The organism is Streptomyces sp. NPDC040589 (genome assembly GCF_055594445.1).
The window spans coordinates 1-55082 of sequence record NZ_JBVIWP010000017.1 but is presented as its reverse complement, the minus strand read 5'-3'; the positions used below and the strand labels follow the sequence as shown (position 1 = coordinate 55082).

The following is a 55082-nucleotide window of genomic DNA, read 5'->3' as shown; positions in this document are numbered from 1 at the left end:
GGTGCAGCGCGCTGAGCGGCAGCCTGCCGCAGGCCAGGGCGCGCCCCAGTCTCGCCATGCCCCGCAGATCGGCCAGCGCCGTGGAGACGATGCGCACCCGGCTGTCGGGGTCGTCCACCCAGTCCACCGGCACCTCGTGGATCCGCAGCCCCGCGCGCTCGGCGATGACCAGCAACTCGGTGTCGAAGAACCATCCCTGGTCCTCCACCAGCGGCAGTAACCGCTCGGCGACATCCCGCCGCACCGCCTTGAAGCCGCACTGCGCGTCGGAGAACCCCACGGCGAGCGTCGAGCGCAACAGCCCGTTGTAGCAACGGGAGACGATCTCCCGCTTCGGACCGCGCACCACCCGTGAACCACGGGCCAGGCGGGTGCCGATGGCGATGTCCGAGTGCCCGGAGATCAGCGGCGCGACCAGCGGCAGCAGCGCCGCGAGGTCGGTGGACAGGTCCACGTCCAGATACGCCAGCACCGGTGCACGGGACCGCGACCAGGCGGCGTGCAGCGCGCGGCCCCGCCCCTTCTCGGCCAGCCGGATCCAGTCAGTGCCGGGCAGTTCGGCGGCCAGCCGCGCGGCGATCCGCGGGGTCCGGTCGGTGCTGGCGTTGTCGGCGATGGTGATCCGGAACGAGTAGGGGAACGTCTCGCCGAGGTGCGCGTGCAGGCGCCGGACGCACGGCTCCAGATCGTTCTCCTCGTTGTACACGGGCACGACCACGTCGAGGACGGGGTCCGGGTGGTCCGCGGGCAGGGGCGCCCGGCGCGGCAACGCGGCGAGCTCTGAGGTCGGGCGGTCTATCAGGGCCGACCGCCGTTCGGTTCTCATGGCTGCTTACCGGTCTCTTTCTGGCGCGTGGCATACGCGAGCGCCGGTTCAGGGCATGCCGAAGGCGCCCGTGTCGGTGGTGCGGTGACGGGAGTTCGGGGCGATGACGCCCCTGGCAGGAAGCGCCTCTCAGGCGGCTACTCGGAACTGACCGATGCGGAGGGCTCCTGTGTCGTCTCCAGGGCGGACGGCGGTGCCGTCGTCCGGGTCGGGGGAGGGGGTGATGGGGGGAGGGCCGTGGTGGTGCTGCTCTCGGAGGGCGTGGCGGTCGGCGGAGGGCCGGTCGGCGCGCTCGTGGTCCCGGTCGGCGTGCTGCCGCCGGTCGAGGTCGCGGGCACCGACGTCGCCGACCCGGTCGGAGTCGGGCTCGGATCCGAGGTGCCGGTCGTGGGCCCGTTGTCGTGCGTGGGCGTCGGGCTGGTCGCGGGCCGCGGCCGGGGATCGGCGGGCTGGGCCTTGGTGAGCATGCTGGGCAGCAGGGCGAGCCCGACGCTGAGTCCGGCCACCGCCACGGCGGAGCCGCCCGCCTTCCACAGCATCCGCGACCGGCGGCGGGCCCGGATGCTCTGGTGCAGCCGCTGCCGCTGCGCGGGCTCGTAGGGAGTGTGCTGCTGGGTGTCGCGCATCAGGCGCGACAGGTCCCGCTCGAAGTCGTCCATCGTTTCTCCCTTCACCCCACGGGCCTGACGGCTTCGGACAGGATCTGGCGGAGCCGTGCCACTCCGCGTGACGCGTGGGACCGTGCGGTGCCCACGGGGCAGCCCAGCGCCTGGGCGACCTGGGCCTCGGGCAGGTCCTCGTAGTAGCGCAGCACCACCGCCGCCCGCTGCTTCGGCGACAGCAGCGCCAACGCGGCCTCCAGGCGTGAGCGTTCCGCCACGGTGGACGACACATCGCCCGGGTCGGCGCGGTCCGGCAGCTGCTCCACCGGGCGCTCACCCCACCAGCGCCGCCGCGCCGAGCGCGCCGCCATCCGCACCAGCACCGTGCGGACGTACGCCTCCGGGGCCTGCTCCGCGACCTTCGGCCAGGCGAACCACAGCTTGACCAGGGCCTCCTGCACCAGGTCCTCGGCCCGTTGCCGGTCGCCCCCCGTGAGCAGCCGCGCGACATGGAGCAGCGCCGACCAACGGGCGGCCACGAACTCGTCGAAGCCGTCCGCCCGAACCTGCTCCATCCTCACCGTCCCGCGTCTCAGTGGCCTTCTACACCTCTGAAAAGACGCTGGACCCCGCCCCACGCTGCACCCGGATCCTGTGATCCACCTCACTCCGGCCGGGCTCGGGCGCAGAAACCGGACCCGGGCATGGAAAAGGGCCCGTGCACAGGCACGAGCCCTTCCGATGTACGCCGGGGGATGGCGCTGGTGCGCACGGGGACGGCGATGCCGCGCGGGATCACCCGCCGCCCGGGCCGCCGCTGCCGAACGAACCACTGCTGCCCTTGTTCCACCGGGGGCGCTCCTGCGACGCGCTCCTGCGGTCGCTCACATTGCCGTGGGCCTTCAGCCGGTGCGGCGTCAGCCGGTCCTGGCTTCTCGGCACCTCCTCGGGTTCCCGGCGCTCACTGACCTCGCCGACCGGGCCGCCGTCGGGCAGCCGCGGCTGCTCCTCGGGGCGCGGCGTGGGCAGCTCCCTGCGCTTGATGCGAACGCCGAGGACGAAGGCCCCCAGCAGCAGGGCCACGACCACCACACCCGCCACGACCAGTCCGATGCCGAGGACGCCACGGCCCGCGGCCATCTCCATCCATGCGGTATGCATGGCGCGCGAGTACCCCTGGTCCTCACCATGAACCTGGCACCTCGCACGCACCCCTTGGGAACACCGGGTTTGACGGGCACCGACCGGGGCTACCCGCGCGGTGTGACTCCGACGACATCCCAGCAGGAGCTGTTCCGGTTCTTGGAGGACCGCTTCGCCTGCGCGCAGGCGTGTACAGAGTGCGCGCGGGTGTGCGCGCTGCGCGCGAGCCTTGTGGATCCCGACGGCACCGAGAACCAGGAACTCGTACGACGCAAGGGCATCATGTGCGCGGAGGTCTGCGACGCGACCTGCCGTGTGCTGTCCGAGCAGAACCAGGTGGACGAGGGCAGCATCCGTGCCCAGGTGGAGTGGTGCCGGGCTGTGTGCCTGGAGGCCGCCCACGCCTTCGACCGGCAGCCGGGGGCGGAGGACTCGGCGGCGGTGTGCCGTGCGTGCGCGCGGGCGTGCACGGACTTCCTCGCCACCCTGAACTGACATTGCCATTCCCTATTTCTGAAACACGTTCTACGGTGTGCGCCGACAGGACCGGCCTTGGGGAGCCTGGAGGCGCCGTGCACCTCGAATACACGCCCGAGCAGCAGCGGCTGCGCACCGAACTGCGCGCCTACTTCGCCGCACTGGTCCCGGACCACGCCTACGCCCGGCACGGCGACCCCGCCGACCAGAAGCGGTTCTACCGCGAGACGATCCGGCGGCTCGGCGCGGACGGCTGGCTCGGCGTGGGCTGGCCCGAGGAGTACGGCGGGCGCGGTCTGACCGCCATGGAGCAGTTCATCTTCTTCGACGAGGCCGCCCAGGCCGGCGTCCCGCTGCCCCTGATGGCGCTGAACACCGTCGGCCCGACGATCATGCGGTACGGCACCGACGAGCAGAAGGCCTACTTCCTGCCGAAGATCCTCTCCGGCGAGATCGACTTCGCCATCGGCTACAGCGAGCCCGGCGCGGGGACCGACCTCGCGTCACTGCGGACCCGTGCGGTACGGACTGGCGACGAGTACATAGTCGACGGCCAGAAGATCTGGACGACCAACGGCGACACGGCCGACTGGGTGTGGCTGGCGGTCCGCACCGACCCGGACGCCCCGCCGCACAAGGGCATCACCATGCTGCTGGTGCCGACCACCGAACCCGGCTACTCCTGCACCCTGATCAACACCCTCGCCTCGCACGACACCACGGCCAGCTACTACGAGAACGTCCGCGTCCCCGTCTCCCGCCGGGTCGGCGCCGAGAACCAGGGCTGGCGGCTGATCACCAACCAGCTCAACCACGAGCGCGTGACCCTGGCCGCCCACGGCACCATGGCGATCCGCGCCCTGCACGACGTGCAGCGCTGGTCGACGGAGACCAAGCTCGCCGACGGCCGCCGGGTCGCGGACCTGCCCTGGGTACGCCGCCTCCTGGCCCGCACCCACGCCCGGCTGGACGCCCTCAAGCTGCTCAACTGGCAGATGGTCAACTCCGTCCAGGAGGGCACCCTCACCCCGCAGGACGCCTCCGCCGTCAAGGTCTACGGCTCCGAGGCCCGGCGCGACGCCTACGCCTGGCTCATGGAGATCGTCGCGGCCCCCGGAGCCCTGAAGGAGGGCTCGGCGGGCGCGGTCCTGCACGGCGAACTCGAACGCGGCTACCGCTCGGCGGTCATCTTCACCTTCGGCGGCGGCAACAACGAGATCCAGCGGGAGATCATCTCGTGGATCGGGCTGGGGATGCCGCGGGTGCGTCGCTGAACGAATGTGACGAGGATTTTTGGTTGGCGCAAAAGAGGGGTAGTTGGCACCAAGATCACGAGCCTTTCAGAGGTGTTGGCGCATCACCTCGATGCAGGTGGCTCGCGCCGCGTTCGATCGGTCCCGGGGATAGGGGATTCCGAGGTTCATGCCGCTGTCGGTGGCGATCGGTGGTTGCTGCCGGGCGAGGCTACGAGTTCCATGGCGCGGAGGAACCGCTCTGTGCAGGACACTCGCGGTGTGTGCGGCAGGCCATCGCCTTCGAGCCGCTGTCGGCGGTCTGTGGGATTCCTGACGAGCCACTTCGGCGGAGTGCAGCCTGCTCACCACGGCGATAGGGGCAGCTGAGTCGGTCCCATCGCCGTGGGCTCCTCAACCCGGTCCGCCCAGCATGATCTTCCACACCCGGGTCGCGACCTGCAGGTTGAGGCGGTCCTCCACGTTCGTGAGGTCATGGCCGCTGATCTCGCGGATGCGCTGGAGCCGGTAGCGGAGCGTGCTGCGGTGAATCGCGAGCGATTCGGCGGTATCGGCGTAGTTGCCGCCGCAGTCGAAGTACCGGGACAGGGTGTCCACGAGCGCCGTCCGGTGCCGGCCGTCGTAGTCGATGAGCTGTCCGAGCCATTCCCGTACGAACGCCTCCAGCTCCCGGTATTCGTTTCCAGGCCCCAGGATGCGGTAGAGGCCCAGATCGTCGAAGAACGTCGTGCCGTATCGCCGTCGGGACCGTTGGCGTACCTCCAGGGCACGCAGTGCTTCCTGGTAGCGGCCGGGGATACCGTCCGGGGTGTCGCAGCGGGCGCTCACCCCGATCGTCCCGTCAGGTGTTCCGGTCTCCAGGGCGAGCGTCTCGTACAGGGCGTGGTCGTGGGGCCTGCCCTCGGCGACCAGGACCACGTGGTCGGAACGCCGGGTCACCAGCGACGGCATGCCCACGGCCGAAGCCGCCCGGCCCACGATCCGCGCGAAAGCGTCGTCCGCGGCCCGGTTCCTCCACTGCACGACGACCACGTACTGGATGCGGTGCAGGTCGTGTCCGAACGCCTCGGACCGGGCGTAGGCGCTCGCGTCGTCCGTGCCCCCCAGGAGATCGTCGACCAGTTCGCGGCGCAGTCGCAGCTCGACCTCCGCCAGATGGCGTAGGTGCGCCAGTTCCAGGGCGAGTGACGTGGCGGCGTGCTCCAGCGCGAACACGGTGTACTCGTCGGCGTCGCCCTGGGGAACGACCAGGGCCAGTACTCCGAGGACCTCACCGCGGGGGCGTACCAGGGAGATCAGCCGGTCCTTGATGCGCACGGGTCCGCCTCTGCGGGCGACCCCCTGGAGCATCTCCTCATGGCGTGCGGGGTCCGGTTCCGGATAGGGGTCGGGCCGGCCGGGACCGGTCCAGGACCGCAGTCGGCCGAAGCGGTCCTCCACCAGCGCGGGAAATCCGGTGAGCTCGTGCAGCGCGCCGGTGATGGCGTCCTCGCCGCCGCCCGAGGCGGCGACCTCGGCGAGGGCCTCGTGCACGGACCGCCGATATCCCAGCTCGACCGCGAGGGAGATCAGCCGCCGCTGGAGGGTTGCCCGTTCCCGTCGCAGTCGGTGCAGCTCCAGGGCGTCTTCGCGCCGGCGGCGGTGCGCGACGGCGACGGACAGGGCCGCGGCGGTGAGGCGTACGAGCGTGGCGAGCAGGAAGTGCTGGGCCTCGGTGGGCCGGGAGCGGGACGTCACCACAAGGTAGCCGTGGAGTCCACCGGGTCCGTGCAGGGCCAAGGCCCGGCCCCTGGACCGGCCGGGAACGGTTACGGGGACGTCGCGCCCCGTCAGCTCTCGCACCGTCCGGTCGACGGCTGACGCATGACCCGGACCGACCTGCGGGCTCGGGACCATATGGCCGTCCACCCTGAGGTATCCGGCCTCGGCTCTGTACGGGCCGACGGCCGACACCTGGTCCATGGCCAGGCGCAGGATCTCGCTTTCGTCCCGAGTGTCGAACAGGGAGCGAGAGACTGCCGGCAGTTTGTGGGATGCCAGGGTGAAGAGGGGCGGGGGGGACCCTCTCCGCGAGATCGTGGGGTGCTGCCCCAGATGGCCCGGCGGAAGTTTGCCCCCCCGGTCGGAAGAGCGTCGGTGCCCACCCCGTCGCCGGGGGCCGGCCATGGGATCACTCCCTTCCCTGAGTTCTCAGAGAGGTGACAGCGTCCGCGTCCCTTCCGCCACGCCGTCCCCGAACAAGGTACCCCGAGATGTCCAGATGTCTCCCTCTCGTGCTCGCGGGGGGACGGGCTCCGTTGTTCTTTGACCTGCCGGGTGCAGGCGCAGAGCTGCTCGGTTCGCGAATCTGGGGGCGTGCCGGGGGCCGCCGTGCACACGGGCAGGAAGGACTGGGCGATGAGCGAGCAGCCTCGTAGGCCCGTTGCCACGTACGAGACGTACCAGGAAGCCGAAAGCGCCGTCGACCACCTCTCGGACCAGGGGTTTCCCGTGCAGCGGGTGGCCATCATCGGGCAGGACGTCCGCCTCGTCGAGCAGGTCGTCGGCCGTATGGACTACGGCAGGGCCGCCCTGCACGGAGCGGCGAGCGGGGCCCTCCCCGGGGCACTGATCGGCTGGCTCTTCGGCCTGGTCGACTGGGTGGACCCGCTCGTCTCCGCCCTGCTCGTCGCCCTCTACGGCCTGATTTTCGGAGCGATCGTGGGTGCGCTGTTCGGCCTGCTGCTGTACGCCCTGCAGGGCGGCCGCCGGGACTTCGCCTCCGTCCGCTCGATGCAGCCCAGCCGATACGACGTCGTCGTGGACGAAGAGGTCGCCGACGAGGCCGTACGGCTGCTCGGCGGGTTGCGGACCGCCGGCGCCGGCGGACGTCCCGCCCATACCTGAACGATCGGATCCGCAGGTGCGGCGCATGCCGCCGCAGCGGGAGGAGTTCCTCATGGCCAAGGCAGTGGGCATCGACCTGGGCACCACGAACTCGGTGATCGCCGTGTGGGAGGGCGGCGAGGCTTCCGTCGTGCCCAACAGCGAGGGCAACCGTACGACACCGTCCGTGGTGGCCTTCACCGACACCGGGGAACGGCTGGTGGGCCAGCTGGCCCGGCGCCAGGCGATCCTCAACCCCAAGGGCACCATCTACTCGGCCAAGCGGTTCGTCGGCCGGCACTTCGACGAGATCCCGGACGAGGCCAGAGCGGTGGCGTACGACGTCGTCGAGGGCCCGGGCGGCGTCGCCCGCTTCAAGGTGCGCGACAAGCTCCATGCGCCCGAGGAGATCAGCGCCCAGGTGCTGCGCAAACTCGCCGACGACGCCTCCAAGCAACTCGGGGAACGGGTCACGGAGGCGGTCATCACCGTGCCCGCCTACTTCAACGACGCCCAGCGCACCGCCACCAAGGACGCCGGGCGGATCGCGGGACTGGAGGTGCTGCGGATCATCAACGAGCCGACCGCGGCCGCCCTCGCGTACGGCATGGACAAGAAGCAGCACGAGACGGTGCTGGTCTTCGACCTCGGCGGCGGCACGTTCGATGTGAGCATCCTCGACGTGGGCGACGGCGTGGTGGAGGTGCGTTCCACGGCGGGCGACAGTCACCTGGGCGGTGACGACTTCGACCGGCGTCTGGTGGATCACCTCGCGGACGACTTCCAGAAGGAGAACGGCATCGATCTGCGCAAGGATCCGCAGGCCCTGCAACGCCTGTTCGAAGCGGCGGAGAAGGCCAAGACCGAGCTGAGTTCGGTGACGCAGACGCAGGTCAGCCTGCCGTTCATCACCGCCGATGCCGCGGGCCCCAAGCACCTCACCGACTCGGTCATGCGGTCCACGTTCGATCAGATCACCAGCGACCTGGTGGAGCGGTGCCTGGAACCGGTCCAGCAGGCCATGGCCGACGCCAAGGTCGGCGAGAGCGACATCGACGAGGTCATCCTCGTCGGCGGCTCCACCCGCATCCCCGCCGTCCAGGCCCTCGTGCGCCGGCTGACCGGCGGCAAGGAACCCAACATGAGCGTCAACCCCGACGAGGTCGTGGCCCTGGGCGCCGCGATCCAGGCCGGGGTGCTCAAAGGCGAGGTCAAGGACGTCCTGCTGCTCGATGTCACGCCCCTGTCACTGGGTGTCGAGACACGCGGCGGCGTGATGACGAAGATCATCGAGCGGAACACCACCATCCCCGTGCGCCGCACCGAGACCTTCTCCACCGCCGAGGACAACCAGCCCGCCGTCGACATCGTCGTCCTCCAGGGCGAGCGCGAACGGGCCGCCGACAACCGGGTGCTCGGCCGCTTCCAGCTCACCGACATCCGCCCGGCGCCGCGCGGTGAACCACAGGTCGAGGTCACCTTCGACATCGACGCCAACGGCATTCTCAACGTCAAGGCGCGAGACCAGGACACCGGCAAGGAACAGGGCATCACCATCACCGAGAGCTCCAACCTCGACCGTGGCGAGGTCGAACGCATGGTCCAGGAGGCCGAGCGGAACCAGGGCCAGGACCAGGCCCTGCGCGAGGCCGTCGACGCCCGCAACGAGCTCGACGCCGTCGCGTACCAGGTCGACAAGCGCCTCACCGAGCTGGGCAACGCCGCACCCGCGCACGAGAAGGCACGCGCCGAGATGCTGGTGTCGGATGCCCGGGCTGCGGTCAAGGAGGAGGCAGGCGTGGAGCGGGTGCGGCCCCTGACCTCCGAACTCCAGCAGGTGCTGACAGGGCTGGCGGCGCATCAGGGTGGCGCCACCACGAGCGGTCCCGACCAGGACACCACCGGGGACGGTGCGACCGGCGGCGGCCCGAGCGGCGGTGGTGGTGACGACGACGTCATCGATGCCGAGTTCGACAAGGACTGAGGTACCGCCATGCCGATCCACCCAAGGGAATCCGACCCGGCCGTGCCGGACCCGGCCGACCCGGCTCCAGAGGGCGCCGTACGCCCTCCCCGAGGGGATCTTCCGCGCTCGGGCCCGCCGGCCGGGACGGGGCCTGACACGGGCGAGGAACCCGGCCCCGACGCGGCCGGCGGCCCCGCACCGTCCGAGCACGAGCACACGGCCGAACTCCAGGAACTCGAGGACCGCTGGCGGCGCGCGCTCGCCGACCTCGACAACCTCCGCAAGCGCCACGCCAGGGAACTGGAGCGGGAGCGGACAGCCGAGCGGTCCCGCACAGCCGCCGCCTTCCTGCCCGTCCTGGACAACCTCGAACTCGCCCTGACCCATGCCGGATCCGACCCCGGAGCGATCGTCGAGGGCGTCCGGGCGGTCCGCGACCAGGCGGTGAACGTCCTCGAACTGCTCGGCTACCCGCGGCACGCGGAAACCGGCGTCGCCTTCGACCCGGCCCGGCACGAGGTGGTCGGCGTCGTCCAGGATCCCGATGCCCCACCGGGCACGGTCGTCGAGGTGCTGCGCCCGGGCTACGGGGACGGGGAACGGCAGCTCAGGCCAGCCGCCGTGACTGTCGCGAAGCGGGAGTGACCGGTCATGGCACGGGACTTCTACGAGGTGCTGGGCGTGTCACGGACCGCGAGCCAGGACGAGATCCAGCAGGCATATCGCCAACTCGCCCGCAAGCACCACCCCGACGTCAACAAGGACCCGGGGGCGGAGGAACGCTTCAAGGACCTCAACGAGGCATACAGCGTCCTTTCGGACCCCAAGACACGGGCCCGTTACGACCGCTTCGGTGAGGACTTCCGCAAGATCCCCGAGGACTTTGACGAACGGGTCGCGGCCGGAGCGGGCGGCGGCTTCCGCGCTCGGAGGACCGCTGGTGCGGGCGGCCCCCGCGTCCGGTACACCGGCTTCGGCGACGACTTCGCAGCGGAGGGCGTCGACATCGAGGACCTGCTCGGCTCGCTCTTCGGAGCAGGCGCCGCCCCCGGCGGTGTACCGGGGGCCGACCAGGAGGCCGAGCTGCCGCTCACCGTCGAGGAGGCCTACAGGGGCGGCCGCCGCACCGTCACGCTCGCCGGTCCCACCGGGCAACCGCGGCGGTACGAGGTCGACGTACCGCCCGGCGTCACCGATGGGCAGCGCATCCGCCTGGCGGGCGAGGGCGGCCGGGGCAGTGGTGACGCCCCCGCGGGCGACCTGTACCTGCGGGTGCGTATCCAGCCCCACCCCCGGTTCCGGCTGGACGGCCGCGACGTCCACGTACAGGTCCCCGTCACTCCTTGGGAGGCGGCCCTGGGTGCGACCGTGCCGGTCCCCACCCCCGGCGGCGGCACGGCCAAGGTCACGGTGCCCGCGGGCTCCTCCAGCGGCCGGCGGCTGCGACTGCGCGGCGAGGGCATGCCGAACCCGCGCGGCGCGAACGGCGACCTGTACGCCGAACTCCGCGTCATGGTGCCGCCCGCCCTCGGCGACCGGGAGCGCGAGCTGTTCGAGGAGCTCGCCGCCACCTCTTCGTACGACCCCAGGAGGACGTGATGAGCGACCGACCCTCATGGGCGGCGACCGGCGGTCAGGCCGCCCGGGCCGACGCGGGCGGGCGTCCCGTACGGACGAGCGCCGGCTCCACAGCCGTGCGGTACGCGCTCGTCCCCGTGCCCAGGCTTTCCCTGGACACCGTGGCCCGCCGCTCGGGCCTCCACCCCGACCTGGTCCGCCGGTTCGTCGCCCTCGGACTGGTCGACGCCGAACGCGACGCCGCGGGGCACCTCGTGTTCGACCCCGCGGCCCCGGCGGTCCTCGCCCGCGTCCAGCGGCTGCGCTCCGGACTCTGCCTCAACTACGCATCTATCGGTCTGGTGCTCGACCTGCTCGACCGCATCAGCCTGCTCGAAGCCGCACTGCGCGACCGCGGCAGGAGGAGTGACTCACCCCCATGGACATGAACCGTCTCACCCAGAAGTCACAGGAAGCCCTCCAGGAGGCGCAGACCGCCGCCGTCCGCATGGGCCAGACCGAGGTCGACGGTGAGCATCTGCTGCTCGCGCTCCTCGACCAGGAGGACGGCCTGATCCCGCGGCTGCTGCAACAGGCGGGCAGGGAGCCCGAAGAGCTCCGTGCGGCTGTGCGTGAGGAGCTTTCCCGCCGGCCCAAGGTGACCGGCCCGGGCGCGGCGCCGGGCCAGGTGTTCGTCACCCAGCGCCTGTCCCGGCTGCTGGACGCGGCAGAGCGGGAGGCCAAACGCCTCAAGGACGAGTACGTGTCCGTGGAGCACCTCCTGCTGGCCCTGGCCGAGGAGGGCTCGTCCACCGCCGCCGGACGGCTGCTCAAGGAGCACGGCATCACCCGGGACTCGTTCCTGAGCGCGCTGACCCAGATCCGCGGCAACCAGCGCGTGACCTCGGCAAACCCCGAAGTGGCCTACGAGGCGCTGGAGAAGTACGGCCGCGACCTGGTCGCCGAGGCCAGGGACGGCAAACTCGACCCGGTCATCGGCCGGGACGCCGAGATCCGCCGCGTCACTCAGATCCTCAGCCGCAAGTCCAAGAACAACCCGGTCCTCATCGGCGACCCCGGCGTCGGCAAGACCGCCATCGTCGAGGGCCTCGCCCAGCGCATCGTCCGCGGCGACGTGCCCGAAGGACTGCGCGACAAGACCGTGTTCGCACTCGACATGGGCTCCCTGGTGGCCGGGGCAAAGTACCGGGGCGAGTTCGAGGAACGCCTCAAGGCCGTGCTGTCCGAGGTGAAGGCAGCCCAGGGGCACATCCTGCTCTTCGTCGACGAACTCCACACCGTCGTAGGCGCGGGCGCCGCCGAAGGAGCCATGGACGCGGGCAACATGCTCAAGCCGATGCTCGCCCGCGGCGAACTCCACATGATCGGTGCCACCACCCTCGACGAGTACCGCAAGCACATCGAGAAGGACGCCGCCCTCGAACGCCGCTTCCAGCAGGTCCTGGTCGAGGAGCCGAGCGTGGAGGACACCATCTCCATCCTCCGCGGACTGCGCGAACGCCTGGAAATCTTCCACGGCGTGAAGATCCAGGACACCGCGCTGGTATCCGCGGCCACCCTCAGCCACCGCTACATCACCGATCGGTTCCTGCCCGACAAGGCCATCGACCTCGTCGACGAGGCGTGCGCCCGGCTGCGTACCGAGATCGACTCGATGCCCGCCGAACTCGACGAGATCACCCGCCGCGTCACCCGCCTGGAGATCGAGGAGGCCGCCCTCTCCAAGGAGACCGACCCCGCCAGCAAAACCCGCCTGGAGGAGCTGCGCAGGGAACTGGCCGACCTGCGTGGCGAGGCCGACGCCAAGCACGCCCAGTGGGAGGCCGAACGGCAGGCCATCCGCCGCGTGCAGGAACTGCGCCAGGAACTGGAGCAGGTCCGCCACGAGGCGGAGGAAGCCGAACGCGCCTACGACCTCAACCGCGCCGCCGAACTCCGCTACGGCCGCCTCCAGGACCTGGAGCGCCGGCTCGCCGCAGAGGAGGAGCAACTGGCCGCGAAGCAAGGGGAGAACCGGCTGCTGCGCGAGGTCGTCACGGAGGAGGAGATCGCCGAGATCGTCGCCGCCTGGACCGGTGTCCCCGTCGCCCGCCTCCAGGAGGGCGAACGCGAGAAGCTGCTGCGCCTCGACGAGATCCTGCGCGAGCGCGTCATCGGCCAGGACGAGGCCGTCAAGCTCGTCGCCGACGCCATCATCCGCGCCCGCTCCGGCATCCGCGACCCTCGCCGCCCCATCGGCTCGTTCATCTTCCTCGGCCCCACCGGCGTCGGGAAGACCGAGCTGGCCAAGACCCTCGCCCGGGCCCTGTTCGACTCCGAGGAGAACATCGTCCGCCTCGACATGAGTGAGTACCAGGAGCGTCACACCGTCAGCCGGCTCATGGGCGCACCGCCCGGATACGTCGGCTACGAGGAAGGCGGCCAGCTCACCGAGGCCGTACGCCGCAAGCCGTACTCGGTCGTGCTGTTCGACGAGATCGAGAAGGCGCACACCGATGTCTTCAACACCCTGCTGCAGATCCTCGACGACGGCCGCATCACCGACGCCCAGGGCCGCACCGTCGACTTCCGCAACACCGTGATCATCATGACGTCCAACATCGGCTCCGAGCACCTCCTCGACGGCGCCACCGCCGAGGGTGAGATCAAGCCGGACGCCCGCGCCCTGGTGATGGGCGAGCTGCGCGGGCACTTCCGCCCGGAGTTCCTCAACCGCGTCGACGACATCGTGCTCTTCAAGCCGCTCGGTGAGCAGCAGATCGAGCGGATCGTGGAGCTGCAGTTCGACGAGCTGCGGCAGCGGGTCGCCGAACGCCGCATCACCGTAGAACTCACCGACGCAGCAAGAGAGTTGATCGCCCACCAGGGCTACGACCCGGTGTACGGGGCCCGGCCGCTGCGGCGTTACATCTCCCACGAGGTCGAGACGCTGGTCGGGCGCGCCCTGCTGCGCGGCGACGTCCAGGACGGCGCGAAGGTCCGCGTCGACGCCCAGCACGGAGAGCTGGTGGTCACCTACGACCAGCCCGAGGACGTGAAGGGAGCGAGGGCGGCATGAGTACCGTGCAAGCCACCAACGTCACCTGCCCGCACTGCGGGCGCACCAACCGGATACCCGTGGCCGCCGAGGGCCGCCCCAGGTGCGCCAACTGCAAGCAGCCCCTGCCGTGGATGGCCGACGCGGGCGACGACGACTTCACCGAGGTCGTCGAGCAGGCCACCGTGCCCGTCGTCGTCGACCTGTGGGCCACCTGGTGCGGCCCCTGCCGCATGGTGAGCCCCGCGCTGGAGAAGGTCGCCGCCGATCTCGCGGGAAAGATCAAGCTGGTCAAGGTCGACATCGACAAGAACCCGCGCCTGGCGCAGCGGTTCGAGGTCCAGGCGGTACCGACGCTGTTGGTACTCGACAAAGGGCAGACCATCGCCCGGCAGGCGGGTGCCGCACCTGCCCCTGCCCTGCGGCGGTGGGTGGAGCAGTCGATCGCGGGCCGCGAACCGGCCGGGAAAGGGTGATCAGCCATGACCGTACGAACCGACCCCCACCTCGCGCTCGTCCGGCCGGTCCAGCCACTGACCCCCGAAGGGTGTCAAGAGTGTCTGCTGCTCGGCTCCCCGTGGGTCCACCTAAGGCTCTGCCTGACCTGCGGCCACGTCGGCTGCTGCGATTCCTCGCCGAACCGGCACGCGCGCCGTCACGCCGCCGCCGACGGCCATCCGATCGCGGCGTCGCTGGAGCCCGGCGAGGACTGGCGGTGGTGCTTCGTCCACGAGGCGTTCGTGTGATGTCCGGCGACGAGACGCGGCCAGGCGCAGCGCAGGTGCCGGACGAGGGGGAGGAGAGCGTCCCCTTCGAGACCGCCGACATCTACGGCGCCTATCCCCGCCTGCCGGAGGACCAGATGGACCGCCTGGCGCAGCGTGGCCGGCGGCGCGAAGTCGACGCCGGCGATGTGCTGATCCGAGAGGGGGAGCGGTGCGAGACGTTCTACGTCGTCCTCAGCGGCTCGGTCGCCATCGTCGAGGGCTACGGCACGCCCGACGAACGTCTGCTGCGTGTGCACGGCCCCGGCCGCTTCATCGGCGAGCTCGGCCTCCTGAACGGGCAGGTGGCCTTCTACACCGCTACGGTCAGGGACCCCGGTGAGGTCCTCGCCCTGTCCATGGATCAGCTGCGTGACCTGGTGACCCGGGACTCCGTCCTTGGCGATCTGGTGCTGCGCGCCTGCCTCGGCCGCCGTGCCCTGCTCGTCGGGCAGGGCGCCGGTTTCCGCATCGTCGGCTCGCGCTATTCGCCCGACACCCGGCGGCTGCGTGAGTTCGCCGCCCGCAACCGGCTGCCGTACCGCTGGATCGATCTCGAGACGGACGAGGAGGCCGAGGAGCTGCTGCGCCGCTTCGGCGTCGGCCCGGAGGAGACACCGCTCGTCATCTGGCGGGACGCCACTCTGTTGCGCAACCCCAGCAACGCGGAACTGGCCCGGCTCATGGGCCTGCCCTCGCTTCCTGCGGGAAACCATCACGGTGATCTCCTGATCGTCGGCTCCGGACCCGCCGGTCTCGCCGCCGCGGTGAACGCCGCCTCGGAGGGTCTCGGTACGACCCTGGTCGAGGCGATGGCCACCGGCGGTCAGGCCGGGACGTCGTCCCGCATCGAGAATCTGCTCGGCTTCCCCTCCGGCATCTCCGGCGCCGAACTCACCGACCGCGCGGTGCTCCAGGCCGACAAGTTCGGCGCCCGGATCAGCGTCCCGGCGGAGGCGGCCCGCCTTGAACCGCGGGACGGCCACTACGCCGTCGGGTTCGCCGACGGCACCGAGATCACCGCCCGCACCGTCGTCCTGGCCACCGGCGCCCGCTACCGCCGCCTCCACGTGCCCGGCATCGAACGCCTGGAGGGAACGAGCGTCCACTACTCGGCGACCGTCTACGAGGCCCAGCAGTGCCGCACCGACCCGGTGGCCGTCGTCGGCGGCGGCAACTCCGCGGGCCAGGCCGTGCTCTTCCTGGCCGGCTACACACCGCAGGTGTATCTGCTCGTCCGTGGGCCGAGCCTCGAGGCGCACATGTCCCGCTACCTGATCGATCAGGTCGAGCGCCACCCGCGGGTGCGCGTGCTGCTGCACACCGAGATGACCGAGGCACTCGGCGACAAGGTGCTGGAGGCGGTCACCGTGGTCGACCACCGTACGGGCGAGCATCAGCAGCTCGCGGTGCGGGCCCTGTTCGTCTTCACCGGCGCTGAGCCCCACACAGAGTGGCTGTCCGACGCGCTCGCCCTCGACGCGCGCGGCTTCGTGCTCACCGGGGCGGAGGCGCAGGCCTGTTCCGTCCCCGGACTGTGGCAGAGCCAGGGCCGCGACTGCCTGACGTTGGAGACCAGCCTGCCTGGCGTCTTCGCCGTCGGCGACGTCCGCAGCGGCTCGGTGAAACGCGTGGCCTCCGCGGTCGGCGAAGGCGCGATGAGCATCCACTTCGTGCACCGCTACCTGGGCCAAACGGCCGCGCCCGGCGGCACCGACAGCTCCCCGCATACCCGTCCGAAGGAGTCCGCTTGGCTCGGATGATTTCGAAGAGAGACGAGATCACGAGAAGGAGAAGGAGGCGATGGGAATGGCCACGCCCGTCAGGCGCCACCGCGGTGGCGCAATGCAGGACAGGCCCGTTGGCTGGGCACGCAATCCGCTGACGGAGTTCGACCAACTGCTCAGCGAGATGAGCGGACTGATCGAATCCACGGTGGGAGGCGCGGCGCCCGCAGTCGCGTGGACACCCCTGGCGGATGTCACGGAGTCCGACGACGCCTTCCACATCGAGATCGAACTCCCCGGCGTCAAGAGCAAGGACGTCGACGTCGAAGCGAACGGCCAGGAGCTGGTGGTCACCGGAGAGATCAAGGAGAAGGAACGCAAAGGCGTCCTGCGCCGGAGCACCCGCCGCACCGGAGCCTTCGAGTACCGGCTGCGGCTGCCCGGAGAGGTCGACACCGAAAAGATCAATGCGCAGATGTCGGACGGGGTGCTCACCATCACCGTCCCCAAGGCCGAGGTCGCAAAGCCCCGGCACGTCGAGATCAGCGAGACGAGTGAAAGCACCGGGAGCAGCGGCTGAGACGCGAACGCCGCGGTTCCGGACACCCGTCCGGCACCGCGGCCGGGCCGGCGAGGCCCGACATCCGGGGTGACTCATGAATGACGTCCCGTATCACCACCCCTCACGGCGGCGGAGACTCGGCATGTGGCTCGCCACCGGCTTCCTTTCGGCGCCGCAGGCGCCAGGCGCGCAGCAGCCGAATTCCGCCCACGGCCGTGCCGATCGCGACAGGACGCACGAGACCGCCTTCGCCCGGCCCACGTCCGGCAGGTCGCGCACGAGCGGGGCCTGCGGATCGCCGACCGCACCGCCCGCCGCCGGGAGCGGGAGCGCGCCGGAGCCCGCCGCTACCGCCCGGGCACCGGACCGGGCAGCAGGATGTACTCGCCGGGGATGGCCGGCACCGCGGGCACGGCAAGCCGTACGTCCGCCATGGCCGAACAACGCCTCGACGACGAGATCGAACAGATCACCCACGCGCTCCGAGAAACCGGCCCGACGAGCCGCGACCGACTCGACCAGGCCGTGGACGGCCGTTCCTGGGGCCCCGGACGCTTCCACCGTGCCCTGCGTGAGTCCGAGCGGGAGTCCAGGGCCAAGAGCCTTGCTAACGGCAGCTACGCGCCGACCGACGGACGCGGCCGGCCCGACAGCGCACCGGACGACCCCTATGACCAGCGGTGACCGGGGCAGAAGGAGGCAGCGATGAAATACGACGGATTTCTCGCCCACGTACGCGAGCAAGGCGAATACAAGGACCAGGACGAAGCCGCGGACGTCACCAAGGCCGTGCTGGAAGTGCTCGCCCAACGGATCAGCCCGGGAGAGGTCAAGGACCTCGCGTCCCAGCTGCCCGGCCCGCTGGGACAGGTCCTGCACCATGCCACGCCGCAGCGGGCGGAGAGCTTCGGCATCGAAGAGTTCTACCGCCGGGTCGCCGAGCGCACCCATGCCCGGCCGCGTACGGCGCAGTGGGACGCCAGCGCGGTCCTGTCCACCGTTGCCGACGCTGTCACCGGCGGAGAACTGAATCAGATCATCAGTCAGCTCCCCTCCAGTTACGCGGTCCTGTTCGGCAAGGCCGACCTCGCGGACTGAACCCGTGAGGCGCCCAGAACGAAAGGCCCACGAAAATGGTTGATACAGGTTTCTCCTCGTTCGACACCATGGTGGACAAGGCCAATCGGCTCCTCAAAGACGTCGAGGAGGCCTTCGCATGGCCCAAAGAACGGCGTAAGCAGTCGTACGCGGCACTGCGAGCCGTGCTGCACCCGCTCCGGGATCGTCTCCCGGTCGAGACGGCCGTACAGTTCGGCGCTCAGCTGCCGACCCTCGTCAGGGGCATCTACTACGACGGCTGGAAACCGGCCGAGACGCCCGTGAAGATGAGCAACGAGGAGTTCTTCGCACGGGTCCGGAGCGAATTCCCCTACGCGGTCGAGGGCGGCAGCGAGAAGCTGGTGCGCACCGTACTGAAAACTCTGGAGCGCCATGTGAGCGCCGGCGAATGGGAGCACCTCAAATCCCGGGTGCCGAACTCGTTTGCCGCGCTTCTGCCGTGACCCCGGTGGAGGAGGCCATGAGTGCGGAAGGGGACTGCCACTCGAACATCAAGATCGTGGCGTCGTCGCTGAGTTCGTTGTGCTGATGCTCGAGGATGGCATGGATGAGCAGGCGCAGCACTTCTGGGGCGCTCTGCCCTGCTGCGGTCGACCGGATGACGTAGTCGGTGAAGCGCTCCAGGCCGAACTCTTCGCCTGCCTCGTCGCGCGATTCCACGACCCCGTCTGAGTAGAGCAGTATGCGGTCACCGGGTTCGAGGCTGACGTCGTGCACCTCACGGGCGGTCCCGGCGAGGCTGGCGGGCAGACCCAGAGGAGGCTCAGGTGGCCGCTCCAAGGCCTTGTGGAGCAGGCGATGGCGACGGATGAGCAACGGAGGCGGGTGGCCGCAGTTGCACCAGCGCAGGACACCGGTCGGCATGTGCAACTGGGTGAAGACACCCGTGCAGAACTGCTCCGGAAGCCACTTCGCCAACGCCTCGTCCATGGTGCCCACGAGTTCGTTCAGGTCTGCCCCGCTGCGCCGGGCGTTACGGCAGCCTGCCATGGCGACAGAAGTGGCAAGTCCGGACGCCAGGTTGTGCCCCATGCCGTCAAGGACTGTGGCGTGCAGAACGTCCTCGGTGAACGCATGGTCGAAAGCATCGCCGCCCAGTTCGTACGCAGGCTCCAGAACCGCTGTCGACACGACCCGTCCGGTGCCGATCGACCGGGGAGGGAGAAAAGCCCTCACCATCTCCGTGGGCAGGTGCATCGGCCTGGTACGCATGCGCTGCGCGATGGTGTCGCTGTAGGTGCGCTTGGACGTGATGATCAGTGCGAGGAGCAGCGCCGCCGTTCGGCAGCGCCGTAGCTTGAGCCCGTCCAGGGTGCTCATGTTCAGCTCAACGACGCCCAGCCGCTCCGCCCCGTCGGCCAGGGGCAACCACACCTTCAGCCCTCCGGAGGGGGTTTCCTCCACTCGGAGAGAGTCGGTGCGGTAGGCCCATCCGGCCAGCGAAGTGTCGAGCTCCAGTTCCGGCTCGCCTTCGACGAACGGCACCAGCAGTCTTTGCTGAATGTCGACCAGATAGACAACGGCCCTGCCCAGGCCCATGGCCTCGGTATACCGGTTCAGGACCACGGGCAGTTCCGCAGGTGATGCCAGATGGGCCGCCCTGACCAGTTCATCCAGCAGCCGCTCCCCGGACCCGACGGACATGTTCCTGTCCATGCCTTCGATGATCCTTTCGAGGACGAGCCGTCACGATGAGCTCTCCGACAGTCGAACTGTGGGCCGATCAGCCTGGAGGGCTCGGCCGGCTCACAGCAGGAGGTCGAAGACGGCTCGAGCCTCGTCCCAGTGCTGGGTCTGGGGGTTTTTCAGGTCGGGGTGGAGAATCTTGAAGCTCTGGGCAAGGGCCAGGCTGAGTCCGCCGATGATGTCCGGATAGGCCGCCTCGGTCTCCTCATCGGGCGTGCGGTCCAGAGCGGGATGGGTGGCGAGCTGTTCCAGGATCGGCTTGAGTTCTACTTCCTGGTCGATCTTCCGGAAGTGGTGAATGCTCTCCTGCAGGCCTTTCGTGATCGGTAGGTCACAGGTCCGGATGATGTCGCGCCTGTTGGCTTTGGCAGTGGCCTGGGCGACGGTCAGCAGATCGTAGAGCTTGGCGTCGACGAAGTCGCTGTAGCGCTTGAGATCGTTCTTGTCGACGTTCAGCCCTGCGGCCGCGCGAAAGAACCTCTCGAATCTGGCGATGGACATCACGGTCATGACGGCTACCTCCGGCTGCGGGAGCCGGGTGGCTCCCGGCCCCTGGGCTTCCCAGTCAGCCTGGCCGACGGGGGCGCGTGAACACATGCGCATGTCGGGCCCAATTAGCCTCCCTGTATTGCCCTGCCAGGCCCATGCGCCCGACTGCCCGGGTTGTCGGACGGGCGTGCGGACCGACGGCAGGGCCAATGAGCGCTCGGGAGAGCCGGTGAGCAGCAGCCAGGGCCGGTTGACGCGGCCCATCCCGCCCACCAGCCGGCTCCCGGGCCGGACACGGAAAGCGGGATGGTCGGTGGCGCGGCGTGTGGTGCGTGCCGGGATGACGCCTGAGCGGGTCTTCGCGGTGGCGGACGCGATCGTGGCCCGGTGGTGGGAGCAGGCTCTGTGCTTGGGAGCAGGCTCTGTGCTGGAGAGACGAGGAGATCCGGCCGTACCGCCCGCACCTGCTGGCGGAGGCCGGCGTGTCACGCGGCGTGGACGTTACCTCGGTGGCGTCTGTGGGCACTTGGGATCGCGGGGCAGCCGACGAGGAGGGTCCACTCATGCGGGTGTCGTCTCAGGGCGTTACGGTCGTGGCTCTCCTGGCGGATCCGGACGCGCCGACGGAGATCGCGCAGCGCATGGCCCGGACGCTCTCTGCTCGGCTCGCCGACAAGTCGGGCCAGGGGCGACGGTTCGACGTCGAGGTGGTCAGTGAGCCCTTCACCTCGGGGACGGAGGACCCGCCCACCTTGATGCGCCGGATCATGGACCGTGGGAGTGCGGAGAACTGGGACGTCGTCGTGGCCCTCACCGACCTTCCGCTGCACGTACACGGACGCAGGCTCGCTGTGAATCTGAATCACGAACACGGCTTGGCGCTGCTCTCTCTTCCTTCACTGGGGGGCCTGCGGCTGCAGACGAGGGCCCGGCGGGCCGTCGAAGAAGCCGTGCTTGACTTGGCGGGCCCGCAAACCGCTGGGGCTGTAGGACCTCCGCGAAGTCAGCCGCTTCTGGGGCCCTTCGTCAATCGTCTCGCGCCTATTCATCCGGGCCCGATCGGTGAGAAGGAGACCGACGATCTTCGGTACGTCGTCGGCGGGCCGCGCGGTTACCTGCGAGTGCTCTTCGGTATGGTCCGCGCCAACCGGCCGTGGCGGTTGGTGACGGGTTTGTCGAAAGCCCTGGCGGCCGCACTCGCCACAGGGGCCATCGCCACCCTGGACTCCACCACCTGGAGCCTCGCTGAGGCCCTGAGCGCGCCACGCCTCGTGATCGCCATGGTCGGGTCCGTCGGGCTCATGATCGGCTGGCTGATCGTAGACGGGGAGCTGTGGCATCGATCAACAGAAGGCTCACCGGAGGCGAGGCAGAGGGCCAGGCTCTACAACGCCTCGACGGTCGTGACTGTGGGTATCGGGGTGCTCGTCTGCTACGTGGGTTTGATGGTCATCAACTTGGTGTGGGCGCTGTTCATCCTCAACGACCAAGTGTTCGCTTCCATGACGCGAACCCCGCTGCACGCCACGGAGTACTTGACGCTGGCCTGGTTCGTCGCTTCGGTCGCCACCGTGGGCGGCGCGCTGGGATCAGGCTTCGAGAGCGACGATGCGATCCGGGCGGCCGCCTACTCCAAGCGCGAACAGGAACGTCGTCACACGCTCCAAGACGACCACGGTGACCAGCCCTCGAAGTGAACCGATACCGGCACAACCGGCAGCGCGACGTCGGCCCGGGGCCGCGCGTCCGGGCGCGGTGCCGTCAGGAGGCGGCGGCGCGGCCGACGCGCCCAGGCAGGGCGTTCCGGCTAGGCTCACATGGGTGAGGTGGCTGCGGACCTTCGGGGAGGTCGTGCGATCCGGGCTCACGATCGAGGAGGCGCGGCTGGAGCCCCTGCTCGCGCTGCGTACGGCTGCTGGGGTGGCGCTCGTCATCGGGCCGGCGCTGTGGCTGGTCTCCCCTGCGTACGCCGCGTCCGCCGCCCTCGGTGCCTACTCCGCGGGTGCGGCCACCTTCCAGCGCACCTGGCGTCCGCGCAAGGTGATCGCGCTCGGCGCGGGCGCGGGTCTGGCGCTCAGCACCTTCGTGGGCTACCTGGCGGCGGGGCGACTCGTGACGTTCCTCCCGCTGCTGGCCGTATGGGCCTTTGCCGCGGGGATGGCGTGGGCCCTCGGATCGACCGCTGGGATCGTCGCAGCGACGACGGTCGGCAGCATGCTGGTGACCATCACCCTGCCCACGAGCGTCGGACGAGCCTTGGAACACGCCGGGGTCATCGCGCTCGGAGGCATGGCGCAGGCCGTACTGATCTTGCTGTTCCCGATCCGCCGTTGGGGGGCGCATCGTGACGCGCTCGCCGACGCGCTGGCCGCCGTAGCGGACTACGCCCGCCGGCTGCGGCACGACCCGACCGCGCCGTTCGACCCGGAGCCACTGATGACGGCCCGGGACGCGGCTGCCGTGACGCCATCACAGGCCCGCACCCGTCCCCCCGTCCTCCACGGCCCCCGGGGCCTCGCCGAGCGCATTCTGCCGGTCGTCGCCGCGCTCGCCGACCCGGACGTCGGCGCCCCGGCGGAGGGATCCGGGCGGGACCGCGCACGGGAGTTGCTCGACGCGGCCGCCGACGTCCTGGACGCGGCCGCCCGTTCGATCCGCCGCGGCACTCCCGCCGAGGTGCCGCCCCGGAGCGCGGACGTCCTGCGTGTCGACGAGGAGGGCGAGGTGTTGGAGGGGCCCGCCCGGCAGGCCGCCGAACGGCTCGTGGAACTGCTCGCCGAGGCGTTGGAAATCGCCGGGAGCGGCGGCGCGCGCGACAAGGCGCCTACGGCGCCCGACCCCGCGAGCGCCCAGTTCCTGGTACGCCCGACCATGTTCAGGCTGCTCCCGGTCGTCGTCCGGGCGGTCCGCCGTGAGCTCCGCCGGGACTCGCCCGTGTTCCGGCACGCCGTCCGCCTGGCGGCGGTGGCCACGCTCGGCTATCTGATCGCTTCCCGGCTACCCCTGGAACACGGCTACTGGGCGCCCATCGCCTCGGTGATGGTGATGCGGCCGGACTTCCACCGGACGTACGCGCGTGCGGTGGGCCGTCTCGCCGGGACCCTGGCGGGGGTCGCGCTCGCCACCGGGATGGTGCGGGCTCTGGGCCCGGACGCCCATGTGTTCGGCGCGCTGGCGGTGGTCTCGGCGGCCCTGTCGTACACGCTGCTCCGTACCGGCTACGCCTACTCCCAGTGCTTCACTGCCGCGTACGTCGTCTTCCTGCTCGGCATGGGCGGCCACGCATGGGAGCAGACGGTCCCGGAGCGGGTGGTGCTCACCCTGCTCGGCGGGGCCTTGGCAATGCTGGCGTACGTGGTGTTCCCCGCATGGGAGACCCCCCGGCTGCCGGGTCGGCTCGCGGACTGGCTCGCCGCCAACGGCCGCTACGCGGCCGCAGTGCTCCGCGGCTACGCCGAACCGACCCGGGAGCGTCGCGCCGACATGCGCAGGGCCCTGCTGGCGAGCAGGGAGGCACGTGCGGCCTGGCAGGAGGCTTACGACCAGGCAAGGCAGGAACCGGTCCGCCCCAGGGGTCTGACGTCGCGCGAGGCGGAGGATGCGCAGGAGGCGCTCCAGGGGTTCGACCGGGCGGCGATGCTCATGGAGAGCCACGTCCCGCGGGCCGATAGTCGTTTCGCCCCCGAGGCGGAGCGGTTCGCCGAGGCCCTGGAGGCGGACACCGCGCGGGCGGCAGTCGACGTGCGCGAGCACAGGAATCCGGACTGGGGGCGCGTGGAGGAGGCGCTCCACGCGTGGGAGGGCGCCGCCGGGGACCGGAGCCCGGTGCTGCGGCGCGGGGCGGAACTGCAGAAGCGGGCCTTGGACAACCTTGCGACAGCCGTAAGCCGCACCCCCCTGGAACGGGACGTCGGCTCTGCTCGCGAGGAGCAACGGGTGCGGGCGGCCGTGGCTGCGGAAGGTGACGGATCATCACCCGCGCACCGGGCTGGGTGACGGCTCCGGCGACGGGGAGCGCCGCGACTCCTGGAGCGGGAAGTAGTCTCCCGGCCGTGTCGAGCGCCGCCACACGTACACCGCTGTCGCCATCACGAGGATCAGCCCCGCCAGGATGAGCAGTTCGATCCCCTCGACGTTCCACCGGAAGGACTTCTCCGCCTCGGCCGTCACGATGAGCACTTTGCGGATGCCGGCAATCAGGCCGACGACGAGGAACGGCTCCGCGTCGAGTGTCCGGTTCCTGATGGTGAGGCGGACGGTGTGGAGCAGCTCGGCCACGATGAACAGCACCAGGCCGCTGTCCAGGGCGGAGAGAACGACCGTCTCCTCGCGGTACGGCCCCTGGATCGACCTGATGACGTCATGGACGACCCCGACGGTCAGGATCCCCGCGAGCAGTACGAGGAGCGCCGCGACGACGAGGTGGATGCCGTCCTCGATGAGCTGTAGGAGGCCCTGTACCCGGCCGCCCTCGATCTTCGGGAGAATGGGTCGCACATTCGCATGCTAGGGGTGCCCCGGCCCGCAGGCGCGGCGTGCTGCCGAACGGGTGCACGCGCGGATGCCGCCCTGTGGTGGCAGCCTGGGGGAAGCGGCGAGGCGCGACATCACCGAGGCCTACCAGGCGGCAGGACAAGGGTTATGAGGCAGCCCGACGCGGACACGAACGGCAGGAACCTGCGGCCCGTCCTGGCGCCGACCCGGGGTCTGCCCTCCGATTCGGCCCGGGACCTCGCCTGCGGCCTGCCGGAGGAACCGCGCCACCGCACCGCCAGGGGCATCATCCGCTGGCAGACGGACACCGACGGCGCCCCTGGCGGCGAACGAACAGGTCGACGTGTCCGACGTGGCCGAAACGTCGGCGCCCGCCTGGAGGACGGCGACTGGGACATCGGCGTCTTCCTCACCGACCTGCCGGGCCGGGCGGAGCACAACCCGGTCCGCACCGAGGCCGACCCTGAGCACAGGGTCGCACTCCGTGGCGGTGCCGGAGGCCGCAGGTGCACTGGAGGTGCGTGATGAGTGCTGACCGCTCCCACGAGAGCCGTGATGGTCACATACTGGTCCTCGATGCCGGCTCTTCGAGCCTTCACCGCCGCCGGGGCATTCCTCACCTTCAGGCGGTTCGACCCCAAGGCCCGGATGCCGACCTGACCCTCTACCAGGTCCTCGACGTCCTTCAGGATCTACTGAGGAGCTGGACCGGCACCTGCACCACCTGCGGCCGACCTTTCACCAGCAACAGAACCAGAGCCAAAACCTAGGGAAGCACTACTAGTGCTCAGGGCGGGGTTTGGCCTTGGTGGCGTGGCGGGCGGCCTTGTAGGTCTCGGGCAGGAAGCGGTGTTCGATGGCGGTGCGCTTGGTGGCGGCGTCGCCGCCGACGACCTCGGCGCGTCCGTTCATCAGGGCGAGGAAGCCCTGGCGGGCGACTTCCTTGCGGCTGTTCTTCTTCGCGCCGGGGCCGAAGGCGGTGTTGTTCATGCCGGCGCGGGCGTGGAAGTCGCTGTCGGTGGCGCCGGGCATGAGACAGGTGACGGTGACGCCGTGTTCCTTGAGTTCCTCGCGCAGCCCGAGGGCGAACATGCGGGTGAAGGCGCGGGAGGGCCCGTACACCGTCTCGTAGGGGGTGGGCAGAGTCGCCGACAGCGACGAGGTGATCAGGATGCGGCCGCGGCCGTTGCCGGCCATGTGCCGGGCGACGTGCTTGGCCAGGTGGACGACGGAGGCCACGTTCAGCTGGATCAGGGAGAGTTCGTCGTCGAGGTCGGTGTCGAGGAAGGCGCCGCCGATGCTGCGGCCGGCGTTGAGGACCGCGGCGTCGAGCGGTCGGCCGATCTCCTGCACCGCCCGCCACACCGTCTCGACGCCCTCGCTCCGGGAGAGGTCGGCGCGTACGGGTGTGACGTGGACGCCGTGCCGCGCGAGGTCGGCCGCCGCCTGGTCGGTGTGCTCGCTGCGGCCGGTGGCGATCAGGTCGAATCCGTTGATGGCGAACAGCTTCGCGAGTTCGTAGCCGATGCCCGCGGAGGCCCCGGTCACCAGGGCGAGCGGGCGGTGGGAGGAGGCGGTGCTGCTCATGAGACGTGCTCCGTTCCGTGTGGGGTTGGCCGTTCGGTGCTGCCGGTGGCCGACCGCCGTGGGGTCGGCGCGGGCCGGCTCCGGGGCTGGGGGTGGGTTCACCACTCCTGGCGGGTGGGGTGGATGACGATGTCGTTGACGGTGACGTCGGAGGGCTGGTCGAGGGCGTGAACGACGGCGTCGGCCACCCGGTCGGGGTGGATGGCAGCCTGGTTGAGGTTCTGGGCGATCTGCTTGCCCTCCGTGTTGGAGACCTTGTCGGCCCAGCCGGTGTCGATGACGCCGGGGCTGATCATGGAGACCTGGATGCCGTGGGTGATGCCGACTTCCTGGCGGAGGCTGTCGGTGATACCGCGGATGAAGAACTTGGTGGCGCTGTAGACGCGCCTGGCGTCCCCGACGCGGATGCCGGCCACCGAACTGAGGTTGAGGATGTGGCCGGACCGACGGGCGATCATGCCGGGCAGGACGGCGCTGATGGCGTGCAGGTAGCCGCGGAGGTTGGTGTCGATCATCTTGTCCCAGTCGTCGACGGCACGGTCGGACCACTTGGAGAAGAGCATCAGACCGGCGTTGTTGACCAGGTGGTCGACGGGACCGTACTCGCTTGCCGCGAACTCGATCAGGCCCTCGACGTCGTCCAGGCGGGTGACGTCGGTGACGCGGGCGGTCGCGGTGCCGCCGGCGTCGCGGATCTCGGTGACCAGGGTGTTGAGCCTGTCGGCGTTGCGGGCGGCGAGGACGACACGGGCGCCACGCGCGGCCAGGGCCCGGGCGCTGGCCGCGCCGATGCCGGAGGACGCACCGGTGATGACGCTGACGCGGCCCTGAAGGTGGGTGCCGTGGCTGTCTGCCATGGTGGCTCTCTCCTTGGTGTGAGCGGTGCTCAGGCGGTGCGTGCGCGGGTGTCGAAGTCGAGGAACATGCGCACGAACTCTCCCGGGTTCTCCTCGGGCACCCAGTGGCCGGCCTGCTCGACGAGGTGGCCGGTGACGTGGTCGGCGATCTCCTCGCACATGGCCCGGTAGTTGGCGGCCAGTGTCTGGGTGGCGCCGCCGGAGGCGAGCACGGGGACGGTGAGCTTGCCGTCGGAGGCGATGGCGTCACGGTGGATCTGGGCGTCGTGGTCGAGTTCCCGGTAGATCTCGCACAGGGCGCGCATCGCGCCGGGGGCCTGGAAGGCGCGGGCGTAGACGTCCACATCGGCGTCTGTGATGGCGTCGGGCTGGTAGGTCAGGTCGTCGAAGAACCGTGTGATGTACCAGCGTTCCCGGCCGTGGGTGAGGTGGACGGCGATGTCGGGATTGGCGTGGAAGTCGAAGTGCCAGGCGCTCTTGGCGACCTTGCGCTGCTCGTAGTAGTCCGTGCCGGGCAGCGGGGCCTCCATGGTGGTGAGGCTGACGACGTCGTCGCGGTAGCGCAGGGCGTAGCCGAACGCCAGCATCGAGCCGAGGTCGTGGCCGACCACGGAGACGGGCCCCGGGATGCCGAGGTGGTCGTGAATGAGGGCGTGCAGGTCAGCGGCCATGGTCCACTTGTCGTAGCCGTCGCGGGGCTTGGTCGAGGCGCCGGCGCCGCGGTAGTCGGGAGCGACGACGCGGTAGCCGGCCTGTGCGAGCGGGGCGAGCACCTTGCGCCAGGCATGCCGGGTCTGCGGGGCGCCGTGGATGAGCAGCACCGTCTTCGACGCCTCGGCCTCGGGCAGAGGGGACGGTTCGGCGAGGGTGTAGCCGATGCGGACACCGGCGTCCTGGTCGATCCAGGCACGGCCGTGGCTGATCTGGACACTGCCGTGGTCGGTGCCGGTGGCCGCTGCGGAGTGCGCGTTCATCCTGGAGTGCCTTTCATGGGGTGCGGGCGGCGGAAGGCCTGCTGCGGGGCCGTCGGCCGCGGGCCGTTGTCCGCTGAGGTGGGTGGTCAGGTCAGGCCGTAACCACGATGCGAGGACACGCCGTGAGCGCCGCATCGGCGGGGAAAGCGGTGAGCATTGCCTCCATCTCCTTCACTGCCGTGTGCGAGGGCGGGAAGTGCTGGAGAAGACGCTGAGGGTCCTGGCTGCTGCCAGGCGGTGGCCACCGTGCGGGCCGCGGCATGTCGGTTCTCGTGGTCGGGGTGGGGTGCGTGATCGACGGGTCGGCTTCGTGCGGGGTGCGGGTGTCGCAGCGGGCTGCCTGAGGTGGCCGGCCGGTGACGGGCCAGGCGAGGCCGTCACCGGCCGGCCCTCCAGAACAGGGTCAGGCGGCGGGGGCGTCGAAGTCGGCCGACTTCGTCAGCGCCTCGTTCGCCCGGATCTCGGCGAGCATCGACTCCAGCTGCTCGATCGCCATGCTGTACGCCGGGGCACCCAGCGGCAGGCGCTGCGGGTGGGCGTCGGCGGAGAGGGCAGTGATGATCGCCCGGGCGGCGCCGTGGGGGTCGCCGGGCTCCTTGCCGGTGTCCGCGCGGAACGCCGCACGCGCCGCGCCGACCGTGTCGGCGTAGTCGGCGATCTCCCGCTCGGGCAGCGTCTCGTTGGCGGAACGGCCGGCCCAGTCGGTGCGGAAGGGGCCGGGCTCGACGAGCAGCGTGGTGATGCCCAGCGGGGCGACCTCCTGGCGCAGGGCGTCGGTCAGGCCCTCGACGGCGAACTTGGTGGCGGCGTAGTAGCCGACGGCCGGGAAGGCGCGCAGTCCTCCGATGGAGGAGAAGTTCACGATCGTTCCCGAGCGGCGTGCGCGCATGCCCGGCAGGACGGCGCGGATGACGTCGGACAGGCCGAAGACGTTGATGTCGAAGATCCGGCGGATCTCTTCGTCGGTGCTCTCCTCGACGGCGGCGAAGTAGCCGATGCCGGCGTTGTTGACCAGCACATCAATGCCGCCGAAGTGCTTCTCGGCAGCGCCGACGGCCTCCCTGACCTGCGCGGCGTCGGTGACGTCGAGGGGCAGGGCGAGCGCCTGGTCGTTGCCCTCGACGAGATCCTTGACCTGAGCGACGTTGCGGGCGGTGACGACCGCCTTGTGGCCGGCGGCGAGGACCTCCTGGGCCAGAGCGCGGCCGAAGCCGGTCGAGCAGCCGGTGATGAACCAGACCTTCTGCTGAACAGTCACGATGCGGATCTTCCTCGGAACGGGCGCACCCCTCCCACGGCGATCACCACGGGTGACGGCGAAGGGGGCGCTGTGTACGGGGGAAAAGCGGCACCCGCCCCGGCCTGTGCCACGCACACGGCAGGCGGGCCGCGGACCTCCTCGAGGTCGCTGCGATGGCCGCCCAGCCATTGATGCACGCCGTAACGCGGCAAACCAAGCCGCGGACGGGGGCCATTGCTGCCGGGGAAAGACCTTCCCCCCCCCAGGCCAGTGGATCCCCGCCACGAGCCGGGGAACACTGGCAGGCATGGCGAACAATGCCGAGGAGATCAAGAAGTTCCTGCGCGCCCGGCGCGACGCGGTCCGCCCCTCCCAGGTCAACCTGGCGAACTACCCCGGCCGGCGGGTACCCGGCCTGCGCCGCGAAGAGGTCGCGCAGCTCGCCGGGGTCAGCGTGGACTACTACACCCGCCTGGAGCAGGGACGGCTCACCAGCGCGTCCGAAGGCGTCATCCTCTCCATCGCCGAGGCCCTGCGACTGACCCAGGCCGAGACCCAGTACCTGCGGGACCTGCTGCGCCCCCAGCCCCGCCGCAGCGCCAAGCCGGCACCGCCCCAGCAGGTGCGGCCTGATCTGCTGCGCATGCTGCACGGCCTGCACGACCAGCCCGCCTTCGTCCTCGGGCGCCGCAACGAGGTCCTGGCCTCCAACGACCTCCTCGACGCACTGCTCACCCCGTTCAACCACCGCCCGGCAGGCGAACGCAACCTGCTGCGCTGGATGCTCCTCGACCCCGCCGCACGCTCCCTGTACCTCGACTGGGCGCAGGTCACCTCCGAGGTCGTCGGCGTGCTGCGCGCCGAGGCCGGCCGCAACCCGCACGACCCGCAGATCGCCGAATTCGTCGCCGAACTGCGCTCCGCATCCCCCGAGTTCCGCACCTGGTGGGCCGAGCGGACCGTGGTCGAACGCACCTGGGGCAGCAAACGGTTCAATCATCCCGTCGTCGGCCGCCTCGACATCACCTACGAAGCCCTCTCCCTGCCGGGCGACCCCGACCAGATCCTCTTCGTCTACGCCGGCAAAACGGACGACGACCTCGAAAAACTGCGCATCCTCGCCAGCTGGTACGCCCAGTCCACCCCCCGCCCCGCCACCGCAGGCAAGGACACTGCCCAGCCGCAACGGGACGGGGCGGACGAACAAGATCCCCGCCACGCGTAGCCCCGGCCCGGCGTCCCGCCGCCAGCTCCCCCTCATAGCCGGCTCAGCGTCGCCCCCGCGTGGCGACCGACTTGGTCCAGGTGGGGCTGGTACAGATCAGAGCCGCCTTGCGGGTCGAGTCCTCGCCGAGGGTGCCGCGTGCCACGAGTACGACCCGTTCGGCGCCCGCCGCGGCGCGGATGTTGAACGGCGCCAGGCCCATCCTCTGGGCGCCCTCGCCGCCCATCCGTGGCAGGCGGCGGTGACCGACGTCGTGAACGTGGCCAACGCTGACGAGAACGTTCGGACGACGGTGTACTGCTCCTGGTCGGACTCGTCGCCGTCCTGTGGCCGGCTGAGCGGCACCCCGCCTGGCTCACCCACCAACTGCGCACCGCCGTACCGGCGTTGTTATCCCTGCTACTCGGTGGGCACGCTGCTCGCCGGGCCGCAGGCCCTGTTCGGCCCGGGCGAGATCGGGATCATGCTGTTCCTGCTCTTCACCGCCGCACGGCACCGCAGGCCGCTGTGGGCCGTGGTGTGCGGCACGCTGTACGGCGTCGCCCTGCTGCTCACGCCGGTCCGCTACTCGCACTCGCTCAAGGACGGCGGCACCCTCGGCTCCATGGCCGGCGGCCTGGTCCTCATGCTGGGCGTCCCGGAAGCGGACACCGCCGCGATGCGGCGGCTGTCGGAGAAGGTGCTTTTCGTCCTCGGCGATGCGCCCGACCCGGTCGGCTTCGCGCGGGCAGGTGAGGAGTTCGGTGCGCTCCTGGCGCCGGCGTTGGAGGCCGCGGCCGGCGTGGAGCAGGAGACCACCATCCTGCGCACGATTGTGTGGCAGGCCGCCGCCACCTGTCCGGGCTTCACCGGGTCCAGGGTTCTTCACCGCCGGGCCGGACACGCCCAGAACGGAAGGCCGTGTCCGGCCCGGCGAGTGTCACTCGCCCGGGTGGGAGAGCTCGATGTCGTGGCTTTCCACACCTGAGCCGTGCACGGTCAGGTGGGTGGCCTTCGGCGGGTAGCCGGCCGCCGTGACCGTGTACTCGCCGCCGTCCAGGTCGGCGAAGGCATAGCCGCCGTCCTCGCCGGTGGTCACGGTGGCCACCACGTTGCCGGCCGTGTCGATGAGCGTGACCCGCGCGTCGTTCAGCGGCCGGCCCGCGGCTTGGACCATGCCCCGTGCGCGCAGGCCGGGGGAGAGTTCGAGCTCGGTCCTGGTGACGCCCTGCGCGGCGATCTCGAGGGGCAGGGCGACCGGCCGGTAGCCGGCCGCGGTCACCGCGAGGGTCAGCTGGCCGGGCACCAGCTCGGCGAAGCCGAAGGTGCCGTCCGCATCGGTCGGCCCGGCGGCGAGCACATCGCCGCGCACGTCGGCCGCGACCACCATGGCGCCGGCGACCGGCGTCCTGTCATCGGCCGACCTGACCGTGCCGACCAGGCCGCTGGTGCCGGAGAGCAGGATGTCGTACGAGACCGGTTCGTCGCCGACCACGACCGTGGACGCCTGCGGCTGGTAGCCCTCTGCGGAGCCGATGAGCACGTAGCTTCCCGCGCCCGGCGCGTCCACCGCGTACGCACCGTCCGAGTGGGCCGCCATGCGGCCCACCTGCCGCCCGCCCAGCGAGATCAGGGTGATGACCGCCCGCGGCACGGGTGCCGACTCGGCGCCGATGACGTGCCCGCTGACCGCGACGCCGGAGGACCGGACGGGGGCCGGGCCCGGCACCTTCGCGTCGTGATCGGTGTGCTCGGTGTTCTCCTGGGTCCCGTCCTTCCGGCCCCGGAGGCCGAACGCCGCCAGGACGGCGCCCACGAGGGCGAGGAAGCCGGTGATCAGGACGGCGGTGTGGACGCCATTCATGAAGGCGGTGTGACTGCCCTCCACCACGGCTGCCCTGAGCTGTGGGGGCATCGTGTCGGAGACCGGGGCGACGCCCATCGCGACCGCGTCCTTCGCCTCCGCGAGGCGGGCGGCCGCCGAGTGGGGCACGCCGGCGTCGGTCAGTGAGTCCGTGAGCGTGGAGCCGACGCGGCTGCTGATGAGGGAGACGAGTACCGAGGTGCCGAGCGCGCCGCCGACCTGGAGCGAGGTGGCCTGGAGGCCACCCGCGATGCCGCCGTCCTTGACGGGGGCGTTCCCGACGATCGCGTCGGAGGACGCGGCCATCACGATGCCGACACCGAGGCCGAGCGCGACGAACGGCGGCCACATGGTGGCGTACGAGGAGTCGGCGCTCCACGCGAGCATCGTGAACGCGGCGCCGGCCTGGAACACCATCCCCAGCGGCATGGTCAGCCGCGGGCCGAACCTCTCGGTGAGCTTCGCGCCGAGCGGCGAGGCCAGCATGGAGGCGAGACTGAGCGGCAGGGTGCGCACACCGGACTCGACGGGCGTGAAGCCGTGCACGTTCTGCAGGTACAGCATCACGAAGAAGATCGCGCCGAGCAGGACGAAGAAGTTCAGCGCGGTGACGACGGTGCCGATGGTCAGGGCCGGGTTGCGGAACAGGCGCATGGGCAGGAGAGGGTGCGCGACGCGGGTCTCGTACCAGCCGAAGAGGACCAGGACGAGGACACCGCCGACGATCGCGCTGAGCGTGCCGGCCGAAGTCCAGCCCCACGTCTCGCCCTTGACGACTCCGAAGACGACGGCGAGCAGTCCGAGCGCGAGCAGCACGACGCCGGGGACGTCGAACTTCTCGCTCGCCGCCGCCTCGTTCCTGGACTGCGGCAGTACCACGAGACCGAAGACCAAGGCGATCACGCCGATGGGGGCGTTGATGTAGAAGACGGACTCCCAGTTGACATGCTGGACGAGCAGTCCGCCGACGATCGGGCCGAGCGCGGTGGCGACGGACGAGATCATCGCCCAGATGCCGACCGCCATGCCGAACTTCTTCGGCGGGAACACCGCACGCAGCAAGGCCAGGGTGTTGGGCATGAGCAGCGCGCCGAAGAGGCCCTGCAAGGCCCGGAAGGCGATGACGCCCTCGACCGAGCCGGCGAGGCCGATCGCGACGGACGCGGCGGTGAATCCGACGACCCCGACGAGGTAGAGGGTGCGGCGCCCGAAGCGGTCGCCGAGTTTGCCGCCGAGGATGAGGGCGGCGGCTAGGGCGAGCAGGTAGGAGTTGGTGACCCACTGCAGTTCGGCGGTGGTGGCGCTCAAGTCGCGGGCGATCTCGGCGTTGGCGATCGAGACGACGGAGCCGTCGAGGCCGACCATGAACAGGCCGAGCCCGACGGCGATCAGCGTCAGCCAGGGGTTGGCGCGAAGGCCGCGGGGGTGGTGGTCGGATACGGGAGTGGGCGCTGTGGAAACAGCGGTGACAGACATGTGTGAGCTGTCCTCGGGACGTGCGGCGCGCGGCTGGGGCGCGTGGACATGTGGGGGCGAGCTGTGTGAGGGCTCGGTAAGGGGGAAGCACACCCAGCCCTGCCGCAGCAGCGGCAAGGACAGGAGGCGTACGGGGCCGGACCGAAGGGTCAGGCGGCGGAGTGGTCGCGCAGGCGCCGGGTGAGAGCCTCAAGGGCGCCGAGCGCCGAGCCGAGGGCGTCGCGGTCGCCGTCCGTGAGAGTCCGCAGCGCGGCCGCGAGCTGTTGCGCCGCGACGTCCTCGGCCTGGCGGATGCGTTGACGCGCCTTGGCGGTGACACGCAGGTGCGCGACGCGCTTGTCGGTGTCGTCCTGGTGCCGTTCCAGCAGGCCCGCGACGGTGAGGCGGGTGACCAGGGCGCTGACGTTGTTCGGCATCATCCGCAGTGCGTCGGCAGCCTTGTGGACGGTCGCGCCGTCGTGCTCGGCGACGTACTGGAGCAGGGCCAGCTGCCGCTCGGGGAGCTTGGGGTAGGGCAGTCGCCGGTCGATGCTCTGTTTGACGTACCGGTTCAGCGCGGGCAGGCACGCCACGAGGCCTGCGGCCACATGGTCGACGCCCTGGCTCGGACGAGCCTCACTGATTCCGGTCACGACTGCAAGTTACCTATGAAAAGAAACCTATGTCAAAATACTAATTGCTCCTGACGGTCGGCGGCTCGTCATCGGAGCTGGGCAGGAGGCCGCTGAGAGGTCCCCCACTTCGACGAGCCCCCTCAGCGGCGCGTGCTGCCGCCGTCCGCGACGACGATCTGCCCCGTGATGAACGCGGCGTCGTCGGAGGCGAGGAACGCCACGACGCCCGAGACGTCGGCGGGCATCTGCACCCGCTTGATGTTCTGCATCCGCACGGTCTGCTCGAAGAAGAACTCGCTCGACTTCTCCGCGGCCGTGGCCGTCCGGACCAGGCTCGCCGCGACGCCGTTGACGGTGATGTCGTGAGCGGCGAGATTGGCGGCCAGGACGGAGGTGAATCCGTTCAGCGCGCCCTTGGCGGAGACATAGGAGACGAAGGGAGGTGGCGGAGTCCAGTAGCTCGCGGACGTGATGTTGATGATCCGTCCCGACCCGGACTCCTTCAGGTCCGGCAGGAACGCCCTGGAGGCCAGGAAGGGGCCGTCCACGTTGACGGCGAAGGTGCGACGCCATTCGTCGAAGGTCACGTGGTCGATATCGGCCAGCAGAACGACGGCCGCGTTGTTCACCAGGATGTCGACGGCGCCGAGCTCACGTCGGACCCGGGCGGCGAAGTCGTGGACCGCGTCCTCGTCCGAGACGTCGACCTTGTCGCTGAAGAACCGCCGACCGGTTTCCGCGACGAGGCCCCGCGTCTCGTCGGCCGGATCGATGTCCGCGACCGCGATGTCCGCTCCCTCCGCCGCGAGCCTGCGGGCGATCTCCTGCCCGATGCCCGTACTGCCTCCGGTCACGACGGCGGTCCTGCCCGTCAGCCTCCCAGTCATGAGTCACTGCTCCTTCCGGTGCTTCCGGGCGGCCGCGACAAGGCCGTCCTCCAGGGATGGTGCGCTTCGAGACCGCGGATCAGCGTCGGCTTGTCCATCCAATGAACATGACCGTTGAGCGTGACGGGGGTCACTCCTAGCTTGACGCTGCTCAGCCGGTCGGCCAGCGCGCCGAGCGTCCTGAATCAGGTCCGGTGGAAGGGCGGCGGCGCGGAGGCGCTCCGCAAGGCCCAGGGGCGGCACGGCAGCGGCGTTGCCGGGATGACCGCGACAAAAGCACCCACAGCAGGTTCCGGCAGCGGACGCCGGTTCCGACAGCAGCGCTTCGCGCCAAGGAGTCGTCCATGGTTCAGATCGAGTCGCCCAAGGCGGCAGAGGGAGAGGGTGGCAGATACACCCTGGCCCCGGGCACCCTCGCCGCGGTGGTTCTCGCCGTGTGCCTCGCGCAGATAGCCCTCTCCGTCCCTTCGCTCATCAACGGGCTCATCCAGCAGGACCTCGCACCGTCGTCGGCCCAACTGACGTGGATCACCGAGGCCTTCATGCTTCCCGTCGCCGCGATGGGACTGGGCTTCGGCGTGTTCGGTGACCTGTTCGGCCGTAAGCGCCTGCTCGTCGGGGGCGCCGCGCTCATCGTCGTGGGCTCGGCTCTCGCGGTCCTGGTGCCCGGCTCGGGATCCTCGACCGACACTCGCGTGACGTTGCTGATCCTTGCCCAGGTCCTCAGTGGCATCGGGGCCGCGGCCATCTTCCCGACGAGCCTCGCCATGGTGGCGGCCGGCACGCACACCACCGCCACCCGCGCGCGTGGCGTGGCGATCTGGGCCACCGCGCTCTCGGTCGGCGGCTTCCTCGGACCGCTGCTGGCAGGCCTCTCCGCCAAGATCGAACTCGGCTGGGCCGGGAACGCGAACTGGCGCTGGGCGTTCGTCGGTGTCCTCGTCATCGCCGCTGCGAGCCTGGTCCTGTCGCTGGCCCTCGCCCAGAACTCCTCCTCGCCGGAGGGCCGATCCGTCGACTGGCCCGGTCAGATCACGGCCGCGCTCGGCCTGTTCGCCCTGATGTACGCCGTGATCCAGGGCTCCGAGAGCGGGTGGGGGGAACCACAGATCGTCATCGCGTTCCTCGTCGCGGCCGTCCTTCTCGTGCTGTTCGTCTTCGCGGAGAACCGTGCGGCCGAGCCGCTCCTTCTCCTGAGCGTGTTCAGGAACCGGGCCTTCGCCATGAACTCGGTGGTCACGCTGATCGGTATGTTCGCGTTCCTCGTGATCATGTACGGCACCAGTATCCGCCTCACCATCATCCAGGGATTCAGCCCACTGCAGAGCTCCGTCGCCTACCTCTTCTTCGGAGGCATCGGCTTCGTACTGCTGCCTCTCACCTCCAAGCTGCTCGAGCGCTACAACCCCCGGTGGGTTCTCTGCACGGCCCTGACCCTCATCGGCGCCAGCGGGCTGTGGTTCGCCGGCGTTCCGACGAGCAGTCGGGCTCTGACCGCCATCGTCGGGCCGCTGATCCTCGCCGGCGTCGGCTCGGCGCTCGCCTTCGCCTCCATCACCGCGGTCGCGGTCAACACGTTGCCCAACAACCTCGCCGGTATGGCGAGCGGTGTCACGAGCACGTTCCGGGACCTCGGGTTCGCCCTCGGCCCCGCGATCGCCGGCGCCATCGCGCTGAGCCGAGCCGCCGACGAGATCGCCCGCAAGCTGGCCGGCGATCCTCAACTGAGGAGCGCCTACGAGGCCTTCCAGGCCTCCGCGGCCCATGCTCCCGCTGATCAGAGACCACAGCTCGAGGCGGCAGTGCACGCCGTGGAATCGGGCCCGCTCGGAGCCAACTCGGTGCCGGCCACCATCACACTGCCGGACGGCCAGGTAGTGCCCTTCAACCCGCTCAAGGACGTCGCTTTCGACGCCCTCAGCAGCAGTTACTCCCTCGCCTACGTGATCGGTGGCGTGGCTGCTCTCGTGGCGGCGGCACTTGTTCTCGTCGGCGTGCGCGGCGGCGTGGGCCAGGCTCATCTCGACGACGACCCCCACACCCTCGACGGCTGACCGCCCGACGAACGCGCCGGCGCCGGGACACAGCCGGCAGCGCCCGCCGCGACTCCGCCTCCTCCCAGGAACGGCAGTTGCGGCGGGCCACGGCGTACAGGAGACAACGATCGACAGACACACACGCGGGCAGGAGTCGAACAATGACCACGACACACCCGGAGGCGAGCAGGAACGACATCCGCATACCGGCCACGGTCGCCGAGGCGGAGGCCGCGTGGCTCGTCGTGATCACGAACGGCGACGAGGAACAGCGTGACGGCCGGCGCCGCGGCCACATGCGGCTCTCCCGGCGGCAGCCGCCGGCAGGACGAGCCGGTTTCCTCCCCCTGTGAGAGGTCACGAGGGGCGAATGGGGATGCCCGGCCTCCAGCCGAGACTCCTGGACAATCCGAGTCCGCTCGCGACCAGCGAGGGAACGGCCGCCTGCAGCTTGATCGAGCCCGCGGCCACTACGACGGAGAGGGCCGCGACGACTTTGCCACGGCCGTCGACGATGCGCGTCGCGACCGACTCGGCCCCCTCGCTCAGCTCTTCCTTGACGACCACCGTTCCGGTCGAGCGACAGGACGCCAGTTCGCGACGGAGTTCGTCGGGCTCCACGATCGTCTTGGGAGTGAAGCGTCGCAGCCTTCCCGCCAGCACCTCGTCGATGAAGGCCGGACTGCTGTGGCTCAGCAGCACCTTGCCGACACCTGAGCAGTGCAGGGGCAGAAGGCCGCCGACCTGCGAGGTCAGCCCGACGGCGTTGACCGCCGACAGCCGCTCGATGATCACGGCCTGGTCGCCCTGGAGGACGGCCAGCTGCACATGCTGGCGAAGAGCTGTGTACAGGTCCTCCACGAACGGCTGTGCGGCGCTGCGGAGCGTCGCGGCGCGCGGTGCGAGGGTCCCGAGGCGCCACAGCGGCAGACCGATCGCGAAGCGGTTGTCGCTGGCGCGTTCCAGCGCGCCGGCCGCCACGAGTTCGAGCGTCAAGCGCCTGGCCGTGGCGTGCGGCATACCGGTGCGTCGGACCAGGTCGGCGAGGGTCAGCTCGGTGTTGTCGGGATCAAAGGCGAACAGCAGTTCCCAGAGTCGGGAGCTGACGGTGCGTCCTGGCTCGTTCGCACGAGGCATGGGCCTCTCCTTCATCATGTGCGGCCCCGGCCACACTACCTCCCATGTTCGTTGGATGGATGAAGTGGTTCTTTCAGCGCGTACTTTGCCGAACTCTTGAAGGCAGCCAGTCACCACCTCGCCAGAGGCCCATGGGAGTGAAAGAGCATGATGAGTACGGGAGCAGGCCCCAGGATCGCGATCCTCGGCGGTGGCATCGGAGGCCTCGCTGTCGCGGCCTTCCTCCGCGACAAGGGCTTCCACAGTGACGTCTACGAGCAGGCCGCCGCCCTGACCGAGGTCGGTGCCGGCCTGGTGATCGCCCCCAACGCCGCTCGCCTGCTCCGGCGTCTCGGAGTGCTGGACCGGTTCATCGAGCGCGCGGTGCAGATGGAGATCGGCTGGGAGTTCCGGCGCTGGGAGAACGGCGCCGTGCTCTCCGCGGAGAACCTTCAGGACGGGTGCAAACGCCTGTACGGCGAGCACACCTACGCCGCCCACCGCGCCGACCTGCTGGCCGCCCTGAGGTCGGCTGTCCCCGAGCACTCGCTCCATCTCGGCAGGCGCTGCGTCTCGGTCGAGTTCGAAGGGGACCAGGCGGTTCTGCGGTTCGAGGACGGCGAGACGGTCCGCCCGGACATCCTCATCGGTGCCGACGGAGTCCACTCACGCGTGCGGGGCGCCATCGTCGGGCCGACTCAGGCCAGGGAGTCGGGCATCTGCGCCTTCCGGGCCCTCGTACCGGCGCGCAAGGCACCCGAATTCGCCAGACGGCACGCCCAGACCCTCTGGATCGGCCCCGACCACCACCTCGTGCACTACCCGGTCTCCGGCGGGGAGTACGTCAACCTCGTCGCCTTCGCACCGGCGGGTACCAACAGCGTCGAGTCGTGGACGGCCACCGCGACGGTCGGGGAACTGCTCGACGAGTTCGACGGCTGGGATCCGCGTCTGGTGGAGCTGATCAGGTCGGCCGACACGCCGGGACGCTGGGCGCTGCTCGACCGCGAGCCCCTCGGCCACTGGAACCGCGGCAACGCGACCCTGCTGGGTGACGCGGCCCATCCGATGTTCCCGTTCTTCGCCCAGGGCGCTGCCCAGGCGATCGAGGACGGCGCCGTCCTGGCCCTGTGCCTCGCGGAGAACCCGGACAATCCGGTCGCGGCGCTGGGACGCTACGAAGAGCTCCGTCGACGCCGCACGGCACGCCTGCAGGAGGTGTCGCACGGAAGGTCCCACGTCAACCACCTTCCGGACGGGGATGAGCAGCAGGCCCGCGACCTGGCGTACTCGCGGGCCGACCCACTCAGGGCGAACGGCTGGATCTACGAGTACGACCCCGAGGTCGCCGTCTCGGCCTCGGTGTGAATCAGCCACGACGCTCCGCCCCACCGGGCCCGGTCGACGTGTTTCGGCCTTCCCCTGTCGAACTTCGACCTTCTCCTGTCGAACAAGGCGTTGACCATCCAACGAACACGGCCGTTGTAGTCCCCCGGGCCACACCCGAGACTCCGCTACGGACAGCCCGTGACATGGCCCTGTCTCCACCGACTTTTGTTGAATCCCTGAGTACATCCAGAAGGGCGGATCACCGAATGGCACCCGCAACCGGTAGTGGGCTCGTCGTGCGAACTTTGCAGCGAGCCGGAGTCAACGTCGCCTTCGGCCTGCCCGGAGCACACATCGACGGCATCCTCCAAGACGCCCTGGACGCCAAGCTTCGGATCGTCGACGTGCGTCACGAAGTGAACGCCGGCCACGCGGCCGAGGGCTACGCCCGGGTCACCGGCAACCTGGGGGTCGCCGTCGTCACGGCCGGTGGCGGTTTCACCAACGTCCTGACCTCCATCGCCAACGCCCATCTGGACCGGACCCCTGTCCTCTACATCACGGGCTCCGGGCCCCTTGAGATGGACCAGGTCAACGACCAGCAGGCCGGATTCGACCAGGTCGCCATGGCGGCCCCGGTGACCAAGTTCGCACACCGCGTCACCCGTACCGAGCTGATCCCCCGCCTGGTCGCCCAGGCGATCCGCACCGCGCAGTCGGAGCCCAAGGGTCCGGTGCTCCTCGACATTCCCTGGGACGTCCTGCGCCAGCAGGCCGACATCGACGAGAGCGAGGACTACCGCGTCGAGAGCGACGGCACCGGCATCGCCCCCGCCGGCGGTGTCGACCGGATCATCGAGGCGATCGGCGCCGCCCAGCGGCCGATCGCGCTGGTCGGCAAGTCCTTCGTCACCGCCGAGGCACGGGCACAGCTGCACGAGTTCGCCGCCCGTACCGGAGTGCCCCTCCTCTCCGACTGGGAGGGGCTCGGCGCGATCGTCGGCTCCGAGCAGCACGTCGGTCTCCTCCAGACCCTGGCCACCGTCCCCGAGGACGAGCGGCCCGACCTGGTCCTGCTGCTCGGGCTGCGCTTCGGACTTGCCACCCAGTTCGGCACGGGCCGACTGCTCCCCAAGAGCGCGCGGATCCTCCAGATCGACCCCGACGGCCGTGAACTGGGCCGTCTGCAGGATGTCGAACTCGGCATCCAGGCCGACCCGATCGGCACGGTCGGCCTGCTGAACGAGCGCCTGGGCGACAGCCCCGTGCCCTCCGGGCGCGACGCCTGGCTCACGACCCTGCGGGACATCTCGGCCACCCGGCGATCCGCGCTCGCCGCCGAGACCGAGGAGCACGAGGACGACGCTATCCACCCGTACCTCGCTGTCCGCACGATCGCCGAGAGCGTCCCCGACAACGCCACCGTGGTCGTCGACGGCGCCCTGACCGAGCTGTGGCTCTCCGAGACGATCGCGCTCGCGCCGCTGGCCCACTACCTCGGGCACGGCTACCTCAGCTCGATGGGGAGCAACTTCGGCGTGGCCCTGGGAGCGCAGTACGCGGCCTCGGACAAGGCGACGATCCTGGTCACCGGTGACGGTGCTGTCGGCTACAGCCTGGCCGAGTTCGACTCCCTCGTCCGCGCGGGACTCCCGGTCGTCGTGATCGTCCTCAACAACCAGGCCTGGGGCGCCACCCTGCACACCCAGCAGTTCTTCTTCGGACAGGACCGCGTCACCAACAACCGCCTGGAGAACGGCTCCTACAGCGGCGTGGCACGAGCTCTCGGTGCGGACGGCGTCGACGTCACAGAGCTCGACCAGCTCGGCCCGGCGATCGAGGCCGCCCTCGCGGCACGCCGACCGACGTGCATCGACGTACGCGTGAGCCTCGCGCCCATTCCTCCGGAGGAGCGTGTTCTGAACGGCGGAGCTCCGTTCGGCGGCATCGAGATCGACGCGTGAGCCGCCACTCCTGATCTCCCACTCCTGACCCCCACGAGGGAGAGCCATGAACGACACGACTGACGCCGGACATCGCGACCCGGCCGTCGAGGACCGGCGTCAGCGTTTCCTCGGGAAGGCCTGCCTCGTCACCGGCGGCAGCAGGGGGCTGGGCCTGGCAGCCGCACGGGCTTTCGCACGCGAGGGCGCACGCGTGATCATCATCGCGCGGGACCCGGACCAGCTGAAGACCGCGAGCGATCTGAACGGCGGCGGCACGATCGTCGTGGCAGCCGATCTTTCATCGTCGGCCGGCATCAAAGCCGCGGTCACGGAGGTCGCCGCACGGGCCGACCACGCCGATGCCGCCTTCCCCAACGCCGGGCAGGCGGGCATCAAGCGCCTCGACGACATGGACGAAGCGACCTGGGACACGGTGTTCGACACCAACGTCAAGGGCTCGTTCTTCCTCATGCAGGGTCTGAGGCCCTTGCTCGCACCCGGCGGGGCCGTCGTCTTCTGCGGCTCGGCAGCCGGCCGAAGGGCCGGCGCGGGAATCGCCGCCTACGGAGCCAGCAAGGCCGCACTCGGAGCACCTGACACGCATCCTCGCCGCCGAAGTCATCGGCGAGGGAATCAGGGCCAACATCGTCATTCCGGGCGGCATGAACACCGACATCGCCGCCCGCACGACGGGCCTTCCGCCCGGCGGAGCCGAGGCCTTCCGGGAGCTGGTCAGGGCCAGCACTCCCATGCTCCGGGAAGGAGAACCGGACGAACTCGCCGACGCCGTGCTCTTCCTGGCCTCGTCCGAAGCCGGTTACGTCACCGGCGCGGCCCTCCCGGTGGACGGCGGCGCCACCGGCTTCACTCGCCCGCCGACGTAGCGGACGGCCGCCGTCGATCACCACCCGCGCCACCGGACCCGAGCGAGGACGACCAGTACGGAGTTTCCCTTCGGCCAGCCGACCGACGCCATCATCCAGGTCGCGTACGCGGTCCCGGACCTCGCTGCCGGGATGCGTTGGTGGCATCGGCCTCGCCTTCTCGGGGCGACATGATGGTCGAGCTCGTCCAGATCCTCGACGACGAGCGTTCGGTCTGAAGAGGTCGAACGTCGCGAGGCGAGCGGAGCGTCGGTGCGTTTTCACGACCGGGCCCCAGGGGGCGAGGCCTCTTCCTGGACACCGGTGAAGACGCCCCGGGGATGATCGAGCTCGTCCAGGACAACGGGATCACGCGGGATCTTCACTTCCGTTGGGCGGGAATCAGTCGACTGGGACGGGGCGCGGCCTCTGCGCGACTTCGCGGAGTTGCAGCCGGCCTGACCATATGGAGCCGTGCCCGCCACCGGTCTCGTGTTCGCGACGCGGTGCGTCTTCCCGCGAAGCCCAGGCGAACGCTGTGGACGACCGGGGTCGTCCACAGCGTTCGCCGTTGTTGAGCGGCCCTGGAGGGCTACTGTCCGTTGGTGAGTTCGATGTAGGTGTTGCCGGTGACCGGGCGGTGGTCGTAGGTGCCGGTGACGGCGGCGCTGCCTTCGTAGCCAGGTGAGGGGACCGTCAGTTCCTGGTCCTCGGCGTAGACGGTGACGTTCAGCTTGGCGTCCTCGCCGGGGATGGTGACCTTCCAGCGGGTGGGGTACTTCTTGCCGGTGGTCGGGCTGGTCCAGAGGGTGGACTGGTCGGGCGTGAGAGTCGCCTCGGCAACGGTCTGGGTGCCGTCGGGCTTCAGGATGGTCGCGAAGTCGGTCTTCTTGCCGTCGCGCTTCTGGTTCCAGACGCTGACCTTGTCGCCGTTGGACAGGTTGAGGTTCATCCAGGACCAGGAGCCCTCGCCCGCGGGGAGGTTGGGGAGAGGTCCCCACTGGCGGTCCACCCAGGACTGCCCGCGGACCCTCTCCGCGCGGCCGCCCAGGGTCAGGGTCCCGGAGGTGTCCACGGTGGGCAGGGCGTACTCGTAGTTCGAGTACTTCGCGTCGCCGAACATGGGGAAGTATCCCGTTCCCATGTTGCAGAGGGTGCTTCCGCGGGGGCGCAGCGTGACGTCGATGGTCCCCTCGGGGACCTTGGCGCGCAGCTTCATCTCCTTGGCGTCGCCGGTCCAGGTGATGTTGTCGGTGCGGATGTCCACGCCCTGCTTGTCGGAAAGGCCCGTCCCCGCAGGGAGGGGGATCTCCGACTTCGTGTACCAGCCGGTGTCCTCGTTGACGATCGACACCCTGGAGATGGCGCCTCCCTGCTCGCCGAAGCTGGAGTTCAGGTAGTGGGCCAGGAACCCGTACCGGTGGCCTCCGGCGGTCACGTGCGCTGTCACATACCAGGACTCGTTGGACTGGTCGGGGTGGTAGCTGAGGCCTGCGGCGGGGTCGATGAGGACCGGGAGGCCGGTCTGGGTCAGCCCCGTCGTAGAGGCGGTGCGGTGCGCCGCGGTCGAGTCGGCCGCGGTCGTCGCGGTGGCCGGTCCTCCTGAGGCGAGGGTGAGTGAGGCGATGAGCGCGGAGGCGATGGCGGCCGCGCCGGCGGTGGTCTTACGCATGATGGCTCCTTGCGCGGAGGTTCCGCACGGATGCACAGAACCCTTTTGTGAACGAAACTGTTTCGTACTGTCGACGGATGCGATCAGGTGTTGGAGGAAACCCGCTGTGCGGGGAGATGGGGTGGTCGGTGAATGGTTGTCCGACGGTGTGGGTGACTGTCCCGGGGTGCGTCGTACGGACGGTCCCACGTAATATCCGACAGCTGTCAGTTTATCTGCTGTCGGGTAGGTGTCAACCGTGCTCAGATGTGCCGATCCGGGCGGCTACGCTGGTCAGACCGGCGGGCACGCCCGTACGGCCGACTGAGGAGGACACGTGGGAGGCAGGTCGAGTACCACTCGACGCCCGGGGCGCCCCGGCGCGGATTCCGCCGCGGTACCCGCGGAGCGGGACGTCCTGCTGCGGGGCCTGGAGGCGTTCTCGGAGCTGGGCTACGACCGGGCGTCGGCGCGGGAGCTCGCGCGTCGTCTCGGGGTCAGCCACACCTTCATCAACGACCGCTACGGGTCCAAGGCGGCCTTCTGGCGTGCCGTGGTGGACGCCGCGCTCGGGTCTCAGCTCACGCGCATGGCACCCGCCGCGCCCGGGAGCGGCGACGAGGACGTGGTGCGGCAGTTCGTCAGGGAGTTCTACCGCGTCAACATCGGCGAACCGCACCTGGCCTTGCTGATGGCGGATGAATCCGCGCGGGACACCGAGCGGCTGGACTACCTCTACCAGCGTTACATCGAACCGACGCTGGCCCTGGTCGTGCCCAGCATCGAGAGGTTGACGGCGTCCGGGCGCATGGCACGGGTCCCGATGGACGTCCTGTTCTTCGCCATCATCGCTCCCGTGGCCGGGCTGGTGCAGGAGCCTTTCGCCCGGCGCCTGGGCCGCCCCGGGCACCTGTCGCAGGCTGAACGTCTCGCCAGGGCGGAGGCCCTGGCCGGACTGGTGGTGGACGGCCTGCTGGCCCCGGGCGACGCGAAGCGCCGGTCGTCAGTGTGAAACGGCGCCAGGAACTGCCTCCCCGGTCGAAGAGGCAGTTCCTGTCATACGCCCGTAGGGGCGAGGACGATGTCGAAGCGGACCCTGCTCCATGTGCCGTCGATGTCGCGGCCGTCGGGTGTGGGTGTGCCGGCGGGCTGCTGCGCGAACCTTTTGATCAGTGAGTCCTTCACGCCGAAGACGGTGTCCTTGCGGCCGATCGGATCGCCCTCGGGGAAGATGTGGGTCACCAGCGTGCGTGCTCCCTCGTGGGACACCATGAAGTGCAGGTGGGCGGCGCGCAGCGGTGAGCGGCCGACCGCGTCGAGCATCTTGCCGACGGGGCCGTCGTTCGGGATGGGGTACGGCGTCGGGGTGAGGCCCCAGAAGCGGTAGCTGCCGTCGGCAGCCGAGAAGAGGTGCGCCCGGCCGGCGCGCTTGCCGGCCTCGTACTGCACGTCGTACAGCCCGTCCTCGTCGGCCTCCCAGACCTCGATCCGCGCGCCGGCGAGCGGGGTGCCGTCGGTGTCGGTGACGGTGCCCTCCACCCAGCACGGCTCGCCGGGGGCACCGAAGGCCAGGTCACCGCCGAGTTCGATCGCGGGGGAGTCCTCGACGAAGAACGGCCCGAAGACGGTCGCCTCGGTGGCGCCCTTGTAGGCCTGGTTGTTGACGTTGATCGTCTGCATGCTCGCGCCGAGGGTGTCGGACAGCAGGATGAACTCCTGCCGGACCTCGTCCGTGATGTGCCCGGCCTTGGTAAGGAAGTCGATCGCCGTCCCCCACTCCTCCTCGGTCAGCCGGACCTCGCGGATGAAGGAGTGCAGATGCCTGACCAGGGAGGTCATGAGTTCCTGCAGCCGCGGGTCCGCGCAGAGGCCGAAGGAGGCCACGACGTTGTCGACGAGCTGCTGCTCGACCGCCTGCTGCTCCGGCGACACCTCGCGGTAGATCGCGCCGTGCGTACCGGTCTGGGCCGAACCGGGGTTGACGTAGGTAGCCATGACGGCCTCTTCCTTCAGTTGATCGGGTCGCCGGCCCACGCCGCCTCCAGCAGCAGGGTCAGGTTCGCATAGGTGACGGGGGTGGGATTGTCGGCCGGGATCGCCTTCATGACCGGCCCCAGCGCCTTGGCGATACCGTCCTGAGGCATGCCGTAGTCGCGCAACGCCCTCGGCGCGTCCAGCACTTCGCGCAGTTCGGCCAGGCCGGCGCTCGCCGTCCGGGAGCCGAAGGCCTGGGCGACACGTGCCTCCGCCTCGGGGGCGTGCGGGGCGTTGAAGGCCAGCACGTAGGGCAGCACGACCGCGTGGGTCTGTGCGTGCGGGAGGTTGAACATGCCGCCGAGGACATGGCAGATCTTGTGATGCATCCCCGAACCGGCCGAGGCGAACGCGACAGCGGCGAGGTAGGCGCCGTACAGCGTCTGCTCGATGCCCTCGACGCTGGTCGAGTCGTCGGCCACCGCGGGCAGGCCGGTCGCCAGCGCGCGGATGCCCTCCTGCGCCAGCGCCCGGTCGATCGGGTCGGAACGCGGGCCCCACATCGAGTCCACGCAGTGCGCCATCGCGTTCAGGCCGCTGGCCACCGTCATCTCGCCGGGCAGCGTGGTGAGCAGTGCGGCGTCGTAGACGACCGACGCGGGCAGCACCTTGTCGTCCACACCGGTGGTCTTGGTCTCACCCTCGGTCAGACCCCACACGTTGGTCGCCTCGGAGCCCGCGTAGGTGGTGGGTACCGCGATGATCGGCAGCCCGGTGGTCATCGCCACCGCCTTGGCCAGACCCGTGGTCGAGCCGCCGCCGACGCTGACCAGGACGTCCGCTCCCGCGCCGGCCGCGGCCTGGAGGGCTCGGGCCGCGACCTCGACCGGTACGTGCATCACGACCTCCTCGTGACGCAGTACGACCGGGATCTCCTTGGCGATCGGGTCGGCCAGCTCCTTCTCGCGGTCCGACGCGATCAGCATGACCTTGGAGCCGCCGAGCGCCTCGACCTCCGCCGCCACGGCGGCGGGTGAGTCCCCGGCCGCGAACACCACCCGCTGGGGAAGGGTTTGGTGGGTGAATCTCATCAGGCCTCCGCCAGCCATTGCTTGCCTTCGCCGTAGAGCTGCTCGACGGCGGTGCCGGTGAGGCCGGGAAGCCCGTCCTTCACCGTGAAACCCGCCTTGGTCTGCAGGTATGCCAAGTGCCGGTAGCCGGTCGGGAACCGGTTCAGGAGCTCGGGATCCAACGCCAGGGAGGCAGCGGGATCCACGACGTCGAGCCGGTCCTTCTCGTAGATCGGCTGCCGGCGCACGAGGGTCCAGTGACCCTCGTGGCGGGCGAGGAAGTCGTAGAAGCGGCCGGTGCAGACGACGTCGACCTCGACGCCGTCGACGCTCGCTCGCTGGTTGATGGTCATCTTCGTCTGGGCGACGGCCCGGTCGCCGACGATGTCCGCGGTGTGGCCACCGAGGAAGTGGAGGATGCTGACGCCGTTCTCGAAGCCCTCACGACTGGCCTTGATGAAGTCGGTGGCGCTTCCCTGGAACCAGGTGGCGTTCATCCAGCCGTCGCGCGGATGCCAGACCGTGGCGAAGCGGTCCCAGTCTCCGGCGTCGCGCCACAGCGCCCAGTTCTCGGTCAGCCGCCGGATCTCGTGGCGGTCGTCGTCGGCCTGCGACATGGTTCGATCTCCGATCGATCTCGTCGTGCAGGTCAGATGGGGTAGTGGCGGGATCCGGACTGGATGGTGATCCAGCGCAGCTCGGTGAACTCCTCCAGCGCGGCGCGGGACCCGAACCGGCCCCAGCCGCTGGCGCCGACACCGCCGAAGGGCATCTGGGGTTCGTCGTGCACGGTGGCGCCGTTGATGTGGCAGATGCCGGACCTGATCCGGCGGGCCACGTCGAGTGCGGCGGCCGCGTCCTTGCCGAAGACCGCGGCGGAGAGTCCGTACTCGGTGTCGTTGGCGACCTCGACGGCTTCGTCGGTCGAATCGACCTCGATGATCGAGACCACCGGTCCGAAGGTCTCCTCGGTGTAGATACGCATGTCAGGCGTGACCCCGCGCAGCACGGTGGGCCGCACGAACAGGCCGTCGGCCGTGCCGCCGGCCAGGACCCGCGCTCCCTTGGCGCGGGCGTCCTCGATCAACGCGACCACGTGGTCGCGGGCGGCGGCGTGGACCAGCGGACCGATCTGTGAGGTGGGGTCGCTCGGGGGTCCGACGACCAGCTTGGCGGCACGCTCGGCCAGCCGGGAGGAGAGGTCGTCGGCGACCGTTCTGTCGACGATGACGCGTTCGGTCGACATACAGATCTCGCCCTGGTTCATGAAGGCACCGAAGCTTGCCGCCGCGGCGGCCTCCTCCAGATCGGCGTCGGGGAGCACCAGGAAGGGCGCCTTGCCACCGAGTTCGAGCACGACACGGGTGAGGTGGCGACCGCCGAGTTCGCCGATGATACGGCCGACACGGCTCGATCCGGTGAAGTTCACGCGCGTGACGGCACGGTGGGCGATCAGGGCCTCGACGACGGCCGGACCGTCCTCGGGCGCGTTGCTGATGAGGTTGACCGCGCCGGCGGGCACACCGGCGTCGTGCAGCACCTGGACGATGGCGGCCTGGGTGAGCGGGGTCTGCTCGGAGGACTTCAGCACCACGGTGTTGCCCCACACCAGTGGCCAGACTATGGAGCGTACGCCGAGGATCAGCGGCGCGTTCCACGGTGCGATGCCGACGACGACGCCGACCGGCTGACGCACGCCGAGGGCGGTCAGGCCGGGCACGTCCGACGGGATGACCTCGCCGACGGCCGCGTAGGCCTGGGCCGCCGCCTCGACGAGCATGCCCTTCGCGACGTGCACGTTGAAGCCGCACCAGGGGAGGGTGGCGCCCATCTCGCGGCTCATCGTGGCGACGATGTCGTCGGTGCGCTCGCCGAGCAGCACGGCCGCACGCTCCAGAACCGACCGGCGTGCGGCCGGCGGGAGGTTCGACCACTCCGGAAGGGCGGCCGCCGCCGCGTCCACCGCGAGGTTGACATCCTCGACGGAGGCCGCGGCGACCCGTGCGATCGGTTCGCCGGTCAGGGCCTCGGTCGTCTCGAAGTAGCGGCCGTCCCTGGCCGCGACGGCCTTGCCCGCGATGAAGAGGTCACTGGTCCGGACCGCGCCGGATGCGGGTGCCTCGATCTCAGTGGCTGACATGTGGTGCCTCACTTCCACGACAGCGGCGATCGCCGCATGAACCATGCATGGCGATCGCCGCACGAACCATGTAGTCGAACACTCCATGACCGGCGGCAGACTCTGAACGACGTTGTCCATTCATCGAACAGCGGCGTGAGGATTGTGGCCGTCGGCCTTCCGGGACGTCAGACCGGCGGGAAACGCCTGCCCATGACCATGTGCGCCAGGCGCCAGCCCTCCGCGGTCTCCTCCCAGACCTTCGTCACCACCTCCTGCATCGGGAACGGCGCGAGGTTCTCGTCGAGGAGGGTGGACATCTCGTGGAAGCACGTGGTGATCGCGGTGTTGCCCCGCACCGTGATCTCGAGCTCCGTGGCCTTCGCGGCGACGGAGCGGCGGCGGGTCACATGGAAGTGGGCCCAGGTCTCCCGGTCGTCGACCATCCCGACGGGGCCATGGACGACGCGGCTGTCCTCGAGCATGAGGGGGATCAACGCCTTCTCGCCCTCGACGAGAGCGGCGAGCCATGCGGCCTCTGCCTGCTTGATCGCCTCGACGGCTTCGGCGTTCGCGGTGGACGCGGATGTCATAGGTCCAGCTCCAGAATCGGTGAGTGTGCTCGCGACGAGCACGTGGTGAACATGCCGTCCGCGCGTTCACGGTCGGTCAGGATGTCGTCTCGGTGGTCGGGCTCTCCGGCGAGTACGCGCACGATGCACTCGCCGCAGATCCCCTGCTGGCACGAGTACGGGGCGTCGACGCCGCCCGCGAGCAGGACGTCGAGGACGCTCTCGCCGTCCTTGACCTCGTACTCGCCGCCGGACTTGGCGAGCCGCACGGCGAACGTCCCGCCGGCCGTGTGCTCGGCGGTGTCCGCCACCGGTGCGAAGCGCTCCTTGTGGATCGCTTCGGCAGGCCATCCCGCTCCGAGTGCGGAGGAGATCACGAAGTCCATGAAGCCCCCGGGACCGCAGACGTAGATCGCCGTCTCGGGGTCGGGCCGGCCGATGTCGGTGGCGATGCTGAACCGCTGGTCGTCCGGGCCGTCGTCGAAGTGGAGCCGAACGCGGGGGTTGTGCTCCAGCTCGTCGAGGAACGCGGAATCCGCCCGGCTCCGAGTGCAGTAGTGCAACTCGTAGTCCGCGCCCCTGGCTTCGAGCGCGTGCGCCATGGCCAGCAGGGGTGTGACGCCGATCCCGCCGGCCACCAGCAGATGGCGACGTGCCTCGTCCGATACGCCGAACCTGTTGCGCGGAGGGGAGATCCGCAGCCTGTCGCCCTCGCGGAGCCGGTGCATCCCCAGCGAGCCGCCGCGCGACTCCGTCTCGGCCAGCACGGCCAGCCGGTATCGGGTGAGGTCGTGCGGCGGCCCGCACAGGGAGTACTGGCGGACCAGCCCGGCGCCACCCTCCACCGCTACGTCGACATGGGCGCCGGCGGCGAACTCCGGGAGCTCGAAGCCGTCAGGACTGACCAGGTCGAGCACCACGATCCGGGCAGTCGCGTCGTGCCGGGCGACCACGATGGTCTCGAACCACTCATTGCTCATCGTTGTTGCTCAGACGCCGGCGGTGGCCTGGGCCGCGGCGTCGTCGCCCTCGGAGCGCTTGCCGAGGTTGAACAGGCCGGTCTCGACGTGGTGGACCTCCGACGCGTCGCGGATGATGTTGATCGGATCGCGCCCGGCCTCGACATCGTCGGCCATCGTCAGAAGCATGCGACGCAGCATGACAACGCCGCGGTCCCCGGTGGCCAGGGTCTCCTCGGAGTCCAGGGTGATCGCCCCCTGCGAGCCCTGGGCCTCCGTGTCGCCCGGGAACCTCTGGCGCTCCTCGTCGGTGAGCTCGTGGTTCTGCTTGCCGTCCTGCGTGATGCCGATGACGAAGCGGACCATGCGCTCGGGGTCGTTCGTGCGGATCGAGAAGAAGAGCCGGTGGCTGGTGTCGTCGGAGGGCACGACCCACAGCAACTGGTCCGCCCGTCCGTCGGGCGTGGGCTTCACGTAGTCCGGCAGGCCGAAGACATTGGGAAGGTGTTGATCGACCGCGAAGCCGTACTCGGTGACCTCGCCGTCCTCGCCCTCCATTTCGAACCGCTGGGTGTACTTCACGCCGTGAGCGGTGCGCTCGTACGTCAGGCGCTCGGCGATGGTGGCCGGGTCGAAGAAGTTCTCCGGGTAGCCGAAGGTGCCGGTGCCCAGCATCTGGTATCCGCTGTGCGTGGAGTGGAGCCAGGTGACGTGCGTCGGGTCGGCGGAGTTCTCGTAGATGTTGAGCCAGCTGAAGTCCGTCGGCATGCCGAGGACAGCCGCGTGCGGGACCGGCCAGCTGGCGAAGTACTTCTCGTCCTCGGCGGGGTTCTCCAGCGCGTCGTAGCGGGGGAGTTCGGGCTTGAGCTCGGGCGGGCCCATGTAGACGAAGACCAGGCCGTAGCGCTCCGCGACGGGGTACCACGGCTGACGGGCGGCGTCGCGCCTGCGTCCCAGGCCCGGCTCGCAGGCCTGCTCGATGCAGTGGCCCTGGACGTCGAACTTCCAGCCGTGGTAGCAGCAGCGGATGCCGTCGTCTTCGACGCGGCCGTAGAAGAGGCTGGCGCCGCGGTGGGTACAGCGCTCGATCACGACACCGGGTTTGCCCTGCCCGTCCCGGAACACGACCAGGTCCTCGCCCAGCACCCTGGTCTTCTGCGGCAGGGCGCCGGCGACGAGGGTCTCGGAACTGGCGACCGGGTGCCAGTAGCGGCGCAGCGCCTCTCCCATGGGGGTACCGGGCCCGACCTCACGCAGGCGGGCGTTGTACGAGGGCTTCGGGCGGCCGTAGGCCGTGCCGGTGTCGACCTCTGAAGTGGTGGTCATCGTTCTGTCTCCCGTGCGGCTCGGGTGCACAGCAGATGGAGCATGCAGGGCGGTGGGGGGACCTGCGAGGGCACCGTCGTGTGCGACCTCGAATGGAATTGATAATTCACATTCGCATTTAACCTGCGCGTGCGTCAAGGGTCACGTTCAGGTGCTCGTGGGTCGGGGAGATGATCGGTCGGCGGAAGGCCTGGTGGGACGGAAGGGCGACCAGGTGCACCGCTCGTCAGGGTCCGACGGGGGCGCGTGCGGGGGCTGCCGGAGGGGATGTTGGCGGCGTATACGCTGGTGCGGTGAGTACTGAACCGTCGCTCGATCTGCCGCCGGCGCAGCAGGCGCGCAGCCGACTGACCCAGCAGCGGATCCTTCAGGCGGGCACGGCCCTGCTCGAAGAGGGCGGCACCGAAGCGCTCACCGTCGCGGCCGTCGCTTCCCGGGCGGGCGTCTCGGTGGGCAGCGTCTATCGGCGGTTCGGCGACAAGGATCGTCTGATTGCGGCCTTGCAGCACGACATGATCGACCAGTTCCGCGCCGACATCATCCGCCGCTTCACTCCGCTGCGCACCGATCCGGCCGCGCTGGTCGCCTCCGCGGTCGCCGGACTCACCGAGACGTATCAAGCGCACGAGCGCCTGATGCGCGTCTTCCTGGCCGCGGGCGCCACCGATTCCGCGGTGGCCAGGGTTGGCTCCGAGGCCGCCATCGACGCCGCCCGTGTCTTCCGGCAGTTCCTGGAGCCGATCCTGTCGATGATCGACGCGCCGGAGCCGGAGGCGCGCGTGGATGTCGTCTATCGCCTGATCTACGGGACCTGTCAGAACCGCGTGCTGTACGGCGAACTGTTCGAGTCCGACCGGCCGCTGACGTGGCGTCAGCTCACCGAGGAGTTGGTGAACGTCGCCTGCCTGTACCTGCTCGGCGCACCGGCGCAGTGAGCTTTGGGCCATCAGACGCGAATGCGATCCCCACTTCACATTTGTGTCCGGCGGCTACATACTGAGCGGACTTCACGGAAGGCGGCCGGTTGACCTTCCGGTCGGCAAGGGAAGGAACCGCTCCATGCGAGAGCCGCTCAGCTACGAGATCGCGCACGGCGCCGCACTCGCCGCGCTGGAAGCAGGGAGGGCCGAGGGGCACAAGGTGTGCGCTGTCGTGGTCAACCGAAGTGGTGTCACGAAGGTTCTCCTCAGTGACGACGGCGTGGGACTCCTCGGAGTGGAGACCGCGCGACGCAAGGCCTACACCTCGGCCGTGAGCGGTGTCCCGACGGCCAAGTTCGCGGCCTTCGCGGCATCCCCGCAGATGCGGGTGGCGCCTCCTCACCTGGTCGATTCCAACCTTCTGCCGGTCGCCGGCGGCGTGCCGATCGTGACGGCTGACGGAGAGGTCATCGGCGCCATCGGTGTGGGCGGGGCGGACGACACCACGGACGACCGCATCGCGCAGCAGGCTCGCGATTCCGTTGCGAAGATCGTCGCGTAGGTCGGTGTCGCGCAGGGCTGCCGCCTGGTCGGCGAGGCGGCTGGGTCGAGGGCCGCTGCCGCCGTTGTGACCCGTGGGTGTGGCTGGTTTCCGGGCGCCGGCCGGTGTGCGTGATCCCGCGTCGCGCGACTGTCTCTTGCGGGGATGGGGCCCCGGGCCGATGCGGTCAGGGCGCTGCCCACGCGGACAGGTGAGCCGGAGTCCACCCCGGTTGAACCAGCTCACTTCCGCCGATGAGAAGGTCCTCGCGCTGGTCGGCGAGCAAGCGGAAACAGGCGGCCGTGACGTCGTCCTGATGGGCTGATTCACTCACCGAGGCGCCGCATAGCAGTGGGCGTCGGCCCGGCTGATCGCACGTCGAGATGGCCAGGGTCTTGTGTACACCGCGCACCGCTGGCGGCATCTGCTGTGGGCCCTTGCCGACGCGGGCCATCACGCCGCCGCTCGCTTCATAAGGGGATCCGCGCCCCCGGTCGTCCCGCTGACGGCGCCTACCAGACGGGGGTGCCCTCGCCTCCGACGCCAACGCGTGGCGCGATGCACTCGGCGCCCGACGGTGACGCCGTGCTCATAGGCCACGGCTGGGGCGCCGGAGCACCCTACGGCCGCAACCGTCTCCACTGCGGCGTCCGGGCAGCGGGTGTCGAAGAGGCCGACGGCGTTGACGATCAGGCCGAGTGCGCCCATCCGGTTCCGGACCTGTGCGGCTCACCCACCCCGAACGCGGCGATCTCCGCCACAGACTCAAGCGCCCGCTTCATCTGCGACCCGGAGATCCGCACCGGGCTACGCCGCAGTCGGTCCGGTTCCGCCACCCCTGCCTCGGGTTGTGCCGTCGGCAAGGAGACCGGTGCTCGGCAGTCCGTGGTGTCCCACAGTCGCTGGTTCGCCGCCGCCCGTACCCAGGCGACCAGCCGCGTCGACGTCGTCGCCCCTGGCAGCGGCACGCACCGCTCGCGCAGCCACCCCACGGACGCGTCGAACATGGCCTTCGGGCCCACCCCGGTCGTCTGGGCCCCCGCGTCCACCCACAGCCGCAACTCGGCTTCGGCCTCGGCGAACTCCGTGCACTCCAGGAGTTCGCGCACCGCCCCTACGTACTCGAACCGGGTCTTCCACCGCTGTTGGCCGTACGCATTCAGCACCGAGAAGTCCTCGATGCCCACTGCCGGCGAGGTTCGACGACTAGGCAGTTTCGCTTGGATCAGCCGGTCGTTGGTCCGGGTGTGCCGTTGACTGACGCGCAGTGGGCGCGGATCGAGCCGTTACTCCCGGACCGGACGCCGAAACGGGGTGGCCGGTGGAGGGATCACCGCGAGGTGATCGACGCCATCGCCTTCAAGTTCCA

General features: G+C 70.0%; 55 protein-coding genes and 2 pseudogenes (1 of these 57 running past the window's edge). 30 read left to right on the top strand and 27 right to left on the bottom strand.

The window, feature by feature from the left end; translation table 11 throughout:
• The 4 genes from ACZ58V_RS40765 to ACZ58V_RS40750 all read right to left on the bottom strand — a co-directional run.
• On the bottom strand, positions 1-826 hold the 5' portion of the coding sequence (locus ACZ58V_RS40765; RefSeq protein WP_471296387.1) for a dolichyl-phosphate beta-glucosyltransferase. Its footprint begins 455 nt before the window's first position; 826 of the gene's 1281 nt are visible here — the first part of the coding sequence; the start codon lies at positions 824-826; the stop codon falls past the left edge of the window.
• 137 nt (positions 827-963) lie between these two features.
• Positions 964-1485, bottom strand: coding sequence for a cellulase (locus ACZ58V_RS40760; protein ID WP_471296386.1), 522 nt, complete (start codon positions 1483-1485; stop codon positions 964-966).
• Positions 1486-1496: 11 nt separating this feature from the next.
• A complete protein-coding gene (locus tag ACZ58V_RS40755) occupies positions 1497-2003 on the bottom strand; it encodes a SigE family RNA polymerase sigma factor (protein ID WP_468198395.1) in 507 nt (168 codons plus the stop codon).
• Positions 2004-2223: 220 nt separating this feature from the next.
• Positions 2224-2589 (bottom strand): DUF6479 family protein, encoded by a 366-nt coding sequence (locus ACZ58V_RS40750; protein WP_468198397.1) that lies wholly within the window; start codon positions 2587-2589, stop codon positions 2224-2226.
• Between the two features lie 102 nt (positions 2590-2691).
• Between ACZ58V_RS40750 and ACZ58V_RS40745 the strand changes: the two genes are divergently transcribed.
• Together ACZ58V_RS40745 and ACZ58V_RS40740 are read left to right on the top strand one after the other, a co-directional pair.
• A complete protein-coding gene (locus ACZ58V_RS40745) occupies positions 2692-3066 on the top strand; it encodes a four-helix bundle copper-binding protein (protein WP_468198399.1) in 375 nt (124 codons plus the stop codon).
• Positions 3067-3143: 77 nt separating this feature from the next.
• Positions 3144-4322 carry an acyl-CoA dehydrogenase family protein gene (locus ACZ58V_RS40740; RefSeq protein ID WP_471296382.1) on the top strand — a complete coding sequence of 393 codons (1179 nt, stop codon included), beginning with the start codon at positions 3144-3146 and terminating at the stop codon, positions 4320-4322.
• 372 nt (positions 4323-4694) lie between these two features.
• On the opposite strand, the gene ACZ58V_RS40735 is transcribed toward ACZ58V_RS40740, so the two are convergent.
• Positions 4695-6467 (bottom strand): PucR family transcriptional regulator, encoded by a 1773-nt coding sequence (locus ACZ58V_RS40735; RefSeq protein ID WP_468198403.1) that lies wholly within the window; start codon positions 6465-6467, stop codon positions 4695-4697.
• 231 nt (positions 6468-6698) lie between these two features.
• Here ACZ58V_RS40735 and ACZ58V_RS40730 point away from each other — a divergent pair, with 231 nt between their 5' ends.
• The 13 genes from ACZ58V_RS40730 to ACZ58V_RS40670 all read left to right on the top strand — a co-directional run bounded on the left by ACZ58V_RS40730 (position 6699) and on the right by ACZ58V_RS40670 (position 18362).
• Entirely contained in the window at positions 6699-7187 is a 489-nt protein-coding gene (locus tag ACZ58V_RS40730) for a YflT domain-containing protein (protein ID WP_468198405.1), read from the top strand.
• A gap of 52 nt (positions 7188-7239) precedes the next feature.
• Entirely contained in the window at positions 7240-9150 is a 1911-nt protein-coding gene (dnaK, locus tag ACZ58V_RS40725) for a molecular chaperone DnaK (protein WP_471296380.1), read from the top strand.
• A gap of 9 nt (positions 9151-9159) precedes the next feature.
• Positions 9160-9777 carry a nucleotide exchange factor GrpE gene (locus ACZ58V_RS40720; RefSeq protein ID WP_468198409.1) on the top strand — a complete coding sequence of 206 codons (618 nt, stop codon included), beginning with the start codon at positions 9160-9162 and terminating at the stop codon, positions 9775-9777.
• Between the two features lie 6 nt (positions 9778-9783).
• The gene (locus tag ACZ58V_RS40715) at positions 9784-10731 is read left to right on the top strand and encodes a DnaJ C-terminal domain-containing protein (RefSeq protein WP_471296378.1); all 948 of its coding nucleotides are present in this window, start codon (positions 9784-9786) and stop codon (positions 10729-10731) included.
• Positions 10731-11138, top strand: coding sequence for a chaperone modulator CbpM (locus ACZ58V_RS40710; protein WP_399900707.1), 408 nt, complete (start codon positions 10731-10733; stop codon positions 11136-11138). Before ACZ58V_RS40715 ends, ACZ58V_RS40710 begins: the two co-directional genes overlap by 1 nt.
• Positions 11129-13768, top strand: a complete 2640-nt coding sequence (gene clpB / locus ACZ58V_RS40705; RefSeq protein ID WP_471296375.1) for an ATP-dependent chaperone ClpB — start codon at positions 11129-11131, stop codon at positions 13766-13768. Before ACZ58V_RS40710 ends, clpB begins: the two co-directional genes overlap by 10 nt.
• Positions 13765-14223, top strand: a complete 459-nt coding sequence (trxA, locus tag ACZ58V_RS40700; protein ID WP_471296372.1) for a thioredoxin — start codon at positions 13765-13767, stop codon at positions 14221-14223. Before clpB ends, trxA begins: the two co-directional genes overlap by 4 nt.
• Positions 14224-14229: 6 nt before the next feature.
• Complete coding sequence (locus ACZ58V_RS40695; RefSeq protein ID WP_184907154.1) at positions 14230-14493, top strand: UBP-type zinc finger domain-containing protein; 264 nt, start codon at positions 14230-14232, stop codon at positions 14491-14493.
• The gene (locus tag ACZ58V_RS40690; protein WP_471296370.1) at positions 14493-16274 is read left to right on the top strand and encodes an FAD-dependent oxidoreductase; all 1782 of its coding nucleotides are present in this window, start codon (positions 14493-14495) and stop codon (positions 16272-16274) included. The genes ACZ58V_RS40695 and ACZ58V_RS40690 overlap by 1 nt, the downstream gene beginning before the upstream one ends.
• A gap of 46 nt (positions 16275-16320) precedes the next feature.
• Positions 16321-16818: an Hsp20/alpha crystallin family protein gene (locus tag ACZ58V_RS40685; RefSeq protein ID WP_471296368.1), complete on the top strand. Its 498-nt coding sequence runs from the start codon at positions 16321-16323 to the stop codon at positions 16816-16818.
• Between the two features lie 375 nt (positions 16819-17193).
• Complete coding sequence (locus ACZ58V_RS40680) at positions 17194-17484, top strand: hypothetical protein (RefSeq protein ID WP_471296366.1); 291 nt, start codon at positions 17194-17196, stop codon at positions 17482-17484.
• 21 nt (positions 17485-17505) lie between these two features.
• On the top strand, positions 17506-17898 hold the full coding sequence (locus tag ACZ58V_RS40675) for a DUF2267 domain-containing protein (RefSeq protein ID WP_471296363.1): 393 nt from the start codon (positions 17506-17508) through the stop codon (positions 17896-17898).
• Between the two features lie 35 nt (positions 17899-17933).
• Positions 17934-18362, top strand: a complete 429-nt coding sequence (locus tag ACZ58V_RS40670; protein WP_468198428.1) for a DUF2267 domain-containing protein — start codon at positions 17934-17936, stop codon at positions 18360-18362.
• Here ACZ58V_RS40670 and ACZ58V_RS40665 read toward each other — a convergent pair.
• Positions 18319-19575 carry a PP2C family protein-serine/threonine phosphatase gene (locus ACZ58V_RS40665; protein WP_471296360.1) on the bottom strand — a complete coding sequence of 419 codons (1257 nt, stop codon included), beginning with the start codon at positions 19573-19575 and terminating at the stop codon, positions 18319-18321. The two genes, ACZ58V_RS40670 and ACZ58V_RS40665, sit on opposite strands and share 44 nt — an antisense overlap.
• Positions 19576-19665: 90 nt before the next feature.
• Positions 19666-20358 (bottom strand): DUF1931 family protein, encoded by a 693-nt coding sequence (locus ACZ58V_RS40660; protein WP_468198433.1) that lies wholly within the window; start codon positions 20356-20358, stop codon positions 19666-19668.
• Between the two features lie 218 nt (positions 20359-20576).
• On the opposite strand from ACZ58V_RS40660, the gene ACZ58V_RS40655 reads away from it, so the two are divergent.
• Positions 20577-21791, top strand: a complete 1215-nt coding sequence (locus ACZ58V_RS40655; protein WP_471296355.1) for a hypothetical protein — start codon at positions 20577-20579, stop codon at positions 21789-21791.
• Positions 21792-21915: 124 nt separating this feature from the next.
• Positions 21916-24090 carry an FUSC family protein gene (locus ACZ58V_RS40650; protein WP_471296352.1) on the top strand — a complete coding sequence of 725 codons (2175 nt, stop codon included), beginning with the start codon at positions 21916-21918 and terminating at the stop codon, positions 24088-24090.
• Here the strand turns inward: ACZ58V_RS40650 and ACZ58V_RS40645 are convergent.
• Positions 24067-24591: a phosphate-starvation-inducible PsiE family protein gene (locus ACZ58V_RS40645; protein ID WP_468198440.1), complete on the bottom strand. Its 525-nt coding sequence runs from the start codon at positions 24589-24591 to the stop codon at positions 24067-24069. The genes ACZ58V_RS40650 and ACZ58V_RS40645 overlap by 24 nt on opposite strands.
• A 144-nt stretch (positions 24592-24735) precedes the next feature.
• Between ACZ58V_RS40645 and ACZ58V_RS40640 the strand changes: the two genes are divergently transcribed.
• Positions 24736-25113, top strand: a complete 378-nt coding sequence (locus ACZ58V_RS40640) for a hypothetical protein (RefSeq protein ID WP_471296348.1) — start codon at positions 24736-24738, stop codon at positions 25111-25113.
• Positions 25114-25368: 255 nt separating this feature from the next.
• Here ACZ58V_RS40640 and ACZ58V_RS40635 read toward each other — a convergent pair whose 3' ends face one another.
• The 4 genes from ACZ58V_RS40635 to ACZ58V_RS40620 all read right to left on the bottom strand — a co-directional run bounded on the left by ACZ58V_RS40635 (position 25369) and on the right by ACZ58V_RS40620 (position 29264).
• On the bottom strand, positions 25369-26175 hold the full coding sequence (locus ACZ58V_RS40635; RefSeq protein WP_468198444.1) for an SDR family NAD(P)-dependent oxidoreductase: 807 nt from the start codon (positions 26173-26175) through the stop codon (positions 25369-25371).
• A gap of 98 nt (positions 26176-26273) precedes the next feature.
• Positions 26274-27032, bottom strand: coding sequence for an SDR family oxidoreductase (locus tag ACZ58V_RS40630; protein ID WP_471296345.1), 759 nt, complete (start codon positions 27030-27032; stop codon positions 26274-26276).
• A gap of 29 nt (positions 27033-27061) precedes the next feature.
• Positions 27062-28006 (bottom strand): alpha/beta fold hydrolase, encoded by a 945-nt coding sequence (locus tag ACZ58V_RS40625; protein ID WP_471296342.1) that lies wholly within the window; start codon positions 28004-28006, stop codon positions 27062-27064.
• 403 nt (positions 28007-28409) lie between these two features.
• Positions 28410-29264, bottom strand: coding sequence for an oxidoreductase (locus ACZ58V_RS40620; protein ID WP_468198451.1), 855 nt, complete (start codon positions 29262-29264; stop codon positions 28410-28412).
• 289 nt (positions 29265-29553) lie between these two features.
• Between ACZ58V_RS40620 and ACZ58V_RS40615 the strand changes: the two genes are divergently transcribed.
• The gene (locus tag ACZ58V_RS40615; RefSeq protein ID WP_468198453.1) at positions 29554-30471 is read left to right on the top strand and encodes a helix-turn-helix transcriptional regulator; all 918 of its coding nucleotides are present in this window, start codon (positions 29554-29556) and stop codon (positions 30469-30471) included.
• A gap of 43 nt (positions 30472-30514) precedes the next feature.
• On the opposite strand, the gene ACZ58V_RS40610 is transcribed toward ACZ58V_RS40615, so the two are convergent.
• Positions 30515-30697 (bottom strand): hypothetical protein, encoded by a 183-nt coding sequence (locus ACZ58V_RS40610; protein WP_468198455.1) that lies wholly within the window; start codon positions 30695-30697, stop codon positions 30515-30517.
• A 15-nt stretch (positions 30698-30712) separates the two neighbouring features.
• Here ACZ58V_RS40610 and ACZ58V_RS40605 point away from each other — a divergent pair, with 15 nt between their 5' ends.
• Entirely contained in the window at positions 30713-31438 is a 726-nt protein-coding gene (locus ACZ58V_RS40605) for a hypothetical protein (RefSeq protein WP_468198458.1), read from the top strand.
• Here ACZ58V_RS40605 and ACZ58V_RS40600 read toward each other — a convergent pair.
• The 4 genes and pseudogenes from ACZ58V_RS40600 to ACZ58V_RS40585 form a co-directional block, all read right to left on the bottom strand.
• Positions 31391-32179 (bottom strand): MSCRAMM family protein, encoded by a 789-nt coding sequence (locus tag ACZ58V_RS40600; RefSeq protein WP_468198545.1) that lies wholly within the window; start codon positions 32177-32179, stop codon positions 31391-31393. The genes ACZ58V_RS40605 and ACZ58V_RS40600 overlap by 48 nt on opposite strands.
• A 54-nt stretch (positions 32180-32233) precedes the next feature.
• Positions 32234-33790: pseudogene (locus tag ACZ58V_RS40595) on the bottom strand (MFS transporter); the annotation flags it as partial.
• Positions 33791-33939: 149 nt separating this feature from the next.
• Positions 33940-34413, bottom strand: coding sequence for a MarR family winged helix-turn-helix transcriptional regulator (locus tag ACZ58V_RS40590; protein ID WP_468198547.1), 474 nt, complete (start codon positions 34411-34413; stop codon positions 33940-33942).
• A 131-nt stretch (positions 34414-34544) separates the two neighbouring features.
• A complete protein-coding gene (locus ACZ58V_RS40585; protein WP_471296338.1) occupies positions 34545-35291 on the bottom strand; it encodes an SDR family NAD(P)-dependent oxidoreductase in 747 nt (248 codons plus the stop codon).
• 344 nt (positions 35292-35635) lie between these two features.
• Between ACZ58V_RS40585 and ACZ58V_RS40580 the strand changes: the two genes are divergently transcribed.
• Complete coding sequence (locus tag ACZ58V_RS40580; protein WP_471296335.1) at positions 35636-37345, top strand: MFS transporter; 1710 nt, start codon at positions 35636-35638, stop codon at positions 37343-37345.
• 143 nt (positions 37346-37488) lie between these two features.
• Positions 37489-37680 carry a hypothetical protein gene (locus ACZ58V_RS40575; protein ID WP_471296332.1) on the top strand — a complete coding sequence of 64 codons (192 nt, stop codon included), beginning with the start codon at positions 37489-37491 and terminating at the stop codon, positions 37678-37680.
• Positions 37681-37684: 4 nt separating this feature from the next.
• Here ACZ58V_RS40575 and ACZ58V_RS40570 read toward each other — a convergent pair whose 3' ends face one another.
• Positions 37685-38464 carry an IclR family transcriptional regulator gene (locus tag ACZ58V_RS40570; RefSeq protein ID WP_468198466.1) on the bottom strand — a complete coding sequence of 260 codons (780 nt, stop codon included), beginning with the start codon at positions 38462-38464 and terminating at the stop codon, positions 37685-37687.
• A 147-nt stretch (positions 38465-38611) separates the two neighbouring features.
• Here ACZ58V_RS40570 and ACZ58V_RS40565 point away from each other — a divergent pair, with 147 nt between their 5' ends.
• From ACZ58V_RS40565 to ACZ58V_RS40550, 4 genes and pseudogenes are all read left to right on the top strand, one after another.
• A complete protein-coding gene (locus ACZ58V_RS40565; protein ID WP_468198469.1) occupies positions 38612-39811 on the top strand; it encodes an FAD-dependent monooxygenase in 1200 nt (399 codons plus the stop codon).
• Positions 39812-39975: 164 nt separating this feature from the next.
• Positions 39976-41736 carry a thiamine pyrophosphate-binding protein gene (locus tag ACZ58V_RS40560; RefSeq protein ID WP_471296329.1) on the top strand — a complete coding sequence of 587 codons (1761 nt, stop codon included), beginning with the start codon at positions 39976-39978 and terminating at the stop codon, positions 41734-41736.
• 46 nt (positions 41737-41782) lie between these two features.
• A pseudogene (locus tag ACZ58V_RS40555) lies at positions 41783-42262 on the top strand (SDR family NAD(P)-dependent oxidoreductase); the annotation flags it as partial.
• 49 nt (positions 42263-42311) lie between these two features.
• A complete protein-coding gene (locus ACZ58V_RS40550; RefSeq protein ID WP_471296407.1) occupies positions 42312-42602 on the top strand; it encodes an SDR family NAD(P)-dependent oxidoreductase in 291 nt (96 codons plus the stop codon).
• Between the two features lie 571 nt (positions 42603-43173).
• On the opposite strand, the gene ACZ58V_RS40545 is transcribed toward ACZ58V_RS40550, so the two are convergent.
• Positions 43174-44253, bottom strand: a complete 1080-nt coding sequence (locus ACZ58V_RS40545; RefSeq protein WP_471296326.1) for a lipocalin family protein — start codon at positions 44251-44253, stop codon at positions 43174-43176.
• Between the two features lie 316 nt (positions 44254-44569).
• On the opposite strand from ACZ58V_RS40545, the gene ACZ58V_RS40540 reads away from it, so the two are divergent.
• Complete coding sequence (locus ACZ58V_RS40540) at positions 44570-45244, top strand: TetR/AcrR family transcriptional regulator (protein ID WP_468198476.1); 675 nt, start codon at positions 44570-44572, stop codon at positions 45242-45244.
• 44 nt (positions 45245-45288) lie between these two features.
• Here the strand turns inward: ACZ58V_RS40540 and ACZ58V_RS40535 are convergent, their stop codons facing one another.
• The 7 genes from ACZ58V_RS40535 to ACZ58V_RS40505 form a co-directional block, all read right to left on the bottom strand.
• Complete coding sequence (locus ACZ58V_RS40535; protein WP_471296323.1) at positions 45289-46227, bottom strand: intradiol ring-cleavage dioxygenase; 939 nt, start codon at positions 46225-46227, stop codon at positions 45289-45291.
• 14 nt (positions 46228-46241) lie between these two features.
• Positions 46242-47297 (bottom strand): maleylacetate reductase, encoded by a 1056-nt coding sequence (locus ACZ58V_RS40530; RefSeq protein ID WP_468198480.1) that lies wholly within the window; start codon positions 47295-47297, stop codon positions 46242-46244.
• A complete protein-coding gene (locus tag ACZ58V_RS40525) occupies positions 47297-47893 on the bottom strand; it encodes a nuclear transport factor 2 family protein (protein WP_468198482.1) in 597 nt (198 codons plus the stop codon). The genes ACZ58V_RS40530 and ACZ58V_RS40525 overlap by 1 nt, the downstream gene beginning before the upstream one ends.
• A gap of 32 nt (positions 47894-47925) precedes the next feature.
• Positions 47926-49416, bottom strand: coding sequence for an aldehyde dehydrogenase (locus tag ACZ58V_RS40520; protein ID WP_471296321.1), 1491 nt, complete (start codon positions 49414-49416; stop codon positions 47926-47928).
• A 167-nt stretch (positions 49417-49583) separates the two neighbouring features.
• A complete protein-coding gene (locus tag ACZ58V_RS40515; protein WP_471296318.1) occupies positions 49584-49988 on the bottom strand; it encodes a nuclear transport factor 2 family protein in 405 nt (134 codons plus the stop codon).
• Positions 49985-50947, bottom strand: coding sequence for a PDR/VanB family oxidoreductase (locus ACZ58V_RS40510; protein ID WP_471296316.1), 963 nt, complete (start codon positions 50945-50947; stop codon positions 49985-49987). Before ACZ58V_RS40510 ends, ACZ58V_RS40515 begins: the two co-directional genes overlap by 4 nt.
• A gap of 9 nt (positions 50948-50956) precedes the next feature.
• On the bottom strand, positions 50957-52252 hold the full coding sequence (locus tag ACZ58V_RS40505) for a Rieske 2Fe-2S domain-containing protein (protein ID WP_471296313.1): 1296 nt from the start codon (positions 52250-52252) through the stop codon (positions 50957-50959).
• 293 nt (positions 52253-52545) lie between these two features.
• On the opposite strand from ACZ58V_RS40505, the gene ACZ58V_RS40500 reads away from it, so the two are divergent.
• Both ACZ58V_RS40500 and ACZ58V_RS40495 read left to right on the top strand, forming a co-directional pair.
• Complete coding sequence (locus tag ACZ58V_RS40500; protein WP_468198494.1) at positions 52546-53187, top strand: TetR/AcrR family transcriptional regulator; 642 nt, start codon at positions 52546-52548, stop codon at positions 53185-53187.
• A 124-nt stretch (positions 53188-53311) separates the two neighbouring features.
• Positions 53312-53734, top strand: a complete 423-nt coding sequence (locus tag ACZ58V_RS40495) for a GlcG/HbpS family heme-binding protein (protein WP_468198496.1) — start codon at positions 53312-53314, stop codon at positions 53732-53734.
• A 668-nt stretch (positions 53735-54402) separates the two neighbouring features.
• On the opposite strand, the gene ACZ58V_RS40490 is transcribed toward ACZ58V_RS40495, so the two are convergent.
• Positions 54403-54900 carry a DUF4158 domain-containing protein gene (locus ACZ58V_RS40490; RefSeq protein WP_471296309.1) on the bottom strand — a complete coding sequence of 166 codons (498 nt, stop codon included), beginning with the start codon at positions 54898-54900 and terminating at the stop codon, positions 54403-54405.
• A 60-nt stretch (positions 54901-54960) separates the two neighbouring features.
• On the opposite strand from ACZ58V_RS40490, the gene ACZ58V_RS40485 reads away from it, so the two are divergent.
• Positions 54961-55082 (top strand): transposase (locus ACZ58V_RS40485; RefSeq protein ID WP_471296404.1); only part of this gene is annotated, 122 nt, incomplete at its 3' end.

Bases quoted from the DNA above. Each gene is read 5' to 3' on its own strand.
- ACZ58V_RS40575 (WP_471296332.1), top strand. From the start codon at position 37,489: ATGACCACGACACACCCGGAGGCGAGCAGGAACGACATCCGCATACCG.
- trxA (WP_471296372.1), top strand. From the start codon at position 13,765: ATGAGTACCGTGCAAGCCACCAACGTCACCTGCCCGCACTGCGGGCGC.
- ACZ58V_RS40660 (WP_468198433.1), bottom strand. From the start codon at position 20,358: ATGGGCCGCGTCAACCGGCCCTGGCTGCTGCTCACCGGCTCTCCCGAG.
- ACZ58V_RS40535 (WP_471296323.1), bottom strand. From the start codon at position 46,227: ATGGCTACCTACGTCAACCCCGGTTCGGCCCAGACCGGTACGCACGGC.
- ACZ58V_RS40690 (WP_471296370.1), top strand. From the start codon at position 14,493: ATGTCCGGCGACGAGACGCGGCCAGGCGCAGCGCAGGTGCCGGACGAG.
- ACZ58V_RS40565 (WP_468198469.1), top strand. From the start codon at position 38,612: ATGATGAGTACGGGAGCAGGCCCCAGGATCGCGATCCTCGGCGGTGGC.
- ACZ58V_RS40665 (WP_471296360.1), bottom strand. From the start codon at position 19,575: ATGGACAGGAACATGTCCGTCGGGTCCGGGGAGCGGCTGCTGGATGAA.
- ACZ58V_RS40525 (WP_468198482.1), bottom strand. From the start codon at position 47,893: ATGTCGCAGGCCGACGACGACCGCCACGAGATCCGGCGGCTGACCGAG.
- ACZ58V_RS40520 (WP_471296321.1), bottom strand. From the start codon at position 49,416: ATGTCAGCCACTGAGATCGAGGCACCCGCATCCGGCGCGGTCCGGACC.
- ACZ58V_RS40495 (WP_468198496.1), top strand. From the start codon at position 53,312: ATGCGAGAGCCGCTCAGCTACGAGATCGCGCACGGCGCCGCACTCGCC.
- ACZ58V_RS40510 (WP_471296316.1), bottom strand. From the start codon at position 50,947: ATGAGCAATGAGTGGTTCGAGACCATCGTGGTCGCCCGGCACGACGCG.
- ACZ58V_RS40730 (WP_468198405.1), top strand. From the start codon at position 6,699: ATGAGCGAGCAGCCTCGTAGGCCCGTTGCCACGTACGAGACGTACCAG.
- ACZ58V_RS40610 (WP_468198455.1), bottom strand. From the start codon at position 30,697: ATGGGCGGCGAGGGCGCCCAGAGGATGGGCCTGGCGCCGTTCAACATC.
- ACZ58V_RS40750 (WP_468198397.1), bottom strand. From the start codon at position 2,589: ATGCATACCGCATGGATGGAGATGGCCGCGGGCCGTGGCGTCCTCGGC.
- ACZ58V_RS40530 (WP_468198480.1), bottom strand. From the start codon at position 47,297: ATGAGATTCACCCACCAAACCCTTCCCCAGCGGGTGGTGTTCGCGGCC.
- ACZ58V_RS40630 (WP_471296345.1), bottom strand. From the start codon at position 27,032: ATGGCAGACAGCCACGGCACCCACCTTCAGGGCCGCGTCAGCGTCATC.
- ACZ58V_RS40570 (WP_468198466.1), bottom strand. From the start codon at position 38,464: ATGCCTCGTGCGAACGAGCCAGGACGCACCGTCAGCTCCCGACTCTGG.
- ACZ58V_RS40625 (WP_471296342.1), bottom strand. From the start codon at position 28,006: ATGAACGCGCACTCCGCAGCGGCCACCGGCACCGACCACGGCAGTGTC.
- ACZ58V_RS40715 (WP_471296378.1), top strand. From the start codon at position 9,784: ATGGCACGGGACTTCTACGAGGTGCTGGGCGTGTCACGGACCGCGAGC.
- ACZ58V_RS40505 (WP_471296313.1), bottom strand. From the start codon at position 52,252: ATGACCACCACTTCAGAGGTCGACACCGGCACGGCCTACGGCCGCCCG.
- ACZ58V_RS40710 (WP_399900707.1), top strand. From the start codon at position 10,731: ATGAGCGACCGACCCTCATGGGCGGCGACCGGCGGTCAGGCCGCCCGG.
- ACZ58V_RS40585 (WP_471296338.1), bottom strand. From the start codon at position 35,291: ATGACTGGGAGGCTGACGGGCAGGACCGCCGTCGTGACCGGAGGCAGT.
- ACZ58V_RS40675 (WP_471296363.1), top strand. From the start codon at position 17,506: ATGAAATACGACGGATTTCTCGCCCACGTACGCGAGCAAGGCGAATAC.
- ACZ58V_RS40640 (WP_471296348.1), top strand. From the start codon at position 24,736: ATGAGGCAGCCCGACGCGGACACGAACGGCAGGAACCTGCGGCCCGTC.
- ACZ58V_RS40755 (WP_468198395.1), bottom strand. From the start codon at position 2,003: ATGGAGCAGGTTCGGGCGGACGGCTTCGACGAGTTCGTGGCCGCCCGT.
- ACZ58V_RS40760 (WP_471296386.1), bottom strand. From the start codon at position 1,485: ATGGACGACTTCGAGCGGGACCTGTCGCGCCTGATGCGCGACACCCAG.
- ACZ58V_RS40670 (WP_468198428.1), top strand. From the start codon at position 17,934: ATGGTTGATACAGGTTTCTCCTCGTTCGACACCATGGTGGACAAGGCC.
- ACZ58V_RS40735 (WP_468198403.1), bottom strand. From the start codon at position 6,467: ATGGCCGGCCCCCGGCGACGGGGTGGGCACCGACGCTCTTCCGACCGG.
- ACZ58V_RS40545 (WP_471296326.1), bottom strand. From the start codon at position 44,253: ATGCGTAAGACCACCGCCGGCGCGGCCGCCATCGCCTCCGCGCTCATC.
- ACZ58V_RS40685 (WP_471296368.1), top strand. From the start codon at position 16,321: ATGGCCACGCCCGTCAGGCGCCACCGCGGTGGCGCAATGCAGGACAGG.
- ACZ58V_RS40515 (WP_471296318.1), bottom strand. From the start codon at position 49,988: ATGACATCCGCGTCCACCGCGAACGCCGAAGCCGTCGAGGCGATCAAG.
- dnaK (WP_471296380.1), top strand. From the start codon at position 7,240: ATGGCCAAGGCAGTGGGCATCGACCTGGGCACCACGAACTCGGTGATC.
- ACZ58V_RS40680 (WP_471296366.1), top strand. From the start codon at position 17,194: ATGGCCGGCACCGCGGGCACGGCAAGCCGTACGTCCGCCATGGCCGAA.
- clpB (WP_471296375.1), top strand. From the start codon at position 11,129: ATGGACATGAACCGTCTCACCCAGAAGTCACAGGAAGCCCTCCAGGAG.
- ACZ58V_RS40720 (WP_468198409.1), top strand. From the start codon at position 9,160: ATGCCGATCCACCCAAGGGAATCCGACCCGGCCGTGCCGGACCCGGCC.
- ACZ58V_RS40580 (WP_471296335.1), top strand. From the start codon at position 35,636: ATGGTTCAGATCGAGTCGCCCAAGGCGGCAGAGGGAGAGGGTGGCAGA.
- ACZ58V_RS40635 (WP_468198444.1), bottom strand. From the start codon at position 26,175: ATGAGCAGCACCGCCTCCTCCCACCGCCCGCTCGCCCTGGTGACCGGG.
- ACZ58V_RS40615 (WP_468198453.1), top strand. From the start codon at position 29,554: ATGGCGAACAATGCCGAGGAGATCAAGAAGTTCCTGCGCGCCCGGCGC.
- ACZ58V_RS40560 (WP_471296329.1), top strand. From the start codon at position 39,976: ATGGCCCTGTCTCCACCGACTTTTGTTGAATCCCTGAGTACATCCAGA.
- ACZ58V_RS40695 (WP_184907154.1), top strand. From the start codon at position 14,230: ATGACCGTACGAACCGACCCCCACCTCGCGCTCGTCCGGCCGGTCCAG.